This is a genomic window from Frankia sp. AgB1.9, assembly GCF_016786355.1.
Classification (GTDB): domain Bacteria; phylum Actinomycetota; class Actinomycetes; order Frankiales; family Frankiaceae; genus Pseudofrankia.
This window is the reverse complement of sequence record NZ_JADWYX010000014.1, coordinates 68799-116031: the sequence shown is the minus strand read 5'-3', so window position 1 is coordinate 116031 and position 47233 is coordinate 68799. Positions and strand designations below refer to the sequence as shown.

41 protein-coding genes, 1 tRNA gene and 4 pseudogenes are annotated in these 47233 nt (G+C 69.6%); 17 read left to right on the top strand and 29 right to left on the bottom strand.

What is annotated here, in order from left to right:
• Nucleotides 1–1233: pseudogene (locus I6A60_RS07645) on the top strand (TrwC relaxase); the annotation flags it as partial.
• 464 nt (nucleotides 1234–1697) lie between these two features.
• Here the strand turns inward: I6A60_RS07645 and I6A60_RS07640 are convergent.
• From I6A60_RS07640 to I6A60_RS07630, 3 genes are all read right to left on the bottom strand, one after another.
• A complete protein-coding gene (locus I6A60_RS07640) occupies nucleotides 1698–2417 on the bottom strand; it encodes a hypothetical protein (RefSeq protein WP_203017030.1) in 720 nt (239 codons plus the stop codon).
• A gap of 1324 nt (nucleotides 2418–3741) precedes the next feature.
• On the bottom strand, nucleotides 3742–4398 hold the full coding sequence (locus tag I6A60_RS43390; RefSeq protein WP_203021294.1) for a pentapeptide repeat-containing protein: 657 nt from the start codon (nucleotides 4396–4398) through the stop codon (nucleotides 3742–3744).
• 122 nt (nucleotides 4399–4520) lie between these two features.
• Entirely contained in the window at nucleotides 4521–4955 is a 435-nt protein-coding gene (locus tag I6A60_RS07630) for an NUDIX hydrolase (protein WP_203021297.1), read from the bottom strand.
• Between the two features lie 149 nt (nucleotides 4956–5104).
• Here I6A60_RS07630 and I6A60_RS07625 point away from each other — a divergent pair, with 149 nt between their 5' ends.
• The gene (locus I6A60_RS07625; protein ID WP_203021293.1) at nucleotides 5105–5740 is read left to right on the top strand and encodes a hypothetical protein; all 636 of its coding nucleotides are present in this window, start codon (nucleotides 5105–5107) and stop codon (nucleotides 5738–5740) included.
• A 239-nt stretch (nucleotides 5741–5979) separates the two neighbouring features.
• On the opposite strand, the gene I6A60_RS07620 is transcribed toward I6A60_RS07625, so the two are convergent.
• Nucleotides 5980–6150 (bottom strand): hypothetical protein, encoded by a 171-nt coding sequence (locus I6A60_RS07620; protein ID WP_307873570.1) that lies wholly within the window; start codon nucleotides 6148–6150, stop codon nucleotides 5980–5982.
• A 650-nt stretch (nucleotides 6151–6800) separates the two neighbouring features.
• Here I6A60_RS07620 and I6A60_RS07615 point away from each other — a divergent pair.
• Nucleotides 6801–8069, top strand: coding sequence for an ATP-binding protein (locus tag I6A60_RS07615; protein WP_203021289.1), 1269 nt, complete (start codon nucleotides 6801–6803; stop codon nucleotides 8067–8069).
• A 116-nt stretch (nucleotides 8070–8185) separates the two neighbouring features.
• Here the strand turns inward: I6A60_RS07615 and I6A60_RS07610 are convergent, their stop codons facing one another.
• Complete coding sequence (locus I6A60_RS07610; RefSeq protein ID WP_203021298.1) at nucleotides 8186–8446, bottom strand: hypothetical protein; 261 nt, start codon at nucleotides 8444–8446, stop codon at nucleotides 8186–8188.
• A gap of 55 nt (nucleotides 8447–8501) precedes the next feature.
• Entirely contained in the window at nucleotides 8502–9686 is a 1185-nt protein-coding gene (locus I6A60_RS07605; protein WP_203021287.1) for a hypothetical protein, read from the bottom strand.
• Nucleotides 9687–10558: 872 nt separating this feature from the next.
• Here I6A60_RS07605 and I6A60_RS07600 point away from each other — a divergent pair.
• Nucleotides 10559–11362 carry a hypothetical protein gene (locus tag I6A60_RS07600; RefSeq protein ID WP_203021285.1) on the top strand — a complete coding sequence of 268 codons (804 nt, stop codon included), beginning with the start codon at nucleotides 10559–10561 and terminating at the stop codon, nucleotides 11360–11362.
• 69 nt (nucleotides 11363–11431) lie between these two features.
• Here I6A60_RS07600 and I6A60_RS07595 read toward each other — a convergent pair whose 3' ends face one another.
• Entirely contained in the window at nucleotides 11432–14566 is a 3135-nt protein-coding gene (locus tag I6A60_RS07595; RefSeq protein ID WP_203021283.1) for an effector-associated domain EAD1-containing protein, read from the bottom strand.
• A gap of 202 nt (nucleotides 14567–14768) precedes the next feature.
• On the opposite strand from I6A60_RS07595, the pseudogene I6A60_RS41375 reads away from it, so the two are divergent.
• Nucleotides 14769–14963: pseudogene (locus I6A60_RS41375) on the top strand (hypothetical protein); the annotation flags it as partial.
• 311 nt (nucleotides 14964–15274) lie between these two features.
• Here the strand turns inward: I6A60_RS41375 and I6A60_RS07585 are convergent.
• A tRNA-Ile gene (locus I6A60_RS07585) sits at nucleotides 15275–15351 on the bottom strand.
• Between the two features lie 231 nt (nucleotides 15352–15582).
• Nucleotides 15583–15819, bottom strand: coding sequence for a hypothetical protein (locus I6A60_RS07580; protein ID WP_238434952.1), 237 nt, complete (start codon nucleotides 15817–15819; stop codon nucleotides 15583–15585).
• Nucleotides 15820–15847: 28 nt separating this feature from the next.
• Here I6A60_RS07580 and I6A60_RS41370 point away from each other — a divergent pair, with 28 nt between their 5' ends.
• Nucleotides 15848–16321, top strand: a complete 474-nt coding sequence (locus tag I6A60_RS41370; protein ID WP_238434951.1) for a DUF4177 domain-containing protein — start codon at nucleotides 15848–15850, stop codon at nucleotides 16319–16321.
• 207 nt (nucleotides 16322–16528) lie between these two features.
• Here the strand turns inward: I6A60_RS41370 and I6A60_RS07570 are convergent, their stop codons facing one another.
• The 5 genes and pseudogenes from I6A60_RS07570 to I6A60_RS07550 form a co-directional block, all read right to left on the bottom strand.
• Complete coding sequence (locus tag I6A60_RS07570) at nucleotides 16529–17197, bottom strand: hypothetical protein (protein ID WP_203021279.1); 669 nt, start codon at nucleotides 17195–17197, stop codon at nucleotides 16529–16531.
• Between the two features lie 114 nt (nucleotides 17198–17311).
• Nucleotides 17312–17536: pseudogene (locus tag I6A60_RS43925) on the bottom strand (hypothetical protein); the annotation flags it as partial.
• Between the two features lie 194 nt (nucleotides 17537–17730).
• Entirely contained in the window at nucleotides 17731–18255 is a 525-nt protein-coding gene (locus I6A60_RS07560) for a hypothetical protein (RefSeq protein ID WP_203021276.1), read from the bottom strand.
• Between the two features lie 353 nt (nucleotides 18256–18608).
• Entirely contained in the window at nucleotides 18609–19112 is a 504-nt protein-coding gene (locus I6A60_RS41365) for a DUF664 domain-containing protein (RefSeq protein ID WP_238434950.1), read from the bottom strand.
• Between the two features lie 77 nt (nucleotides 19113–19189).
• The gene (locus I6A60_RS07550) at nucleotides 19190–19543 is read right to left on the bottom strand and encodes a nuclear transport factor 2 family protein (protein ID WP_203021274.1); all 354 of its coding nucleotides are present in this window, start codon (nucleotides 19541–19543) and stop codon (nucleotides 19190–19192) included.
• A gap of 146 nt (nucleotides 19544–19689) precedes the next feature.
• On the opposite strand from I6A60_RS07550, the gene I6A60_RS07545 reads away from it, so the two are divergent.
• Nucleotides 19690–20475: a helix-turn-helix domain-containing protein gene (locus I6A60_RS07545; RefSeq protein ID WP_203021272.1), complete on the top strand. Its 786-nt coding sequence runs from the start codon at nucleotides 19690–19692 to the stop codon at nucleotides 20473–20475.
• 92 nt (nucleotides 20476–20567) lie between these two features.
• Here the strand turns inward: I6A60_RS07545 and I6A60_RS07540 are convergent, their stop codons facing one another.
• From I6A60_RS07540 to I6A60_RS43385, 6 genes are all read right to left on the bottom strand, one after another.
• The gene (locus tag I6A60_RS07540; RefSeq protein ID WP_203021270.1) at nucleotides 20568–21518 is read right to left on the bottom strand and encodes a TauD/TfdA family dioxygenase; all 951 of its coding nucleotides are present in this window, start codon (nucleotides 21516–21518) and stop codon (nucleotides 20568–20570) included.
• Nucleotides 21519–21627: 109 nt separating this feature from the next.
• On the bottom strand, nucleotides 21628–22464 hold the full coding sequence (locus tag I6A60_RS07535; RefSeq protein ID WP_203021268.1) for a FadR/GntR family transcriptional regulator: 837 nt from the start codon (nucleotides 22462–22464) through the stop codon (nucleotides 21628–21630).
• Between the two features lie 123 nt (nucleotides 22465–22587).
• Complete coding sequence (locus tag I6A60_RS07530) at nucleotides 22588–23217, bottom strand: dihydrofolate reductase family protein (RefSeq protein WP_203021266.1); 630 nt, start codon at nucleotides 23215–23217, stop codon at nucleotides 22588–22590.
• The gene (locus tag I6A60_RS07525) at nucleotides 23217–23723 is read right to left on the bottom strand and encodes an SRPBCC family protein (RefSeq protein ID WP_203021264.1); all 507 of its coding nucleotides are present in this window, start codon (nucleotides 23721–23723) and stop codon (nucleotides 23217–23219) included. The genes I6A60_RS07530 and I6A60_RS07525 overlap by 1 nt, the downstream gene beginning before the upstream one ends.
• Before the next feature lie 3 nt (nucleotides 23724–23726).
• The gene (locus I6A60_RS07520; RefSeq protein WP_203021262.1) at nucleotides 23727–24068 is read right to left on the bottom strand and encodes a metalloregulator ArsR/SmtB family transcription factor; all 342 of its coding nucleotides are present in this window, start codon (nucleotides 24066–24068) and stop codon (nucleotides 23727–23729) included.
• 39 nt (nucleotides 24069–24107) lie between these two features.
• Nucleotides 24108–24797 (bottom strand): TetR/AcrR family transcriptional regulator, encoded by a 690-nt coding sequence (locus tag I6A60_RS43385; protein ID WP_203021260.1) that lies wholly within the window; start codon nucleotides 24795–24797, stop codon nucleotides 24108–24110.
• A 343-nt stretch (nucleotides 24798–25140) separates the two neighbouring features.
• On the opposite strand from I6A60_RS43385, the gene I6A60_RS07510 reads away from it, so the two are divergent.
• From I6A60_RS07510 to I6A60_RS43380, 3 genes are read left to right on the top strand one after another with little or no spacing between them, the layout of a single operon-like run.
• Nucleotides 25141–26409: a cytochrome P450 gene (locus I6A60_RS07510; protein ID WP_203021258.1), complete on the top strand. Its 1269-nt coding sequence runs from the start codon at nucleotides 25141–25143 to the stop codon at nucleotides 26407–26409.
• A complete protein-coding gene (locus I6A60_RS07505) occupies nucleotides 26406–26630 on the top strand; it encodes a ferredoxin (protein ID WP_203021256.1) in 225 nt (74 codons plus the stop codon). The genes I6A60_RS07510 and I6A60_RS07505 overlap by 4 nt, the downstream gene beginning before the upstream one ends.
• 39 nt (nucleotides 26631–26669) lie before the next feature.
• The gene (locus tag I6A60_RS43380) at nucleotides 26670–27965 is read left to right on the top strand and encodes a TetR/AcrR family transcriptional regulator (protein ID WP_203021254.1); all 1296 of its coding nucleotides are present in this window, start codon (nucleotides 26670–26672) and stop codon (nucleotides 27963–27965) included.
• Nucleotides 27966–28018: 53 nt separating this feature from the next.
• Here the strand turns inward: I6A60_RS43380 and I6A60_RS07495 are convergent, their stop codons facing one another.
• From I6A60_RS07495 to I6A60_RS07470, 6 genes are all read right to left on the bottom strand, one after another.
• Complete coding sequence (locus I6A60_RS07495) at nucleotides 28019–29131, bottom strand: ABC transporter substrate-binding protein (RefSeq protein WP_203021252.1); 1113 nt, start codon at nucleotides 29129–29131, stop codon at nucleotides 28019–28021.
• Nucleotides 29132–29204: 73 nt separating this feature from the next.
• Nucleotides 29205–30446 carry an ABC transporter substrate-binding protein gene (locus I6A60_RS07490; protein WP_203021250.1) on the bottom strand — a complete coding sequence of 414 codons (1242 nt, stop codon included), beginning with the start codon at nucleotides 30444–30446 and terminating at the stop codon, nucleotides 29205–29207.
• A gap of 47 nt (nucleotides 30447–30493) precedes the next feature.
• A complete protein-coding gene (locus I6A60_RS07485) occupies nucleotides 30494–31303 on the bottom strand; it encodes a spirocyclase AveC family protein (protein WP_203021248.1) in 810 nt (269 codons plus the stop codon).
• Nucleotides 31304–31737: 434 nt separating this feature from the next.
• On the bottom strand, nucleotides 31738–32532 hold the full coding sequence (locus tag I6A60_RS07480) for a hypothetical protein (RefSeq protein WP_307873568.1): 795 nt from the start codon (nucleotides 32530–32532) through the stop codon (nucleotides 31738–31740).
• A gap of 174 nt (nucleotides 32533–32706) precedes the next feature.
• Nucleotides 32707–33351 carry a response regulator transcription factor gene (locus I6A60_RS07475; protein ID WP_203021295.1) on the bottom strand — a complete coding sequence of 215 codons (645 nt, stop codon included), beginning with the start codon at nucleotides 33349–33351 and terminating at the stop codon, nucleotides 32707–32709.
• A 50-nt stretch (nucleotides 33352–33401) separates the two neighbouring features.
• A complete protein-coding gene (locus I6A60_RS07470) occupies nucleotides 33402–34727 on the bottom strand; it encodes a histidine kinase (RefSeq protein ID WP_203021244.1) in 1326 nt (441 codons plus the stop codon).
• 290 nt (nucleotides 34728–35017) lie between these two features.
• Between I6A60_RS07470 and I6A60_RS43920 the strand changes: the two are divergent.
• A pseudogene (locus tag I6A60_RS43920) lies at nucleotides 35018–36465 on the top strand (aldehyde dehydrogenase family protein).
• Between the two features lie 93 nt (nucleotides 36466–36558).
• Here I6A60_RS43920 and I6A60_RS07460 read toward each other — a convergent pair.
• On the bottom strand, nucleotides 36559–37881 hold the full coding sequence (locus I6A60_RS07460) for a GDSL-type esterase/lipase family protein (protein ID WP_203023551.1): 1323 nt from the start codon (nucleotides 37879–37881) through the stop codon (nucleotides 36559–36561).
• Between the two features lie 448 nt (nucleotides 37882–38329).
• Here I6A60_RS07460 and I6A60_RS07455 point away from each other — a divergent pair, with 448 nt between their 5' ends.
• The 4 genes from I6A60_RS07455 to I6A60_RS07440 all read left to right on the top strand — a co-directional run bounded on the left by I6A60_RS07455 (nucleotide 38330) and on the right by I6A60_RS07440 (nucleotide 43552).
• Nucleotides 38330–38935 carry a TetR/AcrR family transcriptional regulator gene (locus I6A60_RS07455; protein ID WP_307873567.1) on the top strand — a complete coding sequence of 202 codons (606 nt, stop codon included), beginning with the start codon at nucleotides 38330–38332 and terminating at the stop codon, nucleotides 38933–38935.
• 171 nt (nucleotides 38936–39106) lie between these two features.
• Nucleotides 39107–39574 (top strand): hypothetical protein, encoded by a 468-nt coding sequence (locus tag I6A60_RS07450; RefSeq protein ID WP_203023554.1) that lies wholly within the window; start codon nucleotides 39107–39109, stop codon nucleotides 39572–39574.
• Between the two features lie 135 nt (nucleotides 39575–39709).
• Nucleotides 39710–40747: a dihydrodipicolinate reductase gene (locus tag I6A60_RS07445; RefSeq protein ID WP_203023556.1), complete on the top strand. Its 1038-nt coding sequence runs from the start codon at nucleotides 39710–39712 to the stop codon at nucleotides 40745–40747.
• Between the two features lie 234 nt (nucleotides 40748–40981).
• Complete coding sequence (locus I6A60_RS07440; protein ID WP_203023558.1) at nucleotides 40982–43552, top strand: diguanylate cyclase domain-containing protein; 2571 nt, start codon at nucleotides 40982–40984, stop codon at nucleotides 43550–43552.
• On the opposite strand, the gene I6A60_RS41350 is transcribed toward I6A60_RS07440, so the two are convergent.
• Nucleotides 43538–44635, bottom strand: coding sequence for a serine/threonine protein kinase (locus tag I6A60_RS41350; protein WP_307873566.1), 1098 nt, complete (start codon nucleotides 44633–44635; stop codon nucleotides 43538–43540). The genes I6A60_RS07440 and I6A60_RS41350 overlap by 15 nt on opposite strands.
• A 460-nt stretch (nucleotides 44636–45095) precedes the next feature.
• Between I6A60_RS41350 and I6A60_RS07430 the strand changes: the two genes are divergently transcribed.
• Nucleotides 45096–45908 carry a hypothetical protein gene (locus I6A60_RS07430; protein WP_203023560.1) on the top strand — a complete coding sequence of 271 codons (813 nt, stop codon included), beginning with the start codon at nucleotides 45096–45098 and terminating at the stop codon, nucleotides 45906–45908.
• 234 nt (nucleotides 45909–46142) lie between these two features.
• Entirely contained in the window at nucleotides 46143–46916 is a 774-nt protein-coding gene (locus tag I6A60_RS07425; protein ID WP_203011928.1) for a tyrosine-protein phosphatase, read from the top strand.
• A gap of 74 nt (nucleotides 46917–46990) precedes the next feature.
• On the opposite strand, the gene I6A60_RS07420 is transcribed toward I6A60_RS07425, so the two are convergent.
• The coding region (locus I6A60_RS07420) for a hypothetical protein (RefSeq protein WP_203011929.1) at nucleotides 46991–47233 on the bottom strand (243 nt) is incomplete at its 5' end.

Here is a 47233-nt window from a genome sequence, read left to right as displayed (position 1 = left end):
GCCGCGGGGGGGGGGCCCCCCCCCCCCCCCCGGGCGCGCCCCGCCCCCCCCCCCCCGCCGACGCGAGCCGCGGCGCGAACGGCTCGGCTCGGCGAGCCGCCGCACGAGCCGTTCGCGCCGAACCCGATGCCCGACGGCCCGGCTCAGCTTGTCGACGAGCCGAGCCAGGTGCTGCTGCGCCGCGCCGAACTCGCGGCCGAAGCCGCCCTACGCGCCGATGCGGTCCACTCTCCATCCCCGGCCCTGGCGGCGCGGATCGGCGCGCGTCCGGCAGCCGGCCCGGACCGCGCCGGGTGGGACGCGGCCGTCGGCGCGCTCGCCGTCTACCGCGCCCGACACCAGCCAGATACCCCAGCCGCCGACCCCGGGCCGCCGCCCGGCGCCCATCCCCACGACAGGCAGAGCGACCCGTGGATCCGCCACCTCGATCAGGCCGCGCGCCTCGTCGAGACCTGGGCCAACGCCCTCCCACCTCCGGCCCGCGCCCGGTTCTACACAGCGGCCACCACCGTCCCCCGGCAACGCGCCCTCGCCGGCCTGCACGCCCTCCTCGATCACGGCCACCACCCCGACCGACTCCACCGGGCGCTCACCGCGGAACCGCTCGCCGACGTCCGCGTCGGCGCCGCCGTACTTGAGCAACGGGTCGCCGATCTCTGCCGCCAGGCGGGCCTCGAGGCGGCGCTCTACGACCTGCCTGCCCCTGTGACCGCGCAGCAGGAGTGGAACACCGTCACAGGCCTTCTCCTCGAAGCCGAGATCAACTATCTGGCGACGCAGCCCACCGCGACCCTCGCGGCCTCCTGGCGCGACCTCCGCAGCGGCCCCGCCATCGCAGCGCTCGCGGCGGGCGGAGGCGGGATGCGCCCCGGTCAGTCATCGACCGACGGGATGTCGAGCGCGGTCCAGCTGACCCGCATCGAGGCCGCCCTCGACCGCCAGATCACCCACGCCGTGTCCCGCGCCACAGGCGAACCCGCCGAGTACCTCACCGGACTGCTCGGCCCCCAGCCAGACACCGAACCCGCCGCCACCGCCTGGGAGCAATCCGCTCTCCGCATCGAGGAATATCGCCATCGCCATCTCGGACTGTCCTACGGCTCCCCGGCCGATCCCGAAGCGATCGATCCGAAGCGCCGCGCGCTCGGGTCTCGCCCTGCCGGGTCCGCAGCGACCAGCTACGACGACGCCTGCCAACTCGACGAAGCGTTCAGCGCGACGTTGCCTTTCTGACGCGGTTTTTGTCTCTACCGCCCTGAGAGGAACACGCCCAAGGTTGGGTGCAGGTTCGCGGAGGTGGGCGGGAGGAGAGGCTGAGATACCGCGTCTCCATCATTCGGTCACAGCAGTGCCGCCTCATCAAATACACCTGCTGGACGAGATCACAAGCGTGGTGCCGGAGTCCTTGCCGTGACGGTAGATAAACATCCAATTGGTACTCCGCCCATCCGTCCGTGCGGATTGTCGCCTCTCGCCGTCCCGCGAGGAATCTACCTGGCGAGCAAGTCCACGGGACAACCTGGCTCGCAATTTTCCGGCAACCGCCGAAACTGGCAGAATGGACTTGACCATCGGTAGAACGAATGCGACAAGCTGGAGATCGCCTGCAGCCAGGCCGCCAGTGGCGGCGGAACGCCTATCGTCCAGCGTCCGGGCTGTGGCCTGGCCTCGACCACGACCAGGCCAGCGCCGCGGCGCTACTGCTTCTTGATCTTTTCGGCTAGTTGCGCGGTCGCGGCCGTCACCAGTTGGTCGGAGGGCTCCAGGCCTGATATTACGAAGAGGATGTCCTCCACCCTGCCGGTGGCAAAGAAGACGAAATCGACGTAGAAGCTGACCGGGGAGCCTTGCACCGTCGCCGGGAGGGCGAACGAGTACCGCTTCAACGCTCCAGGTGGAGTCTCGGTGTCGCGTGTGGTCATCGCGCCCAGTTGGAAGGAGTTGCCACTGAGCCCCTCCTCCATCAGGTGGGTGGCCAGCTTGCGCATGCAGTCGTCGAAGACCGGTTCCTTGACGAGTTCGACATCGCGCGCGACCTGTGTGGTCGTCTCGATCGAGGCGGTGGAGACAACACTGATCAGACTGTTCGCGCTGCTCAGCGTCGGCCCGGTGACCGTGTCGACCGAGCTATCACTCATCAGCGCGTCGCAATGCGCCATGTCCGGGTACGTCGAGGGGTCAAAATCGTTCGAGCCATCGCTATTGTCGGCCGCTGTCACCGTGAAGCCGGCCGTCTCCGGGCCCTTGGTGTACAGGTAGTCCGCCGCTCTGAGTGCCGCAGGGGAAGCGTTAGGTGGCTTCGCCCCGTTAATGGCCGTCGCCGACGGCCTCCCGGTCACCGTCGACACGCTGCTATCAGTGGCCGAACCGCAGCCGTCGAGCGTGAGCACCAGCGCCACGATGGCGCCGACGGCCACCGGAGCGAACCTCGCGCGCGTCCTGATCGTACCCAACCCCATGCCAGCTCCCCATCTCCCACTCACATACCTGGACGACATCCAGGGCAAAGAGCGCAACGCGGAATGATAGCGGCGGCAACCATCGCGAGCGGGCCGTGGCGCTGACCTCGATCGAGCGATCAGTCCGTAGCTGGTGCCGTCGGCCGCGTTGCGTCGGCGGCCTACCCGACCCCGGCGGGCGGGCCGGGGAAACGGACCAGCCGCGAGACTGACACCGCGCCCCGGCCCGACCCAGCAGCTCTGCTGTCCCGCTGCCGCTGATATCGATGCCGTCGACCGGACTGGAGACTCTGCGCCTCGATGTCCGGCCATGTCTGAGGCGTTGTGTGCCGTCGGTCATGGTGCGCGACGCGGGGTGCGACGCGCCCGGCGAGCACGGCCGCTTGCGGCCGCGCGCAGCCGGTCGCGCGGCGCGGTGCTTGATCTCAGAACGAGCAATTCGGCAGCCTGCGACGTAGCACCTTCGTCGATGTCCGACCACTGGGGCTGCTCGTACCGGGACCGCCGAGCGGCGCACCCCTCGCGTGGGCCGTGATAGCTCGCGAGTGAAGGTCGCGCGGCGGGCGCGCCTCGGCGTCGGTGCAGGCGTCAGCCTAGCCGTGGCCACCGCAGGTAGCGGCGAGGCCGAACCCATCGGCCGGTGCCGGCGGCACGGAGCCTCCCCACGGGGTCAGCTGGACCGCGGCCCAGGTCGTCGCAAACCGTGACGACCTCCAGGAGCAGCTGACAGCAGCCGAGACCGCCCCGAACGGCATGGCATCACCTTGGCATCAGAACCACGAAGTCGCGATCTTCGGAACCAAGATCCCAGTACAAACGTGCAGGTCAGACCGGGTGGGGCGGGTGGGGCTCGAACCCACGACCGGAGGATTATGAGGACTTTTCCGGTTTGCGGTGTGCTGAGCTGCGTTGATGCACTTCACGCGGCACCGACGGGCGCCGAATACTCCGCTGTACCGCAGTTGCCTGATGGCAGCCTTTGAGGCGCCCACTCCAGCGAGGATCACTCGGTTACGGACCGTGGTTGCAACCGTAACGAACCACCGCGAGTACCTTCCGTAGCCGAGTCTGTGCTCTTCGCAGACTCGGCTCAGCGCACGCTGGCCAGGGAACGCCTGCTGTCGTCTGCGTCAGGGTCGAGCTCCCCGCAGGCATCCAATCCGTAGACCTCTGCGAGCCGGCCCTGGACGTCCACCGATGTCGGTCGGACGGGCTCGGTGCCATCCACCGACGTCCGCTGACGTCCGTCCCGTTGAAGACGTGATCCTGGGCTAACACCGGGCTACTCGGGCCACCCGATGACCCGGTCGACCTGGACGTCACGCAGGCGAGCGCCCGCAAAGTTGGCACCGGTGACGTTGGTCAGGCCGTGGGGATGGGCGCCCGTGTTCACGAAATCGAGGCGAACGCCAGTCAGGTCGGCGTCCCGCAGATCGGCGTCACGGAGATCGCATCCCCCGAACGAGGCGCCTCTCAGCGATGCTCCTCGCAGGTCCGCACTCCGAAAATCGCACATCTTGAACGAGCACCCGTCCAACGTCGCGTGGCGCAGATCAGCACTAACGAACGAACAACGATCGAACCACAGCTGCCCCGCCCGCGCTGTCGCCAGATTCTGGCCGTCGAAGCTCCGTCGCTTGACGACTGCTCCGTCACGAAACGAACCAAGCAACTGTGCGGATGTCCCGTCACGAGCCATGGCCAGCATCATGCCGATCCCAGCGGGCCGCATCACCACCTTCGCTGACACCGCGAAGCCCGGCGTCGCGATCTTCCCGGGTGCCCATGTCATCGTCCGGGACGACGAGGGCACTTCGCGCGCGCGAAAGTGGTCAGCGAACGGCGGTGGCGTAAGCCGGCTCTGCTCACGTCCCAGGTCGACCTTGCGACCTGTCAGACGGCGAGCACCGACCCGGATGATCTTTCCAGCCGTGGACACACCAATCGGTAGACGGACCGCGCATGAACGTCGCGCTGGCGGGAACGGAGAGGTGCCTGTGGGGTCGCGCGTACCCGAGACGGCTCGGGCGGGGCGCAGCAGCCCGCGGCTGTCGGGCCGCCTCAGCCCAGGGGCTTGCCGTCTTCCAGGTAGACGGTCTCACCGGCCGACCGAGCCGCCAGACACGCAGCCACCCGCCGAGCGAGCAACGCCACCATCAACCCGGGCAGCTGTTCGACCGCCGCGAACGTCCACCCGGCCAGCTCCTCGGCAGGCAGCCGGATACCCGCGGCCTCGTCCGAGCTAAGCCGCCCACCGTCGAACACGACGATCAACCCCTCGGTACGCTCCGCTGTCGCCGGCACCCAGTCGACCGCTAGAAGGTTGCCGAGTGGCCGGTCGAGGCTCAGCTCCTCGAACAGTTCCCGACGCGCCGCCGTATGCGGTGATTCATCCTGCTCGACGACGCCACCCGGAAGGTCCCAGCCCGGCCGGTACGTCGGCCGCACCAGCAGTACCCGGTCATCGTCGTCGACCAGCACCACCGCGGCTGCCATCCGCTTACGCGCCAGCCCACGCTGCCAGGCCAGCACCGGCGAACTCGTAGCGTCCACGGCCGTCACCGTAACGGGCCCATGTCACCGGCGAGTGGGGTGACCTGGCCGAACAGATCCGCCGTGTGCTGATGGACGGCATAATCGGCGCCATGATTCGTCCGCGACGGTTCGCCCTCGCTGTCCTGTTCGCGCTCGCGCTCGCGGGCTGCACCCTGTCAGGAGCAACCGCCGGGTCGGCCAACACCCCGACGCCCACCGGAGCGGCCCCCGCCGGGTCGGCGCCCGCCGGGTCGGCGCCCGCCGGACCACTGGTTGCATCGACGTCCACCTCGACCGTCTATCCGGCGCACTGCCAGGCCCAGGACAACAACGAGGAGCCCGACCCGACCTGCACACCCGGCGCGCTGAACCCCGCGGTCACCCAGGCCACCATCAAATCGACGATCTGCACGTCCGGCTGGACGGCCACGATCCGCCCACCCACGTCCTACACCAACAAGATCAAAGGCGAGGCGATCGCCGCCTACGGCGCCTACGCCGGCACTGCGATGGGCAGCTACGAACTCGACCACCTCATCTCCCTGGAAATCGGCGGCTCCCCCACCGCGGTCGCGAACCTGTGGCCCGAACGCGGCGAACACAACGACAAGGACCCCGTCGAGAACGCCGCCAAACGCGCCGTCTGCTCCGGCCAGATGACCCTCGCCGACGTCCAGCAGCAGATCGCCACCAACTGGGTCGCCCTCGGCCACAAACTCGGCGTCACCGGCATCCCAGCCTCCTGAACGAAACGGCCACGCGCGGTTCGGACGGGGCACAGTCCTTCGATGGCGTACGCGACGGCGCGTGCAAGCGCCTCAGCGGCAGCCGGGGTCTATGGCCGGGAAACTGCCGGCCATAGGCGCCGCCGCCGCGCACGCCGCATGGCTGACGATCTCACCGCCGTGGGCGCGCGCTCTTCACTCGGCACGTTCCGCACGCACCCCGCGCGGAGCGATACCGCGCTCGTCCAAGCCTGGCTGGGCTAGCTGCCGGTCGGCGTGTTCGCCTCGTCCGGGCGGTAGACGCTGATCCACTGCTCCACGTCGGCGGTGCGCCAGACCCGCCCAAGTCCCGGTTCGCCGGCTGGCTGCGGGAAGGTGGGACGCCGCGTGAGCTGGTAGCAGCGCGTCCGAGACCGCCCAAGGCGACCCATCAGGTAGCCAATACCCACGCTGTGTGAGCGCTGTCCGGGCCTCAAGACCCGCATATTGCCTGGTAACGGGGTATCTAAGGCCCGAGATCCACGACCCGACAGCGGCTGCCACTGTGGCTGCCTGAAACGGCGCCCGACGCCAATTTGATCCACTTCGGACGCGCTGACCTGCAAGAACGGGGAGCGCGAGTGGGGCGGGTGGGGCTCGAACCCACGACCGGAGGATTATGAGGACTTTTCCGGTTTGCGGTGTGCTGAGCTGCGAAGACGCAGGTCGTGCGCGACCGTGGATCGCCGAATACTCCGCTGTACGGGAGCTGGCTGGGTCTACGACTCGTCGGCGAGATCACAGATCCAGCGGGGCGTTCGCCATCGTTCCAGGGGCGGCCCTGACCCGGATGGGCCGCTTGGAGTGGCCGCGTTCTCATGCGTACGCGTCCCGTGGGAGCAGCGACCTGCGTCGGACGGAGGTGCCGCGCGGATGTCCTCGACGGGTGCCGACCACCGACCCGTCCCGGGCCGTCGCCAGCCGCCGGGACCGTGTCGGGCGTCGCCTGACTGCGCGCCTAGGTCAGCGCGAGTCGGCGCTTGGAAGACCATCGCTCATGCGATTGGAAGACTAGAGGTTCTGCGATTGGTAGACTGACGAGGTGGTCGACTATCGGCGCCGGATCATTGACGACACGCTGGACGAACTCCAGCCGCATCTTCGCGCCCTGTCGATCCACGGCCCGAAGGGCGTCGGCAAGACCGCGACCGCGATGCAGCGTGCCGCGTCGGTCATCGACCTCAGCCTGGCCGGCCAGCGCGAGATCGTCTCTGCGGACCCGTCGGTACTGACCAGCCTGCCCGGCCCGGTCCTGGTGGACGAGTGGCAGAGACTGCCCGAGGTCTGGGACCACGTGCGGCGCTCGGTCGACGCCGGCTCGCCGGCTGGCCATTTCATCATCGCCGGCAGTTCCGCTCCCCGGGGCGCCGTGATCCACTCAGGCGCCGGGCGGATCGTGCCGATGCGGATGCGTCCTCTAAGCGTGGCGGAGCGCGGCCTCGAAACGTCGACGGTGAGCCTGGCCGCACTCCTCGATGGGACCCGCGACATTGGCGGAACCACAAAGCTTCGGCTGACGGACTACGTCGAAGAGATCACCGCATCAGGCTTTCCCGCGATCCGCGGTCTGCCACCACGCGTCCGCCGCGCGGAACTGGATGCCTACCTGGAGAATGTGGTGCACCGGGAGTTCCCCGAGCAGGGCTACCCGGTTCGCCGGCCGGCCGTCCTGCGGGCCTGGCTTGCCGCCTACGCCGCCGCGACCTCAACGACGACGGCCTATTCGAAGATTCTGGACACAGCCACCGCCGGGCTGGCGAACAAGCCAGCCAAGGAGACCACGCTCGCTTACCGCGACGCGTTGTCGTCTCTGTGGCTGCTTGACCCGACAGCACCTTGGATCCCAGGTCGCAACCACTTCGACCGGCTCGCGCAGTCGCCCAAACACCACCTGGCAGACCCCGCGCTGGCCGCCCGCCTACTCGGGCTCGATGGCCCCGCGCTCCTGCGCGCTGAGCAGGGCAGCGCGAGCCTGTCGGAAGGCACGATCCTCGGCGCCCTCTTCGAGCACCTTGCGGCGCTGAGCATGCACACCTACGCCGAGGCAGCCGAAGCCCGAGTCGGCCACCTACGCACCCGTAACAACGACCATGAAGTGGACCTGATCGTCCAGCGGGCGGACGGCCGAGTGCTCGGTATTGAGGTCAAACTCGCCGACCGCGTCGAGGATGACGACGTCAAGCATCTCCGATGGCTCCGCGACCGCATCGGGAATGACCTGATCGACGCCGTCGTCATCTACGCAGGCGAACGCGCGTACCGTCGGCGCGACGAGATCGCCGCTGTCCCGCTGGCGCTGATCGGCCCGTGACCGCCCGCCGATGCCGTGTGCTTGGACGGCGTAGCCACCTGCGAGCGCGAGCCCGTACGGTCCTCCCGCAGCGAGTGCGACTCGGGTGATGCGTTCGTGGTTTTCGTCCATGCGTGCTAGGCGGCTGCGGTAATTCGGCTGCTTTCAGCAAGCGCGGGAAACTTCTCGTCCCAGGCCCGGCGGAGTCGGTCCGGTAGCCATAGGACCGCCCAGAGGTGGGCCGGATTATGTGCGGCCCAGCGCGGTTGGAGCTGCCGGTCCGTGCCGCCGCACACGTCGATCTCCTCGGCGGTGCAGTCGATCAGAACCTTGACCTGCACATCACGCTTGCCCGGATCCGCCGTCACGAAGAAGCCCGCTTCGCATGATCCCAGCATGGTCGTCCCGACATCGAAGTATGTGCGAACGGCGATGTTGCGGCAGCACCCTGCGTCAGCCGTTTGCCGGGTAGGCGCGCAAGCCCTCGGCCCCGGGGCCGGGCGCGATTCCGACGTACTGGTCGACGACGTACGGGGCCGCGCCAGGATCGGTGACCTTGTCCTTGCCGGTGCGGCCGTCGAGGATCACAGGTCCGTTCTCCGTGCTGCCGTAGACGTTGCCGTGCCATACCGACCTGACCAGCGGCGCGACCCTGCCCGACTCCTCATCCGGCAGGTTCCAAAGCCAGGATAGCGTGGTCGTGTCGAAGGCTGCCGCCCAGTGCACGAATGCACTCGATTCCGAGCATATTGTCAGCGTGGCACCGTCGAAGGAGCAGCGCACGCCGCCGAAATCTCCATCGGTGGATTGACGGACCGCCCCGGTGCGGGGATCGATCAACTGCAGCTTCGCATGTCCTCCAGGGCTGTCGCTGGAAATCGCGACGAGGAGTGAAGGGCCGCTCGGAAAGACGTTCAAAACGTCCATTTTGCCACTCAGGGACCATACTTTATGGCCGTTTTCGACCGTCGCTCCGACCAGGTCATAATAGCCCGACGTGTCCGAGGCGAGCGCGCCGACCACGATTGAACCGGTCACATCGGAGGCCGCGAAGCCGATCTGGGTCCAGGGGACCGTGCCATTGGAAAGATCAAAAGTAAAGGTCTCGGCTTCGCTTCCAAGTCCCAAAATTCGTGCGACAGCGATCTGGCCGCTCACGCCCACGACCGCGGTGCTGAGGTTCGAGAGGTACGCGCCGTTGAACTGGGAATCCAGGGTCGCCGCAATATGTGACACCAGCCGTCCGCTCGCCGCGTCGACGGCGACAAGGTCCAGGGCCATCGTCGACGGCATGGTCCCCTTGCCTGGGACCTTGACCGCGAACGCGGCAAGCACCAGCTCTCGGCCTTTGACGGTGGCCAGCAGTGGAGGGGTGGTCGGATCTTCGCCGACGAAGCCATCCGACGCGAAGGGCTCTGCCGTCCCATCCGGCGGCGCGAGGGCGGAGACCCGCCCACTTCGAGTGTCGATCACGAGCAGGCGGTCGGTTGTGGAGACGAAGGCGGTGGTCTTGTAGAGAATAGTCGGCGGCGGCTGCAGAATATTGCCGGCGAGATTCACGCCGTTAAGTGCGGCGTCGTCAGGGATCGTAGGTCCCTGAGTGGTGTCGAAATGGGTCGGAGGGTCGAACGCCTTCAATGTCGCCGCCGGAGTGGCAGGCGCGCCTTCCGACCGTGGCCCGACCGTGCGCTTTGGGTGTGGATCGCCGCAGGCAACGGTGCACAGCAGGAGAGCAACCAGTCCGAGTGGCAGCCAAACGCGAGCGCGCATCGCCAGTGAGCCTCTTGTAAGAGAGCCGGGACAAGGTCTCCCATTATCCATCTGTTGGCCTTTTCGCGTCAAGACTTTAGGCTTAAACGTCGTCGTGGCCACGATCTCATCAATCGCTTGCGCTGTGTTGCGCGGCATGCTACCCGCGGGTTTGGCGGTCATGACCTGCGTTTATGCTGAATTTTGGGACGGCGGAGTTAGGTCAGCGCGCGGCGCCCGACCCCGGGTTTGATGATGAGCGGGGCGGCGAGAGATCCCCGGGGTCGGCTATGGTCATAAGCGTATAGCTACCAGCGGCGAAGCACCGGACGCGTCACGCGGAGACCGCTCGGTGCGGGTCGCGGCGGACTCGGTGGTGCCAGACCAGGAGGCGCGCAGCCAGTCAGCCAGGCATCGGCCGACAGCGAAGCGTCCGTGGAAGTCTCCGGAGCAGACAACTTGGACCTCGGATCTTGGTGGATACCCCGCCGTATCAACACTGTCCGGGATCCAGTACCCATGTATTGCCTGGTGGCAGGGGGTATGAGTCCAGAGATCGAGGACCCGACGGCGGCTGCCAGCCTGGCTGCCAGGAACAGCGAACGACCCGGATCTGATCCACTTCAGTGCGCTGACCTGCACGTACGTAGACCGCGTGCGGACCATGTGTACCAGCATCCGAACCGTTTGATCTTGGTTGCTGGCCCTGAAATTGCTGTCCGACCGGTCGCTACCCGGGCCCTGGCCAGGGGCGATGTCCGGTGACCGTGCCGACTTCTACATCATCTACCGAATCGAACAGGCGTTCCGCAGACCTGGCGGTTCCGGACGCTTCAGCCCGTCTCGTGAGCGTGATCGTCGGAGTAGTGGTCGCTCTAACTTTCCTCTTCGGGTTCGGGAATGTGCTCGCGCTGGGGCTTCGGCTCGGTGTTCCGATGTGGGTAGCGCCGCTCGTCGCGCCCGCGGTTGATCTGTCGGTCGTCGGCCTGCTGCTCGGCAGCCGGCAACTCGCTGTCAACGGCGGGCCGGTGGAAGTGCTGCGCTCGGCGCGAAGGCTACTCATCTTCGCGAGCATGGTAACGCTCGCCTTGAACATCGCGGAGCCCCTGATCTCCGGCCGCTACGGCAAAGCAGCGTTCGACGCCGTCGGACCACTGCTCCTCGTCGGCTGGTCCGAAGTCGCCCCAGATCTCCTCTACGCGATGCGAGCCCCAGCACCCGGCCCGAATCTGCTCGCGACATGCGCAGCCGACAGCCTGCCCCCGGCGGAGGTCCAGCGCCGTGAGCCGACCCTCGCGTCGGCAGCCGAGCCGATACCAGACGGGACCACCGTCGCCGGGCCGCTGTCACGCGAGGCCGCGCGCGAAGCGCGCCGGCAGGACCTGCTGCACCGCGCCCGTGCCGAGGACGTCCTGCACTGGCAGCAGCACCAACGCCCCATCTCCGCGGAAACACTGCGCAAGCGACTCGCTGTCGGCACGGCGACCGCCCGCGGCCTAGTCACCCAACTGCGCGCCGACACCCACGGCGCGCTCGATGGTCGCGGTAACCGGCCGACGTCATAGACCAGGGTGGGGAACCGGAGGGCGCTGATCTGGTCGGCCGCTGATCCTCACGCTCGGCCGACAGAAGCATCAACCATGAACATTGGTGGCGATGGAGCCGTCCGGGTTGAGTCCAAATCGCGAGAGGTAATAGGCCTCCGTCTCCCGCCCCGCCTGTATCAAGGCATCGGGTAGGCGATGGGCGGCTCGTACATCGCCGGCGTCGGTGAGTTCCCGCAGGGCGTCGACTTCGCCGCGGCGGGCAAGGAGATCCACCAGCGCGCCGGCGGCCCGTCCGCCGGTATGAACGAACGGGCGCAGCACGATGAGAGCTGTGTCGATGTCGCCGCGGTTGGCGAGCAACCGGGCAAGATGCTGGGCGGCCGCCTCGTCGCCGAGGTCGGCGCGGGCGCGCAACTCACCGACCTCATCGCGATCGGCGAGGAGTTTCGCGAAAAGGTCCGCAGCCACCCAGTCGCCGGTGTCCGCGCAGGCCCGCAACCCGTCGATGTCCCCGTGATCGGCCAGAATCGCCGCGAGCCGCCGGGCGGCATCTATGTCGCCGTCCGCGCGGGCCCGCAGGCCATCGATATCGCCGCGATCGGCAAGGGCCTGCACGAGGTGATGGGCGGCGCCGCTGAGACCTATGCCGTCGCACGTGCGCAGGCCGTCGGCGTCGCCACGTTCGGCCAACAGCTCAACCAGCCGGCGGCCGAAAGAATCAGCGCCGCTTGAGCGCTGCTCCTGTACCACGGCGATGGCTTCGTCGACGTCGCCACGTGTGACCAGCAGCTCTATGAGCCGCTCGGTGAACTGGCGATCGCTGTGACTGTCGCAGGCTTGTCGCAGTACGGCGACAGCGCCGTCGATGTTCTCTCGGGTGGTCAGTAGATCCGCCAGCGCGAGTACTGCCATTCGGTCGCCCGCGTCGGCCCGAGCCCGCAGTGCCTCGGCATCGCCGCGTGCGGTCAGGAGATCTGTTAGCGCGATGATGGCGCGCCAGGAGCCAGGCCTTGCCAGCGCGTCAAGTTCGTTGACGTCACCGCGTGCGGCGAGGGCATCGACCAACAGATGTTCGGCCCACCCGTCGCCAGCCTTGGCGCGCCCCCGCAGCCCGTCGATGTCGCCGTGTTCGGCCATCAGATCCGCTAACCGGCGGGCGCAGGCGTCGTCGCCGGCCTTGGCGCGCCCCCGCAGCCCGTCGATGTCGCCGTGTTCGGCCATCAGATCCGCTAACCGGCGGGCGCAGTTGTAGTTGCCGGCGTCGGCGCGCTCCCGCAGATATTCGGCGGACTCCTGGTCGGCGCCTCGGGCGACGAGCAGATCCACCAGTTGAAGCATGGCCATCGAGTCGCCGGCGTTCGCGCGTGTTCGCAGCTCGTCGATGTCGCCATTCTTGGCCAGCACCATCGCCAGGCCGTTGGCGGCCTCGCCGTCGCCGGAATCGGCCAGGACGCGAAGACCATCAAGGTCACCGAGTGCACACAGCATTAAGAGGGAGAGGTGATCGCCGGTCGCGGCGCATGCCCGCAGCGCCGGGACGGCACTGCTCACTCTGTCCTGCTCACGCAGGAGCTCCACCAGCCATGCGGCCGCGCGACTGTCGTTTGCAAGGGCGCGTGCCCGCAGCCCTTCGACGTCGCGTCGGTCCACGAGCGCCGACACCAGCTGCTCACCGGCCCGGTCGTCACCGGCCTCCGCACGCGCTCGCAGCCCATCGAGGTCCCCTCGTCTGCCCAGAAGGGCTACCACCCGCGCGCTCGCCCAGAGGCTGCCGATGGCAGCGGTACGGCTGAGGAGGGGGATGGCGTGGCGGTAAAGAAGGCGGTCCTCGGCGGCAGCGGCGAGGTGCGCGACATCATCGGGGTCGCGGAGATGAGCGATGATCGCCTCCCAGAACGCGGCGGGAGGGCGTTCGCTTCGTCGGATGCGACTGGCGTGTTGGACGAGGTAGTCGGCGGCCGTATAACCGGCGATGTCGCCCATCCGGCCGGTTGAAACGGGCTCAAGGGCGCGAGTGGCGCCATGAAGTCGACGCGTGGCATAGGCGATCGCCCGCTCGAACCAGTCGGGGGTGGCCTCGGCCTGCTGAGCCGGCGTGCAGTAGCCGATCGCCGCGTCGCGGAGGAGATCCAGGGGCAGGGGCGCTCGGGCACCGAGACGCGCCGCGTCAAGCGCGGCTGTCATCACGGCGTACGCATAGGGCGCGCCTGTGGCGGCGCCTTCCCACAGTGCGACGAGCTGCGGGGCACCGGCCAGGGTCTGCGTCAGTCCGTAGCCGGCACTGTCAAGGGTGGTCCGAAGCCGTCCGTCCTGGGCTGCGGCGCTCTCGGCGCGCGCGCGTTCCGCAGGGCTGAACACGGCCGGGACCCGCACGACATCGGCGAGCGCGAGCACCTCCCGCTCGCGCGCGTATGGATCCGGGCGATCATCTGTGGCGGGAAGCCCGGTATAGCGGGTGTATCGCTCTGGCCACAGCGTGCCAACAATGACCGCTGGACATGCTGAATCGAGCCACGCGCGAATCGTTCCGGCGCTTAGCCCATCCCTGCCGTCAAGATATCGTTGGATCTCATCCAGCCAGACCACCCGCCGGGCGGCCGAGGTGGTGGCAAGATCTGCCGCTGCGGCGGCGGTCGGTGGGTGCACCAGGCACCATCCCGGGAGTTCGGCGCGCACGGCCTCGGCCGCGGAGCGAGTCTTTCCGCTCGAGGAGCCGCCGACCAGAAGGATGAACCCACCCCGTTCCTGCGCGGATCGCAGGCGGGCACGCAAACCGCCAGTCCCCTCGTCGAGATCACGAGGTATGTAGACGGGCGGTCGGCTGTCCAGCTCGGCGTCACTGAGGCTGATTGCCCGGTGCACACCCAGCCGGTAGAGGTCGACACTGTCAACTCGGACCGTGCCTGCAACTCGGACCGTGCCTGCAACTCGGACCGTGCCTGCCGGAGTCGACCCGGTGGACAGGGCCGCACGAAGGACAGGATTCGCCGGCCAGGCGGTGCGAGCTGCGGAGATCAGTCGGGCCGGCCCGTTCTCCACAGCGCCATTCCGGTAGCGGTGCGCCACCTCCCGCCAGTACTCCAGAGGCCCCGATGGCTCCCATGACGGCTGCTGCTCGACCGGCATCCCGGCCTGCTCAAGCAGCTGACCCGCTCCGACCCTGCTCGGATACAGCCGGGCCAGTAGCTTGACCAGGTCGTCGGTCAGAGCTCCTTCATCCACGCGGGCATCTTCGCACCCCCACAGAACCAGTCTGTCTGCCCGCCGTGGCGTCAATCGGTACGCTTCGACCGATCGAGCGGCCAAGGGCAACGATGAACGGGGACTCTGCGGCCAAGAGCCCGACCAGAATCGGCCCGACCGCCGGCCAGCACGGAAGGACGTTCCCCCAGCGGGTGCGCCATCAGCGGCCGGGCAGGACCAGGCCCGGCGGCAGGACCTTTTGCATCGGGCGCGCGCTGAGGACGTCCTGCACTGGCAACAGCACCAGCGACCGATCTCGGCCGAAAACCTGAGAAAGCGGCTCGCCGTCGGCGCGGCCACGGCCCGGGGCTTGGTCACGCAGCTCCGCAGCGACACCCACGGCGCGCTCGATCGTCGCAGCGAACGGTGGACATAGACCCTGTCCGGCACCTCCATCGCGGGAAAATGGCCGCCGCGGGGGAGCTCGGTCCGATGCACCGATGTCGAAGAATCGTTCGGGTGCGGCCACCGCGTCCATCCGGCGTGCCCACGCGGTCGGCGCAGCGGCCGCCTCACCGCTGGGCGGCGGCACGTTCCGGCCGGGGACTCGCGCGCCACGACCGGAGTCGAACCCGCAGGTCAGGACACCGTTGATGTAACGATCATGTAAATAAGATCGTAAATTCTGACATGAAAACCGCCAAACGCCCAGGCCAGGCGGCATGCGCCACCCACCCAAGGGTCGGCTGGTGGGGCGGGTGGGGCTCGAACCCACGACCGGAGGATTATGAGTCCCCTGCTCTGACCGGCTGAGCTACCGCCCCGGGCTGCCGCAGTCTACCGACTACGGCCTAGTGATGGCGTATGCGACTGCCCTGTAGGCACATCCGTCTGGCGTCACCAACCGTTGGTGTGGCCAACGAATGCGCCGTCTCGCGCCGTGCCGGTCTTTGGCCTCAGATCGGCCACACGCGGTTGCGCACGCTCCGTGGAGTCGGCTCCGCGCGGCCTCGAAGGCGGGGCGCGCTCGGTCACTGATTGGAGGAGCGTTTCCGTCACTTCGAGTCAATATTCGACCTGGTATAGAAGGAGTGCACGGCAGCCTGGCCGGTGTAGTTGGGCCCCGCGCGATCGTCCGCCCCCAGATAGGTGAACGGGAGGCGGATCTCGCGGCGGCCCTGGCAGGTGAGCCGATGGCGACGAGCGTCGTAGGAGGTGCCGCTGGTGCGTAGCGCCGTTGTCAGCGCCCGGCTGGTGGCGTCTCCGTTCGAGCGGGGCGCATGCGGAAGCACTGCCGAACGGTCGCGGGGCGATCACAACTTGGACGATCAGTCCTCGCGCGATCGGCACGGCCACGATCGGAACTCGGGCCATCGGCACTCGGGTGATCGGTACTCGCGCGATCCGTCCTCGGATGATCGGCACTTGGGCGACCGGCACTCGCGCGATCGATACTCCCGCGACCGGTCTGACGGCGATCCGCGAGGTCGCGTCAGACCCGACCCCTACGCCCATCCTGATGAGGATGGCGCGGGCTCGCCCGGTTCGGTGCCCGGTGGACCGCCGCCGCCACCTGCACCGCCCGCGATTACTCACTACGAGTACAAGGTCGTCAAGCTTCGCGAGAGCCTGATCGGCGACAAGATGTCAAAAAGCAAGCTCGAGCGGCTACTCACCCAGCATGCACGAGAAGGTTGGCATTTGAAGGGCCTCACGGCCGTCGACGTCAAGGGCTGGGCCGGCCCCGGCGGCGTCGCCGGGCTCCTGATCACCTTTGAACGCCCCGTCCGTTAGGCACGACGGGCTTCGGCTGCTCTGTCGACCAGTCCGCGATCCCCGTGATGGGTCGGGCCGCCGTCGCATCAGGACCGCGGGTTGGTCGCTCCCGTCCCGTGGAAGAAGCCGAGCCGTGTTCCGGGCGTGCGGGCGAGTTGCCGGCTCTCATGCGTCGCCGCGGGTGCCGGGTGATCGGCGGGTGCCGCCGAGGCATCGAACCGCGCGTTACTCCGTGGCGGGGATGTCGGGCGGTGCGCCGGCGAGAGCCCAGGCATACACCGCCAGGGCCGAGCCAAGCAGGGAACCGGCGGCGATCAGAGGAAGGATCACCCCGAGACTGCCGAGGGCGCCACCGTGGACCGCGCTGGCCACGATGTACACGAGGCAGTCGGTGAGGCACCCGAGGAGCAGCCCCGTGACGGCGTAGCGCAGCCCTCGGGCGCCTCGACCGGAGTACGAGACGTGGGATCGACCGCCAGCGGGCGTGGCCAGCGGGGTCAACCAACTGGCCGGCCACAGTCCACGGCCGAAGAGGCTGGCCTGCATCAGCCGCGAACCGTCCGGTAGAACGAGGACGGGGCGACCGGTGCCGCGGCCTACGGGCACACCCCGGTCTTTCTTGTGCACGGCGACGGGCACCCCACGGCCGAGCCGTTCAAGCGCCGGACTCCACATCACCCTGCGCCAACTGGTGGTGAAGCCGCCAGGGTCTGTCAGCTGAACATAGAAACAGGGCAGTGGTAGACGGCCGCCTCGGTTCATTGGAACGCTGACAGACCATGCCGTCGCGAGGCCTATGTCTGTCCGCGCGGGCAGACGCATGTCGAGCCGGACGAAACAATCGAACAACGGCGCAACGAGGGAAAGAAATGACATCACCGCGACGATGATCACGATCGGAGTCTGGTTCCCGGGGTCTTCGGCTCGTGGATCCACTGGATACCCGTGTGGAGTCGGGTTGGTGGGGTCGTACGCGACGGGAAACGTCGACCCGACGGGAAACGTCGACTCGGACCCGGAGAATCCTTCTTGATGTTCTCTGCCCGTGTTGTCGTTCCACCGGACGCGGATCCAGTCCGACCCCCCGGGCTTCGTCGCGGAATCGACAGCGACGACCTGGCCCACCGCCACCGCGGTCGCCCTGGCCCGTTCCGCGCGGATCTGGGCGAAGTACCAGGCAACCAGGGCGACCAACAGGACCGCAACCGCGGCGATGGCCGCGAAGCTGATCATCATCGCCTGGTCCTCGGAACGCACCCTCCTGGCGGCCCCGTGGTAGGGCGGTGGGCCACCAGGCGGTGGGGCGGGGGTGCCCAAGGATTTCGTCGCCAATCAGGGCCTCCGGCACCACATACGGACATCGACCGTCCGCAGACCGCAGCAGGGCACGCGCCTGCGCGTAGCTTTCCGCTGCGCCGTCGAGGTCCTCACGAAGCAGCAGCAAGCCGGTGTCGACGGTAATCCGGGTGCGTCGGACCGACCTCGATGCGGTTCTCGTCAAGGCCGTTGGAGATCTGCAGGCAGTCCCCGGCGAAGACGAACTCGACCGCCACCGTTCCAGCCGCCATGTCGAACTCCGCTGGCCGCCACTCAAGCAGCGCGACCTCGCGCAGTTCCTGGCCGACGAACGGTTCTAGGCGTTCATCGCGGTGGGACCACGCCGGGGTGAATTCGAGCCCCTCCCACCCGGTGATGGCCGCCGTGGTGTCGATGGTGTCCCAGCCCAGCGAGAGCTTGTCGAGGTAGCTGTGGCACACGTCGACCTGGACACCGTCGAAATCCAGCACCACCGGGCAGTCTGCGAACCACTCCCCGTCCTCGACGTAGCGCACCACGGCGAACCCCGTCAGCGGCCTACCAGCGAGCATCGCCAGATGTGATCCATGCGCCTGCCGAACCGCCTCGATGCCGACCAGGAAGGACGGCTTGAAACCAGAGATCCCCAGGTCCACAGCATCTGAGTGTCCCGGCTCGCGGCCCAACGGGCAAACACATATTCGAGCAGTCGGGACCCCGGCGGCACTCGCGCGGGAGCCGTTCGCCGTCGAGGGGCTCGTTGTTCCCCTGGACGAGATCGCGCGCCGAGCCGGGGGACGCGGGCACGGTGCATCGACACTTCCGACCAAGGAGACGCTGTTCGTCGCGGTCGTCGCCGACCGAGTCGAGGAGCTTGTCACGGACGTCGGCGCCCTTGCCCATCAAGGCCGATCCCGGCTACGCACTGGTCGAGATGCTCAAGAGCCGTCGGACACGGCCGTCGCCGGGCTCAGCGCCGAGGGAAAGACCCTCCCCCCATTGCCAACGCCTATCGTGCGGCGGTGATTTGTTCTCGGAGAATGTCACCATGGCCGGCGTGACGGGCGAAGTCCTCGATCAGGAGCAGGTAGACAGACCGCAGGCTGACATCGCCGGCGCGGGGGTGCGCCCTGGTGTCGTCGAGTTCGAAGTCGGCGGCGATCACGCGGGAACGCTCGCTGGCACGCTCGAACTCGGCGATCACGTCGGCCAGCGTCTCGCCGTCGGCGACAACGAAACTGCCGTCGTCACCGGTGGCGTAGCCGTCGCATGCGGACTCGTCCAGGCCGAGCAGGGAGGCCGCCCAGTCCGCCGACCCAGCAGCTTCGCCCGCGAGCTCCTGCCCATCCGTGCGAAGACTGCCTTCGCCGAGTCTCCTCGATACCGTAGGGACGCCCCGTCCGCCGGCCCTGACCCGAAAACGGGATCTTCCGTCCAGGTCAGGGCCGAAGGCACGGCGGCGCCGTCCTCGCAATGCTGGCCGCCGCGAACACCACTCGGGAGACCGGCCCATCGTCTCTGGCCGGGTCTGAGCCGGCCGAACGTCAACGAGAGACGAGCGTGGTCAGCTGATCGGGACGGCCAGGAAGGTCAGCCGGGCACGCGGTCGAGGAAGCCAAGCACCCGCTCGATGCGCCCGTCGGCATCGGTGACGACGACGTCGAAGCCGACCACGACCGGCTCGGCACCCTCGGGTCCCAGGCCCCAGGTGAACCGCGCGACGTTGTGGTGGGTGTCGATCGGGCCGGCCGGCGAGAAGACGAAGTCAGGGAACTGGCTCTGGACGGCGGCGATGGTCGCGGCCAACGCGTCCCGGCCCTGGACGTGCGCCAGCGGGTCGACGTAGCTGGGATCGGCGCTCCAATGGCGGTCGATCAGAGCACGACGGGTGTCGGCGTCGGTCTCGTTCCAGCACGCCAGGTAACGGTCAACGAGGTCAGACACTGCGATTTTCCTTTCACCACCGGATTTTCATCGGTCGACGACGATCCTGCCGGCGGCAACAGGAAAGGTCTATTCCCTCGGAGGTAATGCGATCTCGTTACCTCCGAGGTAATCGCGGGCCCGCGAGTGGGCGATACGGTTGCCGGATGAGCGTCACCGCGCTACCCAACCGCCCGGTCGGTCAGCTCCTGCGCGACTGGCGCGAACGGCGACGGCTGAGCCAGCTCGAGCTGTCCAACCAGGCCGAGATATCGACGCGCCACCTCAGCTTCGTGGAGACAGGACGGTCCCGCCCGACACCGGAGATGATCCTCAGGCTCAGCGAGCGCCTCGAGGTTCCGCTGCGGGAACGCAACCTGTTGCTCCTGGCAGGCGGCTACGCACCCGCGTACCCGCAGCGTGGGCTTGATGAGCCGGAACTCGCGAGCGTGCGGACGGCGCTGCGCCTCGTGCTCTCCGGGCACGAGCCATGCCCGGCTCTGGTGATCAACCGGTGGTGGGAGCTCCTGGACGCGAACGCCGCGGTCGGCGTCATCACCGCCGGGTGCGCTCCGCATCTCCTCAGGCCGCCGGTGAACGTACTGCGGCTGAGTCTGCATCCGCACGGGATGGCGCCGCGGATCGCGAACCTCGCGCAATGGCGCGCGCACCTGCTGGGTCAGGTGCGTCGGCGGGCCGGCGAGACCGGGGACGAGCGGCTAAAGGAACTGCACGACGAGCTCGCCGGCTACCCCGGCGGGACCGACTCGACGTTGGCGCCCAGCAACGTCGTGCTGCCGCTGCGGCTCCGGCACGAGGCAGGCGAACTTTCGTTCTTCTCCATCGCGGCGAAGGTCGAGACCGCCGGCGACGTCACGGTCGACGAACTCACGATCGAGGCCTTCTACCCCGCCGACCCTGAGACCACCCACCGCTTGCGGACGCTCGTGTGAGGAATGGGCAGCCGAGCAGGTCCACCACGACGACTGCCCATTCTGAACGCACACGGCGTAGCGCACACGGCGTAAGGCGGCTACGCTTCGCGTCACATTGCCGAGGTGGTCGCGCCGACCTTCACGCCGCCCTCGAAGCGGCCCAGGCCGTAGTCACCCCTGATCGTGGTCCGGTGCATGACGCGGTCGAGGCTCGGGTCGCATCCGCCGGCCTCGTGCAGCATGCGCCAGTTGTCCCAGATGAGCATGTCCGTCGTCTTCCAGCTGTGCCAGTAGGGACGGATCACCTTCAGGACCTCGGCCCAGAGGTAGTGGAACTTCTCCTCGCCGTCCGGCGTCTCCTGTCCCTCGAAGCCCACCGCCATGTACGGCGAGAGGTGCATGACCTTCTCCCCGGTCTGGCGCGTCCACACGGCAGGGTGAATGGCGCGAGGCAGCGCGGCGGCGTTCTGCAGGATCTGCTCGGCATTCGCGTAGGGCCGAAGCTCCTTGAACGACGCGGGAAGCCCGAAACGCTGATGCGGGTACAGCAGGTCGAGGGTGTAGATGACGTTCAGGTCGTCGGCGGCGGCCTTCGCCTCGGCGGGCAGGTCGTTCCAGATCTGGATACCGTCGGCGAACCCGGTCAGGCCGTCATCCGGCGCGACCGTCACCGCGCGCAGGACGCCGGCCCGGTTGAGCTCGTCGTTGTAGCAGTGGTCGAAGTGCCAGGGCTGCCAGCTGATGCGCGGCTTGCCGTCGATCTCGACGATGCACATGTCGGGGGTCGCGCTGATCGCGATCACACCCGGCCACCGCTCCGCGTCGACTCGGGTGGTGGTCTTGCTCGGGTGGTCCTTCAGCGGGCCGAAGACGTTGCTGATCCGCACCTGAAGCTCGGTACTCGGCTCCACGTCCTCGAAGACGATCACGCCGCGGCGTTCGAAGGTGTCGGCGATCTCCTGCCGCACGGCCTCGTCCGCCAGCGCGGCCGAGGTCACGCCGGAAATCCGCGCACCGAACGGCAGGCCGTCCTGCAGGTCCTTGACGGTGATCGTGCTCATGTACCCGCGCCTTTCTTCGCTGGCCCGTTCGGGACTCGATCCCGAACGGTGATTCCCGACCGGCTGTCCTGGTTCTCGGGTCGGCCTTGCGTCATGGCTGTTCCGTCGGTCAACGAGTGGACGCGCCCGCGAGGGAAGGCCCGCTGACGGCGCGCAGATTGCTCAGGGACGCGGGCGCCGGCAGCTCGATCACGCTGGACCCGTACCTGGCGGTCATCAGGTCGTGCGTGTCACCGAGATGTCGGCTCATCTCGCGGCTCGCCTGGTCGCCCCGGCCCGCCTCGATCGCGGCGACGATGCGGCGGTGCGACGCGATGGACATCCGCCGGGCGCGCTGGTCCGACTGGTAGTCGGCCCGCAGCACCCGGTCCTCCTGCGCGTTCCAGACGGCCTCGAGCGTCCCGGCGATCAGCCGCATGGTGGTGTTGCCACACAGCTCGGTGAGGCCCAGATGGAAGGCATGCGCCGCGTCGTGGAACTCCGCGGCCGCCTCGCTGGCCTCGCTCTCGTCGATGAGCCGGTTGAGCCTGTCGACGATCGCCTGCCGATCGGGCAGGGCGGCCGCGAGAGCGGCGCACGTCGGCTCGATCGCGAGCCGGCCGACCGCGAGGTCGTCACAGGTGACCTCGTTCGCGCGCAGCGTCAGGCCGAGGTGATAGGCGGCGCTGGTCGCCGTGGGCCGGGTGACCACGGCACCGCCGACGTTCCCGCGCCGGATGCGCACGAGGCCCTCGGTCTCCAGGATCCGCAGCGCCTCACGCAGGCTCGGCCTGCTGACGCCGAACTCGTCGAGCAGGTTCGCCTCGCGTGGGAGCGCCGCGCCGTCGCTGAGCTCGCCGGTGACGATCCGCCGCCGTAGCTGCGCGGCTACAAGCTCGGCCACCTTCGGCGCCTGGATGCCGGGCATCGGCTGGTCACCGGTCCGCTGCCGGTCGTCGTGCACCATGACCGGAACCGTAGCTCCCCAGCGACCTTCTGTCTATATCATTGAAAGATCGTCTCGCAACGTATATACGATGCAGCGAGACGCCCGAGGCCGGGCGATGGCGCGGTCGCGGGCCGATCGGCGCTAGCTGGACACCCGCGATCGGACCGCGTAGGTCAGGTGGGTCACCCGCTGCGTCGGCTCCGCGCGGACTGGCTCCAGGGCCACGCGGCCCGCGTCGACGCCCTCGAACAGGCGGATGCCGGAGCCGAACAGCACCGGTGAGAGCGCGATCGTGAACTCGTCGATCAGGCCGGCGTTCAGGTACTCAAGGATCGTCGCGCCGCCGCCCGCGATGCGGACGTCCCGGTCTCCGGCGGCCTCGCGGGCCTGGTCAAGCGCGGTCTCGATGCCGTCGTTGACGAAGTGGAAGGTGGTCCCGCCCTGCCGCTCCCAGGGGTCACGCTTCTCGTGCGTCACGACGAAGACCTGCGTGTGGAACGGCGCCTCCTGCGGCCACGCCTGCTCGCCGGCTTCGAACATGCGCTTGCCCATCACGCTCGCGCCGGTGCGCTCGAACGTCTCCCGCGCGATGTCGTTGTCGCGGCCCTCCTCACCGCCCTCGCCGAGCTTGAGGTTCTCCCGGAAGAACCGCAGCGGGAAAGCCCACCCCTGCAGCTCCATCCACAGCTGTCCCATCAGCTCCTCGGGAGACTCGGGCGCGATGAAACCGTCCAGCGACATCGACACGCTGAAGAACACCTGCCCGGCCATCAGACCTCGACTTCCTTTTGAAGGATCTCGGTGACGTAGGCGGCCAGGTTGCTCAGGGTCTGCTGGCCGCCCTCGATCGCGTGGTACTTCTCGACCACCTCGTCGCGCAGCTCCCTGGTGGGGAACACCGTGCGCATCTCGATCCGGGTCGCCGCGCCGTCGGGCGCGAACGTCAGGACCGACTCGAAGGCGTTCGGGTCGCCGCGGGACTCACCGTGCAGCAAGGCGATCCGCTCCGGCGGGGCGATCTCGGTCCAGGAGATCCACTCCTGGTAGTCCGTCCCGTCCGGTCCGTGCATCACGAAGTCCCACTCCCCGCCGACGCGGAACTCGAAGGCCCGCGTGGTGGTGGTGAACCCGTTCGGTCCCCACCACCGCGACAGGTGCCGCACCTCGGTGAACGCCTCGAACACCAGCTCCCGCGGGGCGCTGATGACCCGGGAGATCACGATCTCGCGGTCGGCCGTCGCGGACCGCGCCGGCGCTCCTCGTTCCGTCGCGCTCATCAGCTACTCCCCCTGCCTTGCCTGCTTGAGGTCCTGCACGTACGCGTCCAGCCGGTCGAAGCTCTCGTTCCAGAACCGCTCGAACCCGCCGGCCCACTCGTGAACCGGTCGCAGCCCGCGGGCGTCAAGGCCGTACAGGCGTTGCTTGCCCGCCTTGCGGTCCCGCACCAGGCCGACCTCGCGGAGCACCCGCAGGTGTTTGGACGCCCCCGGCTGGGTCATCCCCAGCTCCTGGGCCAGCTCGGTCACCGGCCGCTCCCCCGCCCGCAGCAGCACCAGGATCTCCCGGCGCTGCGGCTCGGCGATCGCGTTGAAGACGTCCGACGTCGTCGCTGCTCGTGCCATGGTCCGATCGTATGCCGATATCGGCATACGTCAAGGCGGCTACTCCGGTTGGTCAGCGAGCGGCGCGCGCATGATGGGCTGCAGGAGAAGCCCCGCGAGGGTGTCGGCGAACGACGACGATGGCTGGTCGCGCAGTACCAGGCGATAGATGAGCGCTCCGCTGATCGAGTCGAACAGGGCGTCGACATCGACCCCGGGCACGATCTGCCCGCGTTCCGTCGCGAGGGCGACGAGATGCGTCACGCGGTGACGCGCCTCGGTTTCGAGACGTTCCACCACGCTGACCCGCAGCGCCTCGTTGCTTCCCACGTCCGCCATCAGTCCGGGAAGTGCCGCGCGTACCTCGGGCAGGTCGAAGAACGCGGCGGCGCGGCGAATGAGGTCGCGCAGGTCGCGCTCGAAGTCGCCTGAGTCGTACTCCTTGACGGTGGGCGCGGCGGGGGCGACGGCGTCGAAGACGAGGTGCATCTTCGAGGGCCAGCGGCGGTAGATGGCGGGGCGGTTCACCCCGGCCTCCCGGGCGATCGTCCCGAGGCTCATGTCCGTGTAGCCGAGGCTGAGCAGTTGCGCGCGGGTCGTCGCGAGAACGCGCTCGTCGATGGAGAGATCGCGGGGGCGCCCGGACGTCACGCCCGCCGCCTCGGTGGTCGAGGGGGACGACGGACGTCGCGACCGCGCGAGCCCGTCGCCACCAGGGTCCTCGCGTGCGGCCGCGTTGCTGGCGCTCACTGCCGCTCCCTTCGCGGTAGTAGTCGGTCAGGTCTCGAGCCCTTGCAACGCGGCGTCGAGATATGTTACATGTCGTCAGGTAATATTAGGACCGTCGCCCTGGAGGACTGGCTGAGCGATGCCCAGGTCGTCCTGGCGGCCTCCGGTGACACATCCACCAACGGTAGGACGACCAGGCGAGCGCTCCACCGGCGCGTCGAGGCCCCGTGTCGGCAGGGACGCGCCGCCACCAGAGGGCGCCCCGCGCTGACAGGCGGCGGGGATCTCGCCTGGTCCCGGCGGCCGGACGCGCCGTCCGGGCCCTGACCGTCGAATGGGAAGAGACGAGCAGATGGGAACAGCGATGTCCGCACCGGCCCTCGCCGACCGGGTCGAGATCGACCTCGGCGTCTACAACCCCTACGACATCGAGTCGGTCGAGAATCCGTACCCCGTTTTCGGGAAGCTGATCGCCGACTACCCGGTGGCCTTTCACCGGGAGATCAACGCCTGGATGGTCTCCCGGCACGACCTGATCGCCGAGATCCTGCGCGACACCCGGTTCAGCACCAACTTCGCCGACTGGAACAACGCCCCGACCCCGAAGCCCCGGTCGGAGTGGACCCTGTACGACCAGCAGCAGTCGATGTCGATGGGGACCGTGTCGCCCGCGGCGCACATGCGCCTGCGGCGGCTGACCGCGCCCGCCTTCTCCCGCCGGGTCATGGACCAGATCGAGGACCGGATCCGGGACTCCGTCGCCGGGATCTTCGACGAGATCGAGGACCCGCGCGAGTTCGACGCCGCGACGGACATCGCCGCGAAGGTCCCGATCCGGGCGATCGCCCGGATGGTCGGCGTTCCCGCCGAGTCCGAGACCCTCTTCGAGCACGGGCTCGGCTGGAACCTCGTGCGCGCGTCGAACCCGCTCTACAGCGCGCAGCAGCGGGCGGAGTTCGCCGAGGGCGCGCTGCCAGGGCTGCAGTACCTGCTGGACACGGTCGCCGAGCGCCGCCGCGCCCCGGGCGACCACGACGACTTCCTCGGCACCCTGCTGGCCACGGAGGTCGACGGCGAGCAGCTGACCGACTGGGAGATCGTCAGCGTGATCACGGCGCTCGTCACCGCCGGCGCCGACACCGCGGTGGATCTCCACACGCTGACGCTGCGCGCGCTCCTGACGCATCCCGACCAGCTGGCCCTGCTACGGGCCAGGCCGGAACTGATGGAGAGCGTCATCCTCGAGGTGCTGCGCTGGGGCGGGCACGGCAAGTTCGGCGCGATCCCTCGTTTCCCCCGCGAGGACGTCGAGATCGGCGGGCAGCGGCTGGAGAAGGGCACTCACGTGATGCTCATGTTCTCCGCGGCCGGGCTCGACCCGGCGAAATGGCCAGACCCACTGCGCTTCGACGTCACCCGCAACCACGCCGGCAACATCATCTTCGGAGCCGGCCCACACCTGTGCATCGGCCTGAACCTGGTCAAGGTCCAGGGAAAACTCATGATCGAGGAGTTCGAGCGGCGGTTCGGCGACACCGCGAGGATCGCCGGCGAGATCGAGTACGACCCGAGGCACTTCAATGCCCGCCGGATCAGCAGGCTTCCCATCGGCACGGCGAGCGGCCGGCCATGACGGACACCTGGCGCATCGAGGTCGACCGGCACCGCTGCGTCGGCACCGGCGCCTGCGCCTACGCCGCCCCCGAGGTCTTCCGCCTCGACGAGCGCTCCCTCGCGACCGTCGTCGGAAAGGTCGACGGCGACGACGCCTACCTGCGCGACGTCATCGCCGAATGCCCGACCGAGGCCCTTCGGCTGACGCCCATCGGCGACGCACGGCCTGGGAGTCAGTAGCGTCATCTCCGTCAGGGTCGCGCGGAAGGGGTGGACGCCGTGCCGAACGACGGGGTGCGCAGAGCGGAGATCCTCGACACGGCCGCGACGCTGTTCGCCGATTCCGGCCTGCGGACGACGCTCAAGGACATCGCCGACGCCTGCGGCATCCTGGCCGGGAGTCTCTATCACCACTTCGACTCGAAAGACGCGATCATCGTCGAGCTGGTCCGGCGTTATCAGGCTGAGCTCGACGAGGTCGCTCGTTCGGCCTCCGCGGACCTGCGTAAGGCGAGCTCCCGCCCGGTCCTGGAACGGACGATCGCGTTCGGAGAGGCGATCGCGGCCTGCGCGGTGCGGCACCGGGCGGCGCTGCTGCTGACGTTCTACGAACCATCCGCCGGTTCCAGCGACGAGCTGGTGGCACTTGCCGCCCGGACTCCCACCGCCATCCAGACCACGATGCTCGAGATTGTCCGCGCTGGTCAGGCCGACGGGTCGATCCGGCCGGGCGTCGAGGCGTCGCTGCTGGCCGACCGGTTGTGTTCGAGCATGCTGCATGTCGGCATCGGGGTGTTCCACCGCAGTCCGAGCGCGGCGCGCGTCCCCGCGATCCGCTGCGCGATTCTGTTGAACGGCATCGCGCCCGAGTGCCCGCGGGACGCGGCGCTCGACCGGTCGGCCGCGCTGCGGGAGGCCGACGACGCGATCGCGCGGTGGAGCGAGGGTTCCGACACCGACCAGAGCGAGCGCGTGGCGCTGATCCGCTCGGCCGCCCGGGCCGAGTTCAGCCGGCGCGGGTACGAGGCCACGACCGTGCGGGACATCGCCGCGACAGCCCGCCTGAGCGTCGGGAGCGTCTACCGGGTCACCGAGTCGAAGGAGCACCTGCTCACGTCGATCATGGGCGGCTACGTCACCGCGGTGACGGAAGGCTGGAACGCCGTCCTGGCCGCGCCGGCCAGCCCGGTCGAGAAACTCGACGCACTCATGTGGTTCAACATCAAGGTCATGGACCGGTTCGGTGAGGAGTTCCGGATCCAGTTCGCCGGACTGCGCCAGTCACCGCCGGAGAGCCCCAACCTCCGCTGGCCGTTTCCCGCGCAGCTGCGGCAGGTGAGAACGCTCCTGGCCGCCGGGACGAAGACCGGCGAGGTCCGCTTCGGCGCCGCGTCGGCCGACGTTCGGGCGCGTACGGTCTTCGAGGCGCTGTGGACGCCCGGGAGCGTCGTGCGCGCCGCCGGCCCGCGGGCGGCGCTGCGGCTGGCCCGGGACACCGTCCTGCGCGGCGCGGCGGCCCAGGCCGACGCCACCGAGCAGGCCGCCCACGGACGGACGCGGGCCGCGGCAACCTGACCGTCCCCGCGAGCCGTCGCCCTGGCGCGGGGGCGAGATCATTCGGCGGCGGCTCAGTCCTGGCCGAAACGATCGACGAGGCGCGAGTTCACGCCGTCCGGGTCGAGCCGCCTGGCGACCAGGTAGCCGGCGCCCATCCAGCCGCGGCGGGTCCACTTGCCGAACGACAGTCGAGTCCCGGGCGCGCCGGACGCGGCGGGAAGCATCTTGACCCGTTCGAGTGCTTCCTTGACGCCACGCGGGCTCAGCGGATGAGCGTCCGCGAACGCGTGCAGCAGCACGGTCGCGAGGTCGTGGTTGACCACCGGCACGCAGTACTCCGGGCGCCGGCCGTAAGCGGCCGCGTACCGGTCGAGGAACCGCTGGCCGTGCCGGTTTCCTTCGTCGTACTGGTCGATGCCGGTCCAGCCCAGCATCGCCTGCCACAGGACATCGTTGATCCAGGCGTTCTGGAACGCTGTTCCCATGAAGCGCGGCGGGTCCCAGCCGAGCGCCTTCAGCGCCGGGTTGATGAAGACGACACCGAAGCCGAAGCCGCAGTGCACCAACGCCTGAGCCTTCGCCTCGTGTAGCCGGCGCACATTGTCCTGGACGTCCTGGGCGGTCTGGGCGATCCACTCCTCGGCGACGATGCGGATGCCCTGCTCCGCGCACGCCTTACGGAAGTTGCGGATGTAGGACTCGCCGACGAGTGACCGCTCGATGAGGCAGCCGACCTCGGTGTGGCCGCCCTTGGCGAGCAGCTGAGCCCAGAAGATCGGCTCGTCCGTCAGCGAGCCCTGCGGCAGCGAGAACGTCCATTCGCCGAGCCAGTCGTCCGTACCCGTCACGCTGATCGCCGGCACGTGGAACCGCTCTTCGATCGCCTCACGGGTCGGCACGCAGTTGTCGGAGATCGCAGGACCGAAGACCACCAGGCAGCCCTCGTCGACGAGCTCGCCGTAGGCATCGATGACCGCCTTGACCGAACCCTTCGGCAGGCCCTCGACCTCCCGGAACACGATCTCCACCGGCCGGTCGATGATTCCCGCCCTGCGGCCTTCTTCGAAGACCAGCTCGAATGTCTGATGCAGGTCGTCCCGCTGGTCCTTCGGGTAGCCGTCCGGCAGGCGGAAGTCAAACAGGTAGCCGAGCTTGATCGGCTCGGCGCTGCTCTCGTACGACACTGATACTCCCTCGGTCGCGCGCAGGCGGCTGACGTCCGCCCGGCTGGTGCCGCCGCCCGTTTCAGGGGCCGGGTCAGGACGAGACGGTGACGCCGGGGACCTGCGTCCCGCAGATCGGGCTGGCCCCCTTGACCGGCTCGAAGACCTTTCCGTTCAGCTTCACGATCCAGGTGCAGTTGTCGACGCCGTTCACGGCGTGCTCGCGGTCGTTGACGTCGAGCCTGTGGTCGCCGTAGAGGCCCGCGGCACTGAAATCGTGAATGTTCGCCAGCGCGGCCAGCAGCGTCTGTTGGGTTACTCCGCCGCCAGTACCCTTCAGCGCCTCGACGAGAAGGGCCATGGATACGTAACCCTGGTACTGCGCGAAGGTGGGTTCGCCGGTGACCCCGCCGGTCCTCAGGTCGCTCACGAACTGCTTCGTGGCCGCCGTCCGCATCTCGACCGGCTCGAAGCCAAGGAGGAAGTAGACGCCCTGCGCCGCCTGCACCGCACCCGGACCGGCCTGCGTGAGGTCACCCCCGTAACCGGTGGGAATCAGAGCCACCTTGAGCCTCACGCCCTGGTCGCGAAGCGCGGTGATCAGCGCGAACGCGGTGTTCGGCTGGACCGACATGACGAGGCCGTCCACGCCGGCGTTCTTCATGGCGAGCACGGTGGGACCAACATCGGTGCTCCCAAGCGGGAACTTCGAGTTGAGGTACGCGACATCGACACCCGCCGCGCGCGCCGACGCGGCCCAGGTCTCGGAGGCGAGGGACGAGGTCGGGACCGCATAGCCCAACGAGGCGAGCCTGGTCACGCCCTCCATCTTGAAGAAGGCGCCCACCGTGGTGGCGACCCACGTCGGGTGGAGGGCACCGTAGATCGAGAACATGTTCTTCGCAGTGATCCACTCGCTTGCGTCCTCGGCGGGCCCGATCACCGGCACATTGTGCGCGGTGAGATAGTCCGACGCCGCGAACGTGAGGGCGGAGTTGGCGATGACGGCCAGCACATGCTTCTGGGTCACCAGCATCTGCGCGGCGGCAAGCGTTCCGGCCGGCGTGGTCTGAGTGTCCGCCAGCACATATTTGATCGTGTAACCACCGCGCGCCGCGAGAGCGACACCCGCCTTGATTCCTCCGGGGGTGCTTCCGTGCACGGAAGAGGCCGGGCCGGTGATGTCGGAAAGGACTCCGATGGTGTAGGTGCCCTTGCTGGGGACGCTTGTCGTCGTGGCGGTCGGAGCGCCGGGCGAGCCAGCCGAGCCGCAGGCGGTGGCGGCTGCCGCGAGGGCAACCGCCGACACTAAGAGCCTGTTGCGATTCCTGCGCATCGTCTACCTCGCCCGCGGGTGATGAGCTGACCGTGGCCCTGTGACCGTCACTGTCCGCCTCCTGCCCCGCCCTGCGGGGGTTGGTTCGGCACTCCTGGGAACAGCTCGGTCGTCGGTCCGACGGTCACGTCACCGTTCAGCTTGGTGGCGAGGTGGGGCGCGAACACGGCGCCGTACAACAGATTGCCGAGCACGATTACCGAGGCGACGGACAACGCGACCGCGCGGGCCGGGGTCTTCGTCCTGCGCTCGGCCCACGCGTCGATGACCGTGCGCCCTTCCGGGTCGGTCCGCCCGAGGAGATAGGTGAAGACCATCATCTGCACACCCATCGCGAGGGCGTCGTACAGCGGGTACTGGTGCCTGGTTCCCTCGAACATCGCCAGGCCGGAGATGACACGGCCGTAGTAGAAGACGCCGGCGCGGACGCCGAAGACGCCGTTGAAGAGCAACGCCCAGCTGTAGCCGACGACGAGCCCGACGGTGAGCAGACCGATCGGCCGTCGCCACCCGAACCTCGCGCGCAGCCGCCGTTCGAGCGCCACGCCAAGGAGCGCCGGGAGCACGAAGTACTCGATGTAGCCCAGCGGCACCGACACAGGCAGCCCACCCCACGTCAGGTTCAACGGCCACCAGGAGGGCATGCGCGGCAGGCCGGGCGCGAACTGCGCGTACATCGCCCAGTCATACGGCGCCTCGATCCAGGAGAACGAGATCGCCGAGATGCATAAAAGCAGTAACGGGTGCAGACGCCGCCGGCGAACGGTCAGCACGATGCCGGCCGCGAGGAACGAAAGGCCACCGACATAGGCGAACACCTGGCCGAACAGGAGCGCCGGCGTCAACCCGTCACTCATCGGTCGCGCCCGGACGTCCGGGACGCCGCATTTCGGGGTCGAAACGCAGGACGACACCGTAAATGAGCCCGATGAGGGCGAACAGCGTGCCGAGCATGATGACGGCGCCCACGTCGCTCCTCAGCTCACCCGGGCGGGCAGCACGGCCCGACCGCGGACGCTCGGCGCGTGGGCCCGGTGGACCCCCGCGCAGTCAATCTCCCAGCCGCACCGATGCGTCAAGAGCTCCCCAACCACTCATCAAACCTAATATTTGTTCACAACCTAGCCAGCCGGTCATCACCCGTCAACGTCCGCACGCACCGGTCGAACCTGTGGCTGGCCCGCCTCACGAGTCGGCGACAAGTGCCGCCAAGCGCGCCGCAAGCAGCCGGCTGTCGATGCCAAGTGGGCTCCAACAGTCGGAGCGACGCCCTGACCGCGGAGCGGATCGCTCACAGGCCGCCTTTCAGCGCGTCGAGGAGAGCGGGGGCGGAGTGGGCCGCGGCGGTCACGTTCGCCGCGACGAGGACGAGCAGGCCCAGCGTCAGCACGGCCGTCAGGGCGCCGAAGGCGCGCGTCACCCGCCTGGCCGTCCGGTCGGCCGGGGTCATTCGCCACAGCAGCACGCTGACGGCGAGGAGGGCGGCCGCCACGACCGCGGCGACCACGGCCAGCACCACGTGGTAGCGCGTGAACCCGTCCGTCATCACCTGGAGGGCCGGCGCCGTCCCTGTGCCCGACCCCGAGTAGGCCAGCTGTCGCGTGGCCTGGTCGAGCGCGCTGGCGAGTGCCGGGTCTCTCCCGCCCTCCTGCAGCATGGGCACGAGAGAGGAGAACGGCGCCGCCGCGCCCTGGATGTTCGCCATCACCGCCGCCAGCGCGAGCAGCGCGAGCGCGGCCGTGAGAACGCCGGCCGACGCGAGGCCGGCCCGTCTTACCCGGTCGCCGGCCTTCAGGAAATTCCTCCAGAGCCCGATGGTCAGCAGAATGAGGACCGCCAGCAGGAGCGCGGAGATCAGGCCTTTGACCAGGTGGTACCGATACCAGTAGTCGACGACCCGCGCGAGGTGCGGGGAAAGCCGCCGGTTGCCGGAACGCCAGTACTCGACGAACCCGCTGTGCACGGCCGCGATGAGCCGGTGGTGGTGGACGAGGTCGCCGTCCCCGCTGCCTGCCGCCAGTCGGCTCGGGGCCACGACGAAGGCGCCGACGAGAGCGGCGGCGCAGAGGGCCAGTGCCAGGAGCACGCGGCCTGAGGGATTCGGGCGTGGACCCGTGGCGGGTGATGGTGTGAGCATGGCTTTTACGATTTCGCGGGCGCGTCGCCCGGTCACCGGAGTGAGCCGGACAACGAAGGTGTGGCAGGCCCTACCCGGTCAACCGGACCCGCCGCGCGGAAAAGGCCACACCGCCGGTCGCCGTCAGGCGCGGAGATAGGCGAGGACGGCGAGCACGCGACGGTGCTGGGAGTCGTCGGGTGGCAGGCCGAGCTTGGCGAAGATGTTGCCGATGTGCTTCTCGACCGCGCTGGCGGACAGCACCAGCCGCCGGGCGATGGCCGTGTTCGAATGACCCTCGGCCATCAGGGCGAGCAGCTCTCGCTCCCGCGGGGTCAGCGACGCCAGTGCCCTGCCGCCGCGCTGCCCGTCCAGCAGGCGCACGACGACCTGCGGGTCGAGCACGGTCGCGCCGCCGGCGACCCGCTCCAGCGCGTCCAGGAACTCCCCGACCCGGCCGACCCGGTCCTTCAGCAGGTAGCCGACCCCACCGGAGCCGTCCGCGAGCAGGTCAGCCGCGTAGGAGGTCTCGACGTACTGGCTGAGCACCAGCACCGGCGAGCCGGGCAGGCGCGAGCGGAGGTCGATCGCCGCCCGCAGACCCTCATCCGTGTGCGTCGGCGGCATCCGGACGTCGACGACCGACACGTCCGGGCGGTGTCGCAGCACCGCCTCGACCAGGGCTGGGGCGTCACCGACCGCGGCCACCACCTGATGGCCCTCCTCGGCCAGCAGCCGGATGAGGCCCTCCCGCAACAGCACGGCGTCGTCGGCCACGACGATCCTCAGCCCGCCCTCGGGCAAGGGCGCGGGTCGTTCGGGCGTCTCGTCAGCGGCCGTCAGCGGCACGGCAGTTCCGCGGTGATCGTTGTCGGGCCGCCGAGCGGGCTGGCGAGGGAGAGCTGGCCGCCGACCGCGCGCACCCGGTCCCGCAGCCCGCGCAGCCCGTGGCCCTTGTCGAACGCGGCGCCGCCAGCCCCGTCGTCGGTCACCCAGATCCGCAGCAGCTCCGCTTCGTGGCGGAGCCCGATCACGCACCGGCCGGCCTGGCTGTGCTTGGCCACGTTGGTCAGGGCCTCCGAGACGACGAAGTACGCGGTCGTCTCGACCGCTGCCTCCGGCCGGTGGCTCAGGGTTCCCGCGTCGAGCAGGGCGGGAACCGTCGAGCGCAGGGCCAGCTCGGCGAGCGCCGCCCGCAGGCCGCGATCGACGAGGATCGGCGGGGCGATGCCCCGCGACAGGGCCCGCAGCTCCTCCAACGCCTCCTCGGCCTGGACCATGGCGTCGGCGAGTGCCTCCCGCACGGTCTCGGGCCTGCGTTCGAGATGGCGCTGCGCGCGGCCCAGCTCCATCGCCAGCCGGACCAGGCGTTGCTGCGGCCCGTCGTGGATGTCGCGCTCCAGCCGGCGCAGCGCCAGCGCCTCGGCGGTCAGCGCGGCGGCGGTCTGCGCCCGGGCGGTGTCGCGCTCCTGTTCCAGCCCGCGGATCCTGCGGCGGCGCGGGGAGGCGTCCGAGAGCAGCGCCCGTCCGAGACCGGCCTGCACGGCCACGCAGGTCCTGGTCAGCAGCGGCAGGGTCAACACCAGCAGCAGCCCGACCACGGTGCCGAAGACCATCCGCGTGGTCGGTGAGGTCAGGCCCAGGCTCAGGTCGACGTGGTACGGACCGCTGCCCGTACTCAGCGTCATCGGCGGCGGTGTCCCGGCGGCCGTGCCCCAGTTGCGCACCGCGGTCGTCGCGGCGCCGAGGCCGATGATCCACCACAGCGTCGTGATCACGGCGGTGACCAGCGCGACGGGCGGCAGGACCACCGCGTGCGCCAGGCTGAGCCACATCTTTGGGTCCGGCGCGGGGGCGCCGCCGCTCGGCCCGGGCAGAGGCCCCGGCCGCTCCGGGCCGGGTCTCGCCGCGCGGACTCGGTCGATCCGCCACCACTCCAGATCGGCGGACCAGTACATCGGCGCCGCGGCCGGCGCCCTTCCGACGGCCCGGCCCAGCATTGCCACGCAGAGACCGCCGAACGCGATCAGCAGGCCCGCGACCGCGCTGACGGGACCCGTCAGCAGGTACAGCGACTCCTTCAGGGTGCGACGCCCTACCCGCAAAACGGGACCGGCACCAGGCAATGACCGGCCCCCGGCCACGGTGGAGAACGAGCCGGCCATGGCTCCAGCGTAACGGCGGCCTTTCGTCCGGAGGTGTGCCCACGGCAGGCCGGCTCTGTCTGGTCCGGGACGTGCGAGCTCGTCCCGGACGTGCGAGCGGGGCGCGGCGAGCGAGGGTTTCCGAGCGCACCGCCACCGCAGGTCATGGCGGTGCTCGCATCGAGGTTCCCGTGGGGTTGGTTGCGACCGTCATCCGGATCGTGTTAAGCAGTCGACCAGCACATTGGGCGATCGCCCAGCACGCTGGGCGACCACCCAGGACGGCGCGCCTCGACGAGAGGATGAAGGACATGAGTGACGTCATTGAGGCCGATCCCTCAGGTGAGGGTCGCGGCTCGGGGATCATTCCGGTCTTCGACCCGTCCACGGAGGAGCGGATCGGGGAGGTACCCGACTCCGACCAGAAGGCCGTGGACGCGGCGGTGGCGCGCGCCCGTGAGACGTTCGATTCCGGTGTCTGGCGCAAGCTGCCCGCGAAGCGCCGCGCGGAGGTGCTCTTCCGCGCCGCGCAGATCATCCGGGACCGGACCGACGAGATCGCCGCGATCGAGTCCCGCGACAACGGCCTGAACCTGGCGGCCGCGCGCCACATCATCACGGTGTCGTACGACATGTTGATGTACTACGCCGGCTGGGTCGGCAAGATCCACGGCGAGTCGAGCAACGTCGTGTCCGACGGCCTGCTCGGCCGGTACGAGAACTACCACAACTTCACCCAGCTCGAACCGATCGGCGTCGTCGGTCTGATCATCCCCTGGAACGGGCCGTTCTTCGTCGCGATGCTCAAGGTCGCGCCCGCGCTCGCGGCCGGTTGCAGCGCCGTCCTCAAGCCCGCCGAGGAGACGCCTTTCAGCGCGCTGAAACTGGAAGAGATCTTCCGCGAGGCGGGCTGCCCGACGGCGTCCTGAACGTCATCACCGGCTACGGCGAAACCACCGGCGCCGCGCTCACCGCCCACCCCGACGTCGACAAGATCTCGTTCACCGGGTCGACCGAGGTCGGTCGCCTCATTGTCAAGGCGGCAGCCGGCAACCTCAAACGCCTCACCCTCGAACTCGGTGGCAAGTCGCCGCTGATCATGTTCGACGACGCCAACCTCAAGAAGGCCATTCCCGGCGCCGGCATGGGCCTGCTCGCCGGCTCGGGCCAGAACTGCTCCTGCACCTCACGCATCTACGTCCAGCGCGGGATCTACGACCAGGTCGTCGACAAGCTCGCCGCCTTCGCCCAGAAACTACCCATGGGCGGCAGCGACGAGCCCGGCTCGCTCCTCGGCCCACTGATCAGCGAAAAGCAGCGCCAGCGGGTGCTCGGCATCCTCGGCGACGGCGTGGCGGGCGGCGCCGAGGTGGTGACGGGCGGCAAGGTGATGGACCGCCGCGGCTACTTCGTCGAGGCGACGATCGTCACCAACACCACGCCGGACATGCGCCTCATCCGCGAGGAGATCTTCGGGCCGGTCGGCTGCGTCATCCCGTTTGACGACGAGGACGAAGTTCTCACGGCCGCGAACGACACCCGCTACGGACTCGCCGCGTCCCTCTGGACCGAAAGCCTCGGCCGCGCCCACCGCGTCGCCAACGAACTTCACGCCGGCCAGGTCTGGGTCAACTGCGCCATCGCCGCCGACCCCGCCATGCCCATCAGCGGCCACAAAGAATCCGGCTGGGGCGGCGAACGCGGCTGGAAGGGCATCGAGGGCTACTTCAACACCAAGGCCGTCTACATCAGCCACTGACCGTCCCAAATCCGTGGCCGGGACGGCGGCGAAAGGTGGCTGGCTCCGTCGGGATGACGGAGCCAGCCACCCGGCCACGGCGTGGTCGGCCGGTCAGCCGCAGGTGGTGGTCGCGAGCAGGTCGAGGGGTATGGAGTCGGCCATCTTCTGGTAGCCGGCGAGGTTGGGGTGCAGGTTGTCCGGGCTCGCGTAGGCGGGGAGTAGCTGGGTGGGATGCGCCGGGTCACGCAGGGCGGCGTCGAAGTCGACGACGCCGTCGGCGAGGTCCTGGTTACGGATCCAGGTGTTCACCTGCTCCCGGTACTTCTCGCTGTTGGGAGCGGCCAGGGTCCCGTCGACGAGGGCGTTGGACGCGGGGGTGATCGTGCCGAGCCAGATCTTGTGGCCGGCGTCGTGGGTCTTCCCGATGAGCTGGGTGTAGCCGTCCTCCAGCTGCTGGGGTGTGACGTTGTTGCCGAGGCCCAGGTCGTTGATTCCTTCGAGGACGAGGACGCCCGAAACGGCTGGGACGTTCAGCGCGTCGGCCTGGAAACGGGAGACACCGCTGGGGCCGTCCATGAGGCCGAGGCTGCCCAGGAGCTGGTTTGACCCGATGCCGGCGTTGACCACCGAGATGGGCTGGCCCGCGGCGGTCACCCGACGTTGTAGATCGTCGGGGTAGCGGCCGTTCTTGTCCGCGACCGACTTGTCCGCAGGAATACTGAAGAGGCCGCCGCCGACGAAGCCATCGGTGATGGAGTCGCCGAACGCCACGACTGACCGGGCGTTCGCCATCACATCGACGCCGTCGACGTACAGCCAGCTGAGCGTCTTGTTCGAGAAGCTCGACCCGCTGGTCTGGTTCGTGAGATCACCGGTGTTGGCGTTCGCGAGGTAGGAGGTCGCGTTCGCGTTCCAGTGCTTGGTCAGCGCACTGGTGGAACCCGCCAGGTAGATACTGACCGACAGCGGACTGAACGCGCTGACGTTCAGGGCCACCGGATCACTGGCGATATCCTGGCCGCCCGGCACCGTCACCGATGTCGCGCCACCGAACGTCACCGTCACCGGAGTTCCGATGGCGGCGCCCGCGCCCTGCGGCGCGACGGTGACGTGGGTGAACGTCAGCGGGCCGCTGCCGAACCGGTTGCTCAGGTGGAAGCGCGTTGACGATCCTCCGATGTGGGGTGTGACCACCATCCGGACGGTCTGGTTCTTCAACTGCAGCGGAAGGATTCCCAGCGACGCGTCGAACGGGACCGAGCCGTCGGTCGGGCTCGCGGTCCAGGCCGCGACCCACTGCGACGAGGGACACGTTCCTGCGCTGCCCGTGCTCGGCGTGGCACTCGCGCTGGCCAGGGGTGTCTCGGCCAGGCCCGCCGCCGCCAGGGCCAGTCCCGCGGCGGCTAAACCCGTGATGATTCTTCGTACACGCATTTGAATCCCGACTTCGAAGGTCCGGCCCCGTTCTCGGCGGTCGATACGGCGGAGCACCTCATTCGACCTTTCCTTCGACTCAACCGAAACATGGGGCGTGCCGATGGATATTTCGACAGCTTCCGCCAGGTCGGCCCGAAGCATAGGGAATTAAACCGAGACTCGAAAGTACCGGAGAATCTCACAACCGTTGTCTGGCTATCGCGATTTGAATTGAGTGAACAGGCGGCCGTCCGCACCCGGGGCCACCGACGCCGGCCCTCAGCTGGGACGGACCACCCTCGCCGACGCCGGCGGCTCTCGGCCCGGCGACCGCAAAAAGAGGGAGTACCACCGTCAACGGTGATCACACACCGGGGCGCCTCCGAGCGGAACCGAGAACGGATGACGTTGCAAGTCTCACTTCCGCGAGTAAGATACGACGCATGTCACGCCGGCAGCGCCACGCGTGGTGAGAACAAGGCGTGGCGACGCTCGCCGAAATCGGCGGACCATCCTCCAGGTCGCGGAAGAAGCGTTCTCGGACAGCTCCGATGTCGTGCCGCTCAACGAGATCGCGCGTCGCACCGGACTCGGGCGCGCGACGGTCTACCGCCACTTTCCCGATCGTCACGCGCTGGCCGGCGCCGTGGTCGCGGAGTACTTCGGCGCGCTCAAGGAGGCCGTCGACGCGACGATGAATGGGCGGCGCGCCTTCCGTGACCTTCTCCAGTGGGTCCTGGAAACAGGGGTCTCGATGCGCCCGCTCGTCACGCTCATGGGGGAACTGCCGCCCAATGCTCAGCAGCAGTACACGACGGAACTCATCGCCGTCCTGAGCCCGCCCTTCCACCTCGCGCAGGCACAGGGTCAGCTGCGTGAGGACGTCAGGCCGACGGATCTCGCGTGGATCATGGCCATGCTGACCGCCGCGACCGACATGGACGCGGCGGGCGCCTCCACGGCCGAAGCGGTCGGCGGCGACCGGAGCGCCGCGATAGAGCGACTCCTCAACGTCCTTCTCGACGGCCTCTTCATCGCGTCACAGCCCGCCATCGACCAGACAGCCGAGTGAGCCGCCTCAGCGGTTGAGGTAGGCGGCGGGTTCGCCGTCGGGCCGGCGCGGGCTTGGGGCGCGCCTGGTTGGCCGGTCGGATCCGGCGATGGCCTGCGTCCGCGGACTCAGGGCGAGACGATGGACGTCGGGTATCCGAGGCTTCACGAGCGTGGAGGGAACGGGTCTGCGATGGACGTCACCGGTTCCGGCGGCGACGGTCGGCGCGCCGAGCGGATGGCCCAGGCCCGCCGGCTGGTCGGCCAGGCCCGACAGGACCGCACCGTGCCCTGGTACCTCGCGTTCGTCTGTACCGCGATCGGGGCCGGCGCGTCGTTCGACGCGTTCGGCGCGGGCATCGGTTTTCTGTATGCCCTCGTGCTGTCCGGCGCGTTCGCGGGGCTGTCCTGGGGAACGCTGCGGCTGGTACCGGCCATGCTGGCGGACCTGAGCCAGGAAGGGGCCGGCACGTCGAGGACGTGGCTGACGGTGCTGCGGGCTCCGGTGACGGCCCGGGGATTCCTCGTCCTGGCCGCCACCGTCCCGGTCGCGGTGGCGCTCGTGAAGACGGTCGGGTTCTTCTTTCTCGGCGGGGTGGCGCTGGTGCTGGTCGCCACGGGTCTGGCCCTGGCCGCCGCGTGGGCGCTCAACCGCCCCTGACGACGGCGACTCTGACGACGGCGACTCTGACGACGGCGCCCCGCCCGACCGCCAGGCAGGCCTCCCGCTGGCCAACCGGGTCATAGATATTGGATAAAGTATTCCCTTGGTTGGGTCGGGGATACGGAGGAGCCGGTGGGCAGCAGGCTGCGGGTGGTCCAGTGGACCACCGGAAAGACCGGGACCGCCGCCGTGCGCGGGATGGTCGGCCATCCGGCGCTGGAGATCGTCGGGTGTTACGCGTACTCGCCGGAGAAGGTCGGGCGTGACGTCGGCGAGCTGGCCGGGATCGGTCCGATTGGGGTGACGGCGACCGACGACGTCGACGCGCTGCTGGCGCTGCGGCCGGACTGCGTGACCTACCTGGCCTACCGGCCGGACTTCGACCATCTCGAGCGGATCCTCGAAGCCGGCGTGAACGTCGTGACGACGATGTACATGCTGGCCGGATCCGGCTACGGCGAGGATGTTCGGGACCGGCTCGCGGCGGCCTGCGAGCGAGGCGGGGCGTCGCTCTACACGACGGGCGTCTACCCCGGGCACATGGGGATGACGGCGCTCGCGGTGAGCGCGATGTGCAGCCGCATCGACCGGATCTCGCTGCTGGAGTCGGTCGAGATGAGCGGCTACCCGAACGAGCGGATGTTCCGGGCGATGAGCATCGGTCTCGACCCGGCGGATCCGGCCGCGCCGGGGATGATCGAGGCCAACTGCGGGTCGTTCAAGGAGCAGATCCGGGTCATGGCCGGCGCACTCGCCGTCGACCTCGACGAGATCCGTTTCACGGCCGAGTTCGGGGTGGCGAACGACGACCTCGACTTCGGGTTCATGAAGCTGCGGAAAGGCCAGATCGCCGGGTTCAAGGGAGTCACCGCCGGGATCCACCGCGGCCGGTCGGTGATCGAGTGCCGGTTCGTCTGGAAGCTCGGGCACGACATGACACCGAACTGGCCGGTCGAGGACGGCTACGTGCTGGAGATCGAGGGCAGCCCCGGCGTGCGGGTCCAGCTCTCACCCCTCGGCGGGGCGCACTTCTCCGGCGCGGTCGCCACCGCGATGCCGGCGGTCAACGCGATCCCCCACGTCGTCGCGGCCCCTCCGGGCATCGTCAACCACACGGGCCTGCCGTTCGTCACGGGCCGCCACCTGCTGACCCGCGACCAGGCCGGCTAGCCCACCCCGGGCCGCCATCCACCGTCAACTCGAGCCACTACTCACAGTGAGTGACCGGCCGAGGGGCCTCTGACGGCCGCCGAAGGATCGTCTGCCGGATTCCTCGGCGGCCGTCCGGGTAGCCATGCCTGGTGGCACGTCGATGGCGCCGCCGTCGAAGATCGATCTCTCGCCGTGCCACCGGCGACAGGGGTGGTGCGATCAGCGGTGCCGGCTACCGAGGGTGATGGCGGGATGTGGGCAGTCGAGCTGTTCGACGTGCTCGAGATGGGCCTTACCCTCAGCGGCGTCGAGGACCGGCGGATTCGGCGCGCGAACGCGGCCGCGTGCCAGATGGCCGGCCGTGACGAGGCCGACCTGGTCGGCATGGACTGGCGCGACATGGTCGACCCAGCGCAGTTCGATGACCTGTTCGTCTCGATGGAGCGGGTTGTCGGCGGCGGCGAAAAGAGCAGGGGTCAGCGACTCGTCCGGTTGGTCCGCCCCGACGGGACCGTCACCCCCGCGTTGTCGTCCGGCGTGATCGTGGACGTCGACGGCGAACAGTGCGTCCTCGCGCAGTTCCAGGACGTCAGCGAACTGATCTCGACCCAGGTTCAGCTGCAGACGGTGCTCGACCATGTGCCGGTGGCGGTCTTCCTGCTCGACCAGGACGGCCGCGTGGTCGCGCGCGGCGGGTCCGCCACCCACGATCCGGTCGCGGAACCGGGCAGGTTCGACGAGTCGCGGATTCGCGCGGCGTTCCGCGACCGTCCGGACCTGGTGGCGTTGATGCGCCGTTCGATGGGCGGAGAGTACGTCCACGAGGTGCTCGAGGCCTACGGACGCTGGTACGACCTGCATCTCGTCCCGCTGCCTGGGGCGGGGGGACGACCCTCGTCGCTTGCCGGCGTCGCGAGCGACGTCACGGACCGCGAGCGGGCGACCGCGGAGCTGCTGGTCCGCACGGCCCGCCAGACGGCGCTCGCGGACCTCGCGCAACGCGCGCTGGAGAGCGCCGACGAGCAGCCGCTGTGGGATCACTGCGTCCGGACGCTGACCGAGCAGCTGGGCGCCGACCAGGTGGTGGTGCGCAGACACCTGGTCGACGATGGCCCGGCCGACGAGCTGGCGGGTCCACCCGGCTGGGGGGCGCCCGATCGCCCGCCGACCCCGGCGGGCGACGACGAGCGGCGATGGCCAGGCGAGGAGGCGCGGTGGGCCGACCGGGGCGCCCACCGCACCGGCGACCACCCTGCCGGCGACCACCCTGCCGGCGAGCGCGCCGCCGAGGAGCCGGAATCGGAGCGGTCCGTCGTACGGATACCGATCGGCTCCGCCACCGAGCCGCTCGCGACGATCACGATTCGTCGCGCTGCCCGCGAGCTGACCTCCGAGGACGTCGACTTCGCGCGGTCCGTCGGCGCGGTCCTCGGGTCGGCGGTGCTGCGGATCCGAGTGGAGGCGGCGACGCGCTTCTGGTCGCTGCATGACCCGCTGACGGGCCTGCCGAACCGGGGGGCGCTGCTGGACCGGCTGCGCCGAAGCCTGCGCCGGGCGCAACGGGACGGGCACCGGACCGGCGTCCTGTTCATCGACCTGGACGGCTTCAAGGCGGTGAACGACACCTTCGGCCATCAGGCCGGCGACGAGCTGCTGAAGGTGATCGGCGACCGGCTGCGGCGGGTGATCCGGCCCGGCGACGTCGTCAGCCGGCTGGGGGGCGACGAGTTCGCCATGCTGTGCGAGGGCGTGGACGGCCTGGACGACCTGCGCGCCATCGGCGAGCGGGTGATGCACGAGCTCGCGCCGCCGGTGGAGCTGCACCGGCCGGTCAGCGTCGGCGGAAGTGTCGGGCTGGCGCTGTCCGGCCCCGACCTCACGGACGCCGAGCAGCTGCTGGACGCGGCGGACGTGGCGATGTACCAGGCCAAGCAGGGCGGCCCGGGACGCTGCGTCGCCTACGACGAACGCGTCCGCGCGACGATCGCGACCCGGCTGCGCGACATCACCGAGCTGCGCCGGGCCTTCGGCGCCGGTGAGCTGAGGCCGCGGTTCCGGCCCGTCGCGGACCGCACTCGCACGGTCTTCGCCGCCGAGGCGGTCGCGTGCTGGCTGCATCCCACCCGCAGCTGGCTCGGACCCGAGGACATCGAGCCGATCGCGTTCGAGGCCGGGCTCAGCGGCGACCTCGACGGTTGGCTGGTCGACAACATGATCCGCTACCTGGAGGTGTTGCGGCGGCCAGACGCGCCCGGGCCCCCGGGACCGGCCGGCCACGGCGATCCGGGGCGCCCGCGCGAGCTCTGGCTCCGCCTCTCCGACCGCGGCCTGCGCGACGCCGCGCTGCGCAAGGAGCTCATCGCGCACGCCGCTGGTTCCGGCGAGCCGGCGGCTCGTGGCCCGGTGCCCTGCGTCCTGGTCCCCGACACGCTCAGGCGGGCGGACCGTCAGCAGTCCGACGCGATCATCGACGAGCTCGCCGAGGCCGGCGTCGCGGTCCGGCTCGACTTCGCCGAGCTCGGCCCCATCCGGGCGGTGACCGTGGACAGCCTTCCCCGTGGGCTCGTCGGGGTCCGGCTCAGCGACAAGAACGCCCGCGCGGTCGGGCACGACGAGACGGCGCAGGCGATCCTCGCCGGCCTGATCCGCATCCTGCACCTGCTGCGGCTGGACGTCACCGTCCGAGGGGTGGACACGCCGGCCGAGCTGGCCGCGGTCCGCGCGCTGAACTGTGACCTCTTCCAGGGCAGCGCGGTCGGCCCGGACCTCCACCACCGCCGGGCCGACAGCCGGTCGGCCTGTGGCGGGTCAGCCGCAGTGTGACCAGCCGCTGGTCCAGGAGACGCTGCCGAGGCTGCCGCCCCACTTCACGCAGATGGCCTTGGCCGCTACCTTCACCGGCCCGGCGTAGTACTGGTAGGAGCCCGAGTCGGTCACCTTCGCCGACCCGTTCTGCGCCTGCACCGAGGCCGACACCGACTGGGCCGTGCCCACGCCGGCACCGGACTTCATCGTCGCGACGCAGTTGGTGCCGCCGTTGTACATCAGGACGATCGTCACCGTCGTGGAGCCGCTGGTCAGCGTGTGGCTGTCGATCTGCGAGTAGCCGGAGCCGCACACCTGGGCAGCGGTGTAGGGGTTCTTCTTGGCGGTGGCCGGCGTGGCGGGCGCCGGTGCGGCGGTGTGCGTGGCCGCGGTCCCTGAGCCGGTACCGCCGCCCGTGCCGGTGCCTGCCGAAGGGACGGTGCCGGGGCCTGAACCCGTGACGACGCCTGGGCCGGCGCCGGCTCCCGGCACCGTTCCCGCGCTCGCGTTCGTGGCGCCCTGGCCGGCGGCCCCGGCGGTGTCCCCCGGAGCCTGGCCGAGCGAGCCGGGAGCCGCGCCGGCCGAGCCCGCGGCCTCGGCGCCCTGGACCGGGCCGTCGCCGGCGGACCGCGCGCGGCCCTGCCCGTCCTTCGGGACCAACCCGCCGGGACCCTGCGACGCGCCGGCGGCCTGCTGGTTGCTTCCGTGCCGCCCTCCCTGCGTCGCGGTTCCCGAGCCGTGCAGCGCCCAGGCCAGGATCGAGGCCACCAGGATCAGCACCGCCAGGGCGGCGGCGCCGACCAGCACGCCGCGGCGCCGGTTCGGGGCCGGCCCGGCGGCGCGTCGGCGCCCCGTCGGCGACGGTCCTCGGCGGTCGCTCAAGGGCGCCGAGACCGGCGGTACGACCGCTCCCCCGGGCTCGGGCGCACCGGCCGGTCCGAGCCGTGGTCCGGGCACCGCGGACCCGGGCACCGCGGGCCCAGCCTGGCGGGCCGAGGCGGCGGGTCGCGTCGGAACCGCCAGCTCGTCGCGGCCCGAGGGCAGCGGGCCGGTCGGCGCGTCGTGGATCGAGTCCGGGAGGGAGGAACTGGGGACGTCCACGTCTGTCGCCTCCGCTCCGCGAGGTCATGGCGGCGGGCGGGTAGGACGTGAGCTGCCCGCGCACCGGACCAGCGTAACGCCGCTAAAGGTCACTTTCTCCGTAGACATCCTGTAACGGTCGATATCCGGCAATAGGGGTGTATCGGAACAGCCGACGCCCGCTCGGGCGGCAGCCGCACACCCGGCCAGCGTCGGGTCCGGCGCGGTCGGCCCGCCGGCTTGATCGGTCATGGGCGGTTTGCGGTCCTTGGGAGCGCTTCGGAACCGCCTGGAGCCCCCGCGCCCGAGCGGGCCGCACGGTCCGACTTTGGGGTGACGGCCATGTCACGGAGGGTGTAAATGTTGGTGGGGCCCACCGGGGGGTACGGCAAGGGCGTCAGATCTTGGAGAGCCGGCGGGGGGGCCACCCGCCCCGACCCCGCACCCCCCACCACCCGGGGCATGCAAGGAAGGGAGACCGATGAGTAACACGATCAAGGACCGGCTCTCACACGTCACCGAGGCCGTCCCGGTCAGTGAGATTCCCGACGCGGCCCGCGCGGCCGCCGACCGGGCCGGACACGCCGTCGCCGACGCCACGGCCAAGGCCGGTCACGGCGTTGCCCGGGCGGGGCACACCGCGGCGTCCGCCACCCGGGACGCCGGCAGCGCCCTGGCCAGCAAGGTGGCGGACACGTCGAGCTCCGGTGTCGACTCGGTCAGCCGGCGGGCGACCAACGCGACGAAGGTCCCGGCCAGGACCGCGGTCAGGACGGCGACCAAGGCCGCGACGGTCTCCGGCCGCACCGCCCGGAAGATCGAGAAGGCCCGCGGCGCGGCGGAGCTCTCCGCCGAGCGGGCCCGCGGCGCGACCGAGCTGCGGGTCGAGAAGGCCCGGTCCGGCAAGGCCGTCCGGTCCGAGCGCAAGGCCCGGGAGGCGGCCGACAAGGCGCAGCTGGTGCTGGAGAACCGGCTCGGGAAGGCCGAGCGGAAGCTGGCCCGGGTGCACCGGCGGCGCCGGCGCGGCCTGGTCACGATGCTGCTGCTCGGTGGCGGCGCGGCGGCGACCGTCGCGGCTCGCAAGTACCTGCCCGGCTCCGGCCAGCAGGGCGAGACGAGCCTCGGCCACGACGAGCACCCGACCCCCACGACGCCGCCGACGACCACCGGCAGCGGGACGACGTCCGGCACCAACCTTCCGCCGGGCACGAACCTGGAGGCCGCCTCCGACGTCATCTCCGGCCGGATGGACGAGATGCCCGGCGTCGACTCCTCGCGACGCCCCATCATCTGACCGCACCGCCTGTCGACCGCACCGCCTGTGACCTCACCGTCCTGGGCGGGTGAGGTCCGCCCCTTGCCGCGTGGCGGCGGGCTTGCCGGCCGGCCGGGTACCCATACCCGGCCGGCCGTCGCGCGTCCAGGCCGGACCCACCACCCGCGCGGGCGGACGCGTGTTCGGGCGGCTGAGCCGGCGCGACAAGCACCTGTTCACCCGCGCTTCACCGTCCGGTTCTACGGTCGCGGCATGACGACCGCCCCCCATGTGCCCAGCTGGATCGAGCTCGCCGGCGCCTACAACGTGCGCGATCTCGGCGGCCTGCCCGCCGCCGGAGGCACCGTCCGGCCCCGGGTGCTGCTGCGCGGCGACAACCTCGACAGCCTCACCGCCGAGGACATCGCGTTGCTGGGCGAGGAGGTCGGGCTGCGCGCCATCGTGGATCTGCGCGCGTCCTTCGAGAACCCGAGAGCCGCCGAGTGGCTGCCGCGCCACGGCATCGGCTGGCTGCACGAACCGCTGCTCGACCTGACCGGGCTCACGGACCCGGCTGTCAGGAACGCCCAGGACGGCCGTGACTACGCCGGGCTCTACGCCCGGATGCTGGAGCCGGCCGGGCCCGGTCTGGCCCGCATCCTGGAGTTCCTCGTGTCAGGTCCGCGCACCCCGGCCCTCGTGCACTGCGCGGCGGGCAAGGACCGCACCGGTGTCACCGTCGCGGTCCTGCTGGCCGTCGCCGGTGTCGAGCGGGACGCGATCATCGCGGACTACCTCGCGACCGCGGAACGCATTCAGATCATCCGGGAGACGCTCGCCCGCAAGCCCGAGTACAGCCATCTCCGCGCGCGGATAGCCGCGAGCAAGCTTCCCGATGCCCCGCCCGTGGTCGACCCGAGGGCCATCGCCGGCGTTCTGGACCTCGTCGAGGCCGCACCGGGCGGCCCGGCGGGCTACCTCATCGCCAACGGTGCGACGCAGGACCAGATCGCCCGCTGGCACGAGCTGCTCATCGAGCCGAGCTGACCGATCGCCCCTCGACACCCAGGAGGCCGCAGTTGGCGTCGAGGTTGGCCGAGCCCGGTCACCCGGGAAGATCGTCAGGGCCACCATCGGCACACACGTAGCAGCGAGGCGATGACGGCAGCGCCGACCGACTCGTCTCCCTGTGCGACCGAAAGTACGGCGGGAAGGGTATCGGTCACCCCACGCCGCCCGCTGAGCGACGCAGATACCAGCGACTGGCCGATGACCGTTGCGCGCTGCTCGCGCGGGAGGTGCTCGGCGAGGTCACGCAGCAGCGCTGCGCGGACGTACGGCTCGTGGATGGTGCTCGCGGCGGC

Excerpts from the sequence above, each read along its gene's own strand:
- I6A60_RS07630 (WP_203021297.1), bottom strand. The coding sequence starts at position 4,955 with ATGGCAGCCGCGGTGGTGCTGGTCGACGACGATGACCGGGTACTGCTG.
- I6A60_RS07625 (WP_203021293.1), top strand. The coding sequence starts at position 5,105 with ATGATTCGTCCGCGACGGTTCGCCCTCGCTGTCCTGTTCGCGCTCGCG.
- I6A60_RS07620 (WP_307873570.1), bottom strand. The coding sequence starts at position 6,150 with ATGGGTCGCCTTGGGCGGTCTCGGACGCGCTGCTACCAGCTCACGCGG.
- I6A60_RS07610 (WP_203021298.1), bottom strand. The coding sequence starts at position 8,446 with ATGCTGGGATCATGCGAAGCGGGCTTCTTCGTGACGGCGGATCCGGGC.
- I6A60_RS41365 (WP_238434950.1), bottom strand. The coding sequence starts at position 19,112 with ATGGGCCGGTCTCCCGAGTGGTGTTCGCGGCGGCCAGCATTGCGAGGA.
- I6A60_RS07545 (WP_203021272.1), top strand. The coding sequence starts at position 19,690 with ATGAGCGTCACCGCGCTACCCAACCGCCCGGTCGGTCAGCTCCTGCGC.
- I6A60_RS07540 (WP_203021270.1), bottom strand. The coding sequence starts at position 21,518 with ATGAGCACGATCACCGTCAAGGACCTGCAGGACGGCCTGCCGTTCGGT.
- I6A60_RS07535 (WP_203021268.1), bottom strand. The coding sequence starts at position 22,464 with ATGGTGCACGACGACCGGCAGCGGACCGGTGACCAGCCGATGCCCGGC.
- I6A60_RS07530 (WP_203021266.1), bottom strand. The coding sequence starts at position 23,217 with ATGGCCGGGCAGGTGTTCTTCAGCGTGTCGATGTCGCTGGACGGTTTC.
- I6A60_RS07525 (WP_203021264.1), bottom strand. The coding sequence starts at position 23,723 with ATGAGCGCGACGGAACGAGGAGCGCCGGCGCGGTCCGCGACGGCCGAC.
- I6A60_RS07520 (WP_203021262.1), bottom strand. The coding sequence starts at position 24,068 with ATGGCACGAGCAGCGACGACGTCGGACGTCTTCAACGCGATCGCCGAG.
- I6A60_RS07510 (WP_203021258.1), top strand. The coding sequence starts at position 25,141 with ATGTCCGCACCGGCCCTCGCCGACCGGGTCGAGATCGACCTCGGCGTC.
- I6A60_RS07505 (WP_203021256.1), top strand. The coding sequence starts at position 26,406 with ATGACGGACACCTGGCGCATCGAGGTCGACCGGCACCGCTGCGTCGGC.
- I6A60_RS07490 (WP_203021250.1), bottom strand. The coding sequence starts at position 30,446 with ATGCGCAGGAATCGCAACAGGCTCTTAGTGTCGGCGGTTGCCCTCGCG.
- I6A60_RS07485 (WP_203021248.1), bottom strand. The coding sequence starts at position 31,303 with ATGAGTGACGGGTTGACGCCGGCGCTCCTGTTCGGCCAGGTGTTCGCC.
- I6A60_RS07470 (WP_203021244.1), bottom strand. The coding sequence starts at position 34,727 with ATGGCCGGCTCGTTCTCCACCGTGGCCGGGGGCCGGTCATTGCCTGGT.
- I6A60_RS07460 (WP_203023551.1), bottom strand. The coding sequence starts at position 37,881 with ATGCGTGTACGAAGAATCATCACGGGTTTAGCCGCCGCGGGACTGGCC.
- I6A60_RS07450 (WP_203023554.1), top strand. The coding sequence starts at position 39,107 with ATGGACGTCACCGGTTCCGGCGGCGACGGTCGGCGCGCCGAGCGGATG.
- I6A60_RS07440 (WP_203023558.1), top strand. The coding sequence starts at position 40,982 with ATGTGGGCAGTCGAGCTGTTCGACGTGCTCGAGATGGGCCTTACCCTC.
- I6A60_RS07430 (WP_203023560.1), top strand. The coding sequence starts at position 45,096 with ATGAGTAACACGATCAAGGACCGGCTCTCACACGTCACCGAGGCCGTC.
- I6A60_RS07425 (WP_203011928.1), top strand. The coding sequence starts at position 46,143 with ATGACGACCGCCCCCCATGTGCCCAGCTGGATCGAGCTCGCCGGCGCC.